Raw genomic sequence first — 57080 nt, 5'->3', positions numbered from 1 at the left:
TCAACTGGACAAAGGAAAAGATTAGAAATGGCTAGAGCTATGGCTATTAATCCTAAATTACTTTTGATGGATGAAGTAACAGGAGGTGTGGACCAAAAAACTATTCCTGGACTTGTTGAACTTGTTAAAAAATTAAAAAAGACTGGTGTAACAATTATTACAATCGAACATAATATAAATATAATTATGGAAATTTCTGACAATGTTCTTGCATTAGATCAAGGAAAACGAATTGCATTTGGTGAACCAAAAGAAATTCAAAATAATAAACAAGTAATTGATGCTTACTTAGGAACATTTGATGCTGCTTGATGTAAAAAATATTGATGTTTTATATGATGATTTCCAAGTTATCTGGGATGTTTCTATTAATGTAAATAAAGCTGAAATGGTTGCACTTTTAGGACCAAATGGGTCTGGCAAAAGTACTGTTTTAAATACTATAAGTAATCTTGTTGAACATAAAAAAGGTTCTATTACTTTTGATAATACTTTAATTTCAAATATTCCAACTTATAAAAGAACTGAGTTAGGAATTTCACATGTACTTGAAAGAAGAAGGGTTTTTCCTCATCTTACAGTTAAACAAAATCTTTTATTGGGTGCTTGGCATCCAAAAGCAAAAGAAGAGTTAACAAATTCATTAAATAAGGTTTATAAAATTTTTCCAAAACTAGAAACTAGATCGGATCAGTTAGCAAAAACAATGTCTGGTGGTGAACAACAAATGTTAGCTATAGCCAGAGGTATGATGGGTTTACCTAAGCTTTTAATGGTTGATGAACCTTTTTTAGGTTTATCACCAATGGTTATGAAAGACTTAATTAAGATATTTAAAAATATAGTTGCAGAAGGGATATCAATTTTATTCGTAGAACAAAACGTAAGACTTGCATTAAGTATGGCAGATAGAGGGTATGTTTTAGAAAGTGGAAGATTAGTTATCGATGGCAAATCAGAAGATTTAATTGATAATGAAAAAGTTACTAAAGTTTTTCTAGGGAATTAATTAGAAAGCAGCAAGATCGTTATTTAATTTATCAGTAATGAGCATTTTACCTGGACTGTGAGTAATACAAAAATCGGGTTTTGAATTCTCTAAAACAGATTGAGGAGTAACACCACACGCCCAAAATACAGGAATTTCGTTGTTCTTTATTGTTCTAGGTGGATCACCATATTCAGGTTTCATTATATCTTTAATTCCAATTTCGTCTGGATTGCCAACATGTACGGGTGCACCATGCACAGCTGGAAATCTGGAACTAATTTGAATTGATCTAATTGTATCCTTTGAACTTAAGGGTCTCATAGACACAACTAATTTTCCTGAAAATTGTCCGGCTGGTTCACAGTCTATTGAAGTTTTATACATTGGAACAATAGTATTGTTTTCTATGTGTTGAATTGGAATACCGGCTTCAATTAAAGGCAGTTCAAAAGACATTGAACATCCTAGAACAAAAGTTGTTAAATCTTCATTCCAATATTTTTTAATATCATATGGCTCATCAACTAATTTTCCTTTTTCCCATACTCTATATTGAGGAACATCAGTTCTAATATCAATATCACCAAGATCTTTTAATGAAGGATCTCCTTTTGTACCAAATCCAATTAATGGACAAGGTTTTGGGTTTTTTTGACAGAAAGATGCAAAGTCCATTGCATATTTGCTTGGTAAGATACAAAGATTTCCTTGAACATACTTATTAGCAGTACCCGCAGTTTGTTCTTTGTAATTATTTTCTCTTATAACTTTTCTTGCTTCTAATGGATCTTGAATATCTAGCATTAAATTAGTATTTAGATTTCTTAGTACCTTCGATTATTTCTTTTAACTCGTTATATTCTTCGCAATTACAAGTTTCTAATACTTTAAGTCTTTCTTTAGCTAAATCCATTCTATTTGTAGCAACATAAAGTTCTCCAAGATACTCATTAATACCTTTGTGATTTGGATCAATTTCTAGACCTAAAAGATAATATTTTTCTCCACTCTCGTAATCACCAAGTTTTCTTGTTGTAAAGCCAAGATAGTTAAGTGTATCTGCTTGATTTGGTTTTTTATCGTTTGATTTTAGAAGAAGTTTTTGAGCTTTTTCATATCTCTTTTTAGCTTTTTCTAATTTGCCTTTTTTTTCATATTTTTTTGCAGCTTTAACATGAGTGACTGCTTTATCATAATCAGACTTAACTTTTATCTTTCTCTCAGAGTCATTACTTCCACCAGCTGAAAAAGAATTTGTTGAAAATAAAATTAAAATTAGGGTGATTAATATTTTTTTTATCATTATAAAAATTTCTCCATTTTACTTAAAGGTTTTAAGTTAAGTCCATTTTCAATTAAATTTTCCCTAATTGACCTTGCTGTAGCAAGTGAACTTGCATTATCACCATGTATGCAGACAGAGTCGATTTCACAAGGTATTTGCTTTCCACTGTGACAATTCAGTGCCTGATTTTTTACCATGCTTAATACATGTTTTTTAGCTTCTTCAGGATCAGTGATTAATGCATGTGGTTTTTTTCTAGAAACTAAATTTCCATCATCTTCATAGGTTCTATCTGCAAAAATTTCACAGGCAATCTTCATATCTAATTTTTTAGCTGCTTGTTCCATTTTAGAGCCAGTAGGAACTAAATAGATCAAATCTTTACTTATTTCATTGATTGCTTTCGCTAAAGTAGTTGCCAGATCAATATCCTCACACGCCATATTATTTAACGCTCCATGTGGTTTTATATGAGTAACATTTTCTCCATGATCTTGAGCAATTTTTTGTAAAATTTCATATTGGTCAATAATTAATTTTCTAACTTCTTCAGGTGCTAGGTTCATTCTTTGTCTTCCAAAGTTTTCTGGATCGTTAAATGATGGGTGGGCTCCAATACTAACGCCATTTTTTTTTGATATTTGAACTACTTGGTTCATAGATTCTTCATCACCAGCATGAAATCCACATGCTACGTTAGCAGAATTTACTATATCAAGTAAGTCTGGATCATATTTATTTGAATGGTGTTTTGATTTTTCACCTAAATCACAATTTATATTAATTTCCATAGTTCTAATTGTTGAAGTATAACATGCCATGATAAAAAATATATCAAATCTTGGTGACGCAGCTGTTTATTGCGATTTTGGTATAGATGTAAATAAATCAGTTAACTCTGAAGTAATAAAATATTTTAAAGCTTTAAAAAAAGAAAATGTTGAAAGTATAAATAATCTCACTCCTTCTTATAATAAATTAATAGTTTCTTACGACCTTAGAAAAACAAACTTTAAAGAAGTTAAAAAATTGATTGAAAATTTAAATGTTAATGAAACTCAAGACAACAATAGCACTAAAATAGAAATTCCAGTTTGTTGTGATGATCAATTTTCTCTTGATATAAAAAGATTAGAAGAAAAATTAAATATTAATCGAGATAAAATTTTAGAAAATTTTTTTAGTAAGGAATATTTTTGTTATATGACCGGATTTATTGCTGGTATGCCATTTTTAGGTGATTTAGATGAAAATATGAGAGTACCAAGATTAGAAACACCAAGAGTAAAGGTACCAAAAGGATCAGTTGCTTTAACTGAACAATTTGCAAATATTTATACATTTGAAAGCCCTGGTGGATGGAACATACTTGGTAATACACCTGTAGATGTTTTTGATAATTCAAAAGAGGAAGAGCCAAATTTAATAAATCCTGGCGATATAGTAGTTTTTAAACAAATAAATCTTGAAAAATATAATAGCTACAATGACAAATAATTTCCAAATTATAAGAGCTGGAGTAAATACAACCTTTCAAGACCAAGGAAGAAATAATTTATATCATATAGGAATTCCATTTAGCGGAGCAATGGATAATAGAAATTATAGTTTAGCTAACAAGCTGGTAGGTAATAAATTAAATTCTCCAGTTATAGAATTTGCATACCAAGGACCACATTTAAAATATTCTGGAGATAAAATTAACATAGTAGTCACTGGCGATATTGTTTTTAAAATTGTAAAAAATGGCACAGAAATTGATGGTAATTGTTATGAGAGTTATCAAATCGAAAGTGGAGATGAAATCAATCTTATCTCAACAAATAAATCAGTTTATGGCTATTTAGCAGTTGGTGGAGAATTAGATTTAAAATTTCAATGGAATAGTTGTTCGATAAATACCAAGGCAAATATTGGATCAAATAATGGAAAAAAATTAGAGAACGGTCAAAAAATAAATATTTTAAATATTAATTCAGATCAAAGTAAAAAAAAGACTAACTATATAAATTCTAAAGTTGAAAATATTAGAGTAATAAAAGGACCAAACTTTGATTATTTTTCAGAGGAAGGAAAAAAGATATTTTTTGAAAAAGAATTTTCTGTATCAAAACTCTCAGATAGAATGGGGATGCGTTTAGAAGGTCCAAAAATTGAAAATATTGTAAATACCAATATTAAATCAGAAGGTTTGTTAAAAGGAGTCATCCAAGTACCAGCAGATGGAAACCCAATTATTATGCTTTCAGACCATGGTACTATTGGAGGATATCCAAAAATTGGTGTGGTAGCTAGTGTTGATTATGATCGGTTAGTACAAATATCACCTGGCTCAAAAATTAAATTTAAAGAGATAAATTTATCTGATGCTGAAACTTTGTTTAAATTATATGAGATGGACACTCAGAACTTACTTAATCAAATATAATGAATATTATTAGAAAACTTCCTGGACCCTTCTTAGTTTTTTTAGGTGCATGTAGCCTCAGTTTTGGAGGTTTGATTGTAAAATCATTTGAGGGAGCAACCCTTTGGCAAATATTATTTTGGAGAACGGTATTCTTCCTAATAGTTATTAGCTTGTATTTAACTTTAACTTATAAGAAACAAGTATTTAGATCCTTTTATAATTTAGGATTTCCTGGTTTCTTTGGTGGATTTATTTTATCACTTGGTTTTAGCGGTTATGTATTTGCGATGTATAACACAACAGTTGCTAATGCTAATTTTATTATTCAAACACAAACAATCTTCTTAGCAATATTCGGTTACTTTTTTTTAAAAGAAAAAATTTCAGCAATCACTCTGACTTCAATAATTCTTGCAATCTCAGGAATACTTCTAATGGTTGGAAGCTCTTTATCTCCAGGTCAAATGTCTGGGAATATTGCAGCTTTCATAATGCCAATATCATTTGCTACTTTAATTTTAGTTGTAAGAAAATATCCAACTGTTGATATGGTTCCTGCTCAATTTGTTGCAGGAGTTTTTGCTTTGTTAATTGGTTATCTAATGTCAGAAAAAATAATGATATCTCCAAACGATATCTTTTTAGGATTTTTAGCTGGTTTTTTACAATTAGGATTAGGTTTTATATTTATTACTATTGGAGCTCAAAGAACACCATCAGCAATGGTTGGAATCATAATGTTAACAGAAGCAGTACTAGGTCCTTTATGGGCATGGTTGTTTATAAATGAGCAACCGCCTTTCATAGTAATAATTGGAGGATCAATAGTTATTTTTGCAGTTTTACTTCAATTTTACAATTTATATACCTCAGAAAAAAAAGCGATCTAATAACATTTGACATTAAACAGTATTTATTAGAATATTTGTTAACGGGAGAGATCACAAACTTTGTGACACCGAAGGAGCAACCGCCCAGGAAACTCTCAGGTAAAAGGACCGTATTATATTAACTCTGGAAAGAGATTGAGTTCTCGCCGAAGGAGTAAAACTCTCAGGCAAAAATACAGATGGGTACGACAGAGTTAGTATGGGAAAAAAAACATCTTTAAATAAACTTCATCAAGATAACCAAGCTAAATTTGTAGAATTTGCTGGATATGAAATGCCCATACAATACAGCAAAGGAATTGTTGAAGAACATAAATTTACAAGATTAAATGCAGGTATTTTTGATGTGTCTCATATGGGTCAATTATTTATTCATGGTGGAGATGACTTAACTGCTGATCTTGAAAAAATTTTTCCACTTGATTTAAAAAATTTGAAACAAAACTGTTCTAAATATAGTTTTTTAATGAACGATAGTGCTGGAATTTATGATGATTTAATAATTACTAAAATTGAAAAAGGATATTTAATTATTTTAAACGCAGCATGCAAAGATAATGATTTTAAAATTTTATCAGATTTACTGAAAAGTAAATATGAAATGGTTCTTGATGATCAAAGAGCATTAATTGCAATTCAAGGTCCAAAGTCAGTTGAGATTTTAAATGACATAATAGAAGGTGTTGAAAAACTTAATTTTATGACAGGGAACTGGTTTGATTATAAAGATCAAAAAGCTTTTGTTACAAGGTCTGGTTATACTGGAGAGGATGGTTTTGAAGTATCTATTAACAACGATTTAGCTGAAGGATTTACTCAGAATTTGATGGAAAAAGGAGCACAACTTATAGGACTTGGGGCAAGAGATACCTTGAGATTAGAGGCTGGATTATGCTTATATGGACATGAACTTGATACAGAAAAAACACCAATTGAAGCAAACTTAAAGTGGGCAATTTCTAAAGAGAGAATTTCAAATGGTGGATTTGTTGGTTCTGATAAAATTATGAAAGAAATACAAGAGGGTACCTCTAAAATTAGAATTGGGATTAAGCCAGAAGGAAGATTGATTGCTAGAGAAAAAACTAAAATATTTGATGAGTCAGAAAAACTTATTGGTGAGGTTACAAGCGGAACTTTTGGACCAAGTGTAAATGGTCCAATAGCAATGGGCTATATTGATAAAGAGTTTTCTAAAGTTGATACAAAAGTTTTACTAGAAGTAAGAGGAAAAAAACATCCTGCAAGTGTTTGTGGGTTACCATTTTATAAAAAAAGTTATGTGAAAGGAGTAAACTAATGAGTGAAGTTAAATTTTCAAAAGAGCATGAGTGGATTACAGTGGAGGGCGATGTTGCAACCATTGGAATTACAAAACATGCAACAGAAATGTTGGGAGATATTGTTTTTGCTGAGTTACCTGAAAAAGGTTCAAGCGTTGAAAAAGATGGCACAGCAGGGGTTGTTGAGTCAACTAAAGCTGCAAGTGATGTGTATACTCCTGTAAGTGGTGAAGTAGTAGATACTAACCAAGCTATAGTAGATGATCCTGCAAAAATTAATGAAGACCCTGAGGGATCAGCTTGGTTTTTTAAACTTAAATTAAAAGACAGTTCAGAAATGGACAGCTTAATGAACAAAGAAGAATACGATAAATTTGCAAAGGAGAGTGCTAGCTAATGTTACATAACTCACAAAAAGACTTTTTAAAAAGACACATTGGGCCTTCAGAAGAAGATCAAAATAAAATGCTGAAGGAACTCAATTATAATTCATTAGATGATTTAATTAAAAGTACAGTTCCAGAAAAGATACAATTGAAAGATGGATTAAATATAGGAGAGTCTAATTCTGAGTATGAAGCATTAAGAAAACTGAAAGCGATTTCAAAAAAAAATCAAATTTATTCAAATTTTATTGGTATGGGTTACTATGGAACTTACACTCCATATGTAATTTTAAGAAATATTTTAGAAAATCCAGGCTGGTATACTTCTTATACTCCTTATCAGCCTGAAGTAGCACAAGGAAGATTGGAAATGCTTCTAAACTTCCAACAAATGATTGTTGATTTCACAGGCATGGACATTGCAAATGCATCGTTACTTGATGAAGGAACAGCAGCCGCAGAAGCTATGGGATTAAGTCATAGATTAAATAAAAAGGATAGTAATTTAGTTTTTGTTTCTGAAAATTGTCATCCACAAACAATTGATGTAATTCAAACAAGAGCAGAACCAATGGGATTAAAAGTACTTGTTGGTAACGAAGATAAAGTATTGGATCAACTTAAAGAGGATTTAGTTTGTGGAATTCTTCAATATCCTGGAACTTTAGGAGACATCAAAGATCCAAGTGAAGCTATTAGTAAAATCCATAAAAAAAATGGAAAAGCAGTATTAGTTTCTGATTTATTAGCTTTAGCACTACTAAAAACACCAAGAGAATTAGGTGCTGATATTGCAGTTGGAAGTTCACAAAGGTTTGGAATACCAATGGGTTATGGTGGACCTCATGCAGCTTTCTTTGCAACTAAAGACGAGTTTAAAAGGTCTATGCCAGGAAGAATTATTGGTGTGTCAGTAGATAGACATGGAAATAAAGCTTACAGATTATCACTTCAAACAAGAGAGCAACATATTAGAAGAGATAAAGCTACAAGTAACATTTGTACTGCTCAAGCATTGTTAGCAATTGTTTCAGCGGCATATGCAATTTACCACGGACCAGATGGAATAAAAACTATTGCAGAACGAGTTTCTCAATTAGCTAAAAATTTTGCAGATAAATTAAAACAATCTGGATATGAAATTTATTCAGATCATTTCTTTGATACAGTTACAATTGTAACAAAAGATAAGACTGATCAAATCTATAAAAATGCTTTAGATCAAAAAGTAAACATTAGAAGAGTAAATTCAGAAATGTTAGCAGTTTCTTTTGATGAAAAGAAAAACGTTTATAGAGTAAATCAATTGTTGAAAATTTTTAATGCAGCCGAGTCTATTAAAAAAGAAGATCCAACAGTAAGTTTACCTAATTTACCAAAAAATTTACTGAGAACCTCTAAATACTTAGAACATCCTGTTTTTAACTCATATCATTCAGAAACAGAGATGCTTAGATATTTAAAAAAATTAGAAGATAAAGATATAGCTCTTAACAGAACTATGATTGCACTTGGTTCATGTACTATGAAATTAAATGCTACAGCAGAAATGATTCCTATTTCATGGAGAGAGTTGGCTGAACCTCATCCGTTTGTACCAGTAGAACAGATGGAAGGGTATAGAGCTTTATTTACTGATCTTAAAAATTGGCTAAGATCAATTACTGGTTTTAGTGGTGTTTCACTTCAACCAAACGCAGGTGCTCAAGGAGAATATGCAGGGTTAATGGTAATTAGAAAATATCATTTGGACAGAGGAGAAGAAAACAGAAATATATGTTTAATTCCAAGCTCAGCACATGGAACAAATCCTGCTAGTGCACAAATGGTTGGAATGAAAGTTGTAGTTGTTGATTGTGACAAAGAAGGAAATGTTGATTTTGAAGATTTGAAGAAAAAAGCAGAGGCACATTCTGAAAATCTTGGAGCATTAATGGTTACATATCCTTCTACTCATGGTGTATTTGAAGAAAAAATTACAGATATTTGTGAACTTATACATAAACATGGTGGTCAAGTGTACATGGATGGTGCAAATTTAAATGCACTTGTTGGAATAGCAAGACCTGGAAATTTTGGTCCAGATGTTTGTCATATAAACTTACACAAAACATTCTGTATTCCACATGGTGGTGGAGGACCAGGAATGGGACCAATTGCATGTAAAAGACATTTGCAAGTTTATTTACCTAATCATCCAGTTGTTAAAGATTGTGGACCTGCTACAGGAATAGGAGCAGTTTCAGCAGCCCCTTGGGGAAGCTCAAGTATTTTATCAATTTCTTGGATGTATATTAAAATGATGGGTTCTGAAGGTTTAAAATTAGCTACGCAAGTTGCTATATTAAACGCAAACTATATAGCTCACAGACTTAAAGATCATTTTCCAATTTTGTACAAAGGCTCAAATGGAAACGTTGCTCATGAATGTATTATAGATATTCGATCAATTAAGAGTGAGACAGGTATCACAGAGGAAGATATCGCTAAAAGGTTGATCGATTATGGTTTCCATGCTCCTACAATGTCTTGGCCAGTTGCAGGAACTATGATGATAGAGCCAACAGAGAGTGAAAGTTTATCTGAGCTTGATAGATTTTGTGATACTTTAATAAATATCAAATCTGAAATAGATAAGATTAATTCTGGTGAGTTTGATAAAGTAGACAATCCTATTAAGAACGCTCCTCATACAGATATAGAACTTGCATCAGATGAATGGGATCATAAATATTCAAGAGAGCAAGCTGCTTATCCTGCTAAGTTCTTAAAAACAAATAAATTTTGGCCACCAGTTGCAAGAGTGGACAATGTTTATGGAGATAAGAATATTTTTTGTACTTGTCCAAGTATGGATGAGTTTAAAGAAGACGCGGCATAATCATTAATGAAAATTGCTGTAGTTGGTTCTGGGATATCAGGCTTAAGTGCTGCATATTATTTATCACAAAAACATCATGTAGATCTTTTTGAGAAAGAAGATCACTTTGGTGGTCACTCTCATACAATAGATTTAACTTTTGATGAAAAGAAAGTATCTGTAGATATTGGTTTTATTGTATTTAATTTTCAAACCTATCCAAATTTAATTAATTTCTTTAAAGAAAATGATGTTCAGATTGAAAAAAGTGACATGTCTTTTTCGGTATCTGTAGAAAATACAAGCTTTGAATATTGTGGAAAAGGTTTAAATGGAATTTTTTCCAATAGATCTAATTTGTTTAATCCTAATTTTTTAAAAATGTTTTTTGATATCATTAAATTTTATAAAAATAGCGATCAATTAAATGTTACAGATCAAAAATTAACTTTAGGTGAATATTTAGAAAATAATAAACTATCAAAAACATTTATTGATTACCATATCATCCCAATGGTGTCTGCAATCTGGTCTATGCCACCTTATGAAGCAAGTAAGATGCCAATAACATTCTTTTTAAAATTTTTTCAAAATCACGGGCTCTTTAAACTAAAAAATAGACCTCAGTGGTATACTGTAACCAATAGAAGTAGAACTTATGTGAATAAAGTAATTTCAAAGATAAGTGGTGAATACTATAAAAATTATAAAATTAAAAAAATTATAAGAAAATCAAAAGGGTTAGATTTATATTATGGTGGTGAAAGTGAATTTTTTGATTACGATAAAGTTGTTATAGCTGCACATGCCGATGAAGCTTTAAAGTTGATTGATAGCCCTACAAATGAAGAGGCAAAAATTTTATCCAATTTCAGTTATAAAGAAAATATTGCATATATTCATACAGACAAAAGAGCGATGCCAAAAAATAAAAAGGTATGGTCCTCATGGAATTCATCAATCAATGACAAGGATTTAGAAAAAAATTCTATTACTTATTGGTTAAACCTTTTGCAAAACCTTAAATGCGATCAGGACATCTTTTTAACTCTTAATCCTTATTTTGAAATTGATGAGAGTAAAATACTTAAAATAGTTAAATTTACTCATCCTTATTATGATCAACAAGCACTAGATGCTCAATCAGAACTATATAGTTTACAAAATAAAAAAGATTTGCTTTTTTGCGGGAGTTATTTTGGTTACGGTTTTCATGAAGATGGAATAAAATCATCGATTGAAATGCTAAAACACCTAAATGACTAACTCATGCATATATAACGGAAAAGTAATCCATAAACGTTTCAAACCAAAAGAGCATTATTTTAAGTATAACGTTTTCTCTCTTTTAATTGATTTATCTGAGTTAAGAAAAATAGATCAAGAGATAAGCTTCTTTTCATTGAATAAATTCAATTTAATTAGTTTTCATGAAAAGGATCATGGTGAACGTGACGGATCTTCTCTTGAAGAGTGGGTAAAGAAAAATTTAGAACAAAATAAAATAGACACTAAAGGTATTAAAATTAAGCTTCTCTGTTATCCAAGAATTTTTGGTTATGTATTTAACCCTCTAAGTATTTTTTTCGTTTATAATCAAAATGATAAATTAATATCTATATTATATGAGGTGAAAAATACATTTGGTGAGCAACATACTTATGTTTTTAGGGTAGATAGTGAAAATAAACTAATCCAGAATAATTGTTCTAAAAAATTTCATGTTTCACCTTTTATAGAAATGAATTGTAAGTATTTCTTTAGAATTCTTAATCCTGATGAAAAACTTTCTGTAATCATTGATCAATATGATCAAGAGGGAAAAATTTTATTTGCATCTCAGGATGGTAAAAAAACTGATTTAAATAGCAGCCAATTATTAAAGTCTTATTTAAAACATCCTCTAATGACCATTAAAATAATATCAGCAATCCATTTTGAAGCATTTAAATTATGGATGAAAGGAATTAAAATTATTAAAAAAAAAATAAAAATAAGAAACAATATAACGGTAGAGAATTAATGTTATTAAATAAAACTGCAGATAAATTAGTTTTTAAATTTTTAAGTAAAATTAAAAATGGATACCTTGAGATAACTACCCATGAAGGTGAGATTTTAAAATTTGGTAACCCTGATCAATCTTTAAAGGCAAATATTAAGATAAAAAATCCAAATTTTAATTATAATTTAATTAGAGGTGGAAGTATTGGTTTTGCTGAAAGTTATATGAGAGGTGAATTTGAAACTGATAATCTTTCAGATCTAATTGAGTTAACAGCTAGAAATATTCAAGTGATATATAAATTCTCTGGTTTGCTTGATCTACCTATAATTAATTTTGTAAAAAATAAAATAATTAAAAATACAAAAAGTCGAAGTAAGGAAAATATTGCAAAACATTATGATCTTGGAAATGATTTCTTTTCATTGTGGTTAGATGATACTTTAACTTACTCAAGCGCAATCTTTGATGATAGCTCAAAAAATTTAAGCGTTGCACAAAATAATAAATACCAAAAATTAATTGATCTAATCAAACCTAGTTCTGGAGATAAAGTTTTAGAAATTGGTTGTGGTTGGGGTGGCTTTGCAGAATATTTAGGTAAGAAATATGATGTGAAATTAGACTGTATTACTATTTCTAAAAAACAATTCGATTACGCAAAAGAAAGAATTCATAAATGTGGTCTAAATGAAAAAGTAAATATTGAGATTAAAGATTATCGTGATCTTCAAGGAAAATATAATTCGATCGCTTCAATTGAAATGATTGAGGCTGTTGGGCAAAATTATTTAGAGAGTTATTTTAAAACAATAAAAGATAATTTATCGAATGGAGGAAAGGCTGCAATTCAAGCAATAACCATTGATGATAGTTTGTTTGATAGATACAAAAATAAACAGGATTTTATTCAAAAATACATTTTCCCAGGAGGATTTCTTCCTAACAAAAATAGCATTAATAGATACGTTTCAGATAACGGCTTAACAATTAATTCGTACATATCATATGCAGATCATTATGCAGAAACGTTAGCTATCTGGAGGGAAGAGTTTTTAAGAAAATGGGATCAAATTAAAAATCAAGGATTTGATCTGACTTTTAAAAGAATGTGGGAATTTTACCTATCTTATTGTGAAGCAGGATTTAAATCTAAAAATATTGATTTGATTCAATTTTCAATGCAGAATAAATAATACCAATAATATGAAAATAATTAAATCAATTTCGTTGATAATTCTGGTTTTCTTAATTACAAGTTGCTCAAATAATAGTGCCATGAAACCAGAAGATTTTAAAAATAAAGAACCTAGGTTAATTATTGAAGAATACCTTACAGGAAACGTTAAAGCTTGGGGTGTTTTACAAAATCGATCAGGAAAAGTTACAAGACAATTCTCAGCTGATTTAGATGGAACATGGGATGGCAAACAGTTAATTTTAAAAGAGAAATTTAATTGGGATGATGGTGAAGTTCAAGACCGAGAGTGGACAATTACTAAAATAGATGAACATAATTATGAAGGTACAGCAGGGGACGTTGTTGGAAAAGCAATAGGATATTCTTACGGCCCTGCATTTAAATTTGAGTATGTTTTATTAGTTCCAGTTAAAGGAAAAGAATTAAAAATTACTTTTGATGATTGGATCTTTAAGCAAGATGAAAGAGTTGCAATCAACAGAGCTACAATGACTAAGTTTGGATTTAAAGTAGCAGAGCTAACTGTTGTATTCGTTAAAGATTAATTACTTCTTTTGATGCTTAGTCATCTTCCCCACTAATTTAAAATAAAGTTTACTTGGAAGAAAACTAAAGAACTTTAAAGTTAAAGTAAGCGCTTTTGGAAAATGTATCTCGAAAACATTTTTATTAATTAAGCCATCATAAATTTGATCCGCAGCAAATTCAGGTGTTTTCAAAAATGGCATTTTAAAATCATTCTTATCAGTCATTGGTGTTTTAATAAAACCAGGAGAAACCAAACAAACTCGAACATTGTACCTTTTAAAATCAAAATATAAACTTTCTGCTAAATTATTTAGTGCAGATTTTGATGGTCCATAACCAGTTGAATTAGGCAATCCTCTATAACCAGCAATAGATGAAACTATAGTGATTATACCACTTTTTCTTTCTCTATAATATTGTTCCACTGCTTTAATGGAGTTCACTGTTCCAAAAAAATTTACTTTAAAAACATCTTCCATTTGCTCGACATCGATTTCTTTTTCTTTTTTTGGATTCCATGTACCAGTTGAAAAAAAACATATATCAATATTTTCAAACTTATTTTTAATTTGATTGAAAACTTCTGTACATTTTGTTTTATCAGTAACATCTAAGGGAAATGATGAAATATTTTCATAATTTTTTGAAAGTTCATCTAGGAGCTCAACTCTTCTCGCAGATACCGCAACATTCCATCCTTTGTTTGCAAATTTAATTGCCAAAGCTTTACCAATTCCTGTGCTGCCACCAGTTATCCAAATAGTTTTTTTGCTCATTTTTTGTTATGTATAAACATTATGTTAAAAAATAAAATTGTAACATTTATATTATTTCTTATCATTACATTTTCAGCTTCATTAATTGGAGGTTTAGCTACAGTTACTTTCAAGGAGCCTTGGTATTCTTTGTTAAATAAACCTGTTTTTAATCCACCAGACTGGGTGTTTGGTCCGGTATGGACAATTTTATATTTATTGATGACAATTTCTATTTGGATGTATTGGCATTCCAAAAATAAAGAAATGAATACAGTTTATATTTATTTTATTCATTTAGTTTTCAATGCAACTTGGAGTATAGTTTTCTTTGTATTTCACAACATGATTTTAGCTTTATTAGTATTAGTTGTGTTAATTGCATTTATTATCAATCTAATCATAAGATATAGACGCGTCACAATGATGAGCTCGTATTTGATGATTCCATATTTACTTTGGTGTTGCTTTGCTCTAATTTTGAATACAAGTTTGATAATATTGAATTAATTATGGATGATGTTGTTGTAGTTGGCGGTGGTATAATTGGAGCAGCAACAGCTTATTTTCTCTCAAAAGAAGGGAGAAAAGTTAAGGTAATTGAAAGAGATCCAACTTACAAAACAGCTTCATTTCCTTTGTCTTTAGGAGGTTTTAGAAGACAATTTTATCAAAAAGAAAATATCTTACTTGGTAAATTTGCAAGAGAATTTATTTTTCAAATACCAGAATTGTTAAAAACTGAAAAAAATCCTAATCCAACAGCAAGTATGGTGACCAATGGTTATCTTTTGATGTTTGGTCCAGAACATGCTGAAGAACAATATAAAGCTTTAGAAAATCATAAGGAATGTGATGCAGGTACAAAAAATATTAAAGGCTCAGAGCTATCGAAAGTATTTCCATATATAAATGATGAAGGTGTTGAGACTGCTACTTACACAGATAATCAAAGTGAAGGTTGGATTGATCCTTTTATGTTTCATAGTGCACTGAAAAGTAAGGCAATAGAACTTGGAGCAGAATTTATAAAAGGAGAGGTTAAAAGTCTTTCAGAGATAAATGCTAAAACAATTGTTTCTGCAGCTGGTTGCTGGACTAAAGAATTATTAGAAGACATTCCTGTTGAACCTCAAAAACACACAGTGTTTAGAGTAAAATGTCCAACATATATAAAAGAAATGCCTCTAACTGGTGATTTAACTACGGGTGTTTATTGGAGACCTGAGGGTGGAGAGTATTTAGCAGGATCACCATTGTCAGTATTTGGTGCAGACGATTTAGAGCCAGCATGGAATGATTTTGAAGAATTAGTTTGGCCAGCACTAGCAAAAAGAATACCAGCTTTTGAAGAATTAAAATTAACTGGAGGCTGGGCAGGTTACTACGATTGTAACAGATTAGATAATAATGCTGTTGTTGGGAAACATCCTAAGTACGACAATGTTTATATGGCTACTGGTTTTACTGGAAGAGGATTAATGCAAGCTCCAGGTATTGGAAGAGCGTTAACTGAATTGATCACAACTGGTTCATACCAAACAATTGATATAAGTGATTTTGCTGTTGAAAGAGTGTTGGGCAAAACTGCAAGAAGAGAACCTTACGTTTTATAATTAAGTTCCACAAAAAGTTTGATATTTTTCATTACCTGTTGGTGTAGGTTTTTGAAATTCAATAATATTTTCTTGATCAGAATAAGGATTACTTAAAACTTTTAAAAGTTTATTCATTTTTTCTAGATTTCCTTTGTCCGCATCAGCTAGAGCATCCTCTACTTTTTGATTTCTTGGTATAACTATAGGATTAGTTTTTTTCATCAGTTCTAAGTATTTGTCAGATGAATTATTTAGTTTTAATCTTTTCTCCCATTCATTAGTCCAATTTTTAAAATCATCATTTTTATAAATTTCATTATCAATCTCAACACCCATTAAATGACAGAAGGTATTTGTATAATCTGCATTATTATTTTTCATCCAATCTAAAAGTTTATTAATTAATGTTAGATCATTTTTATTTTCACCAAATAAACCAAGTTTATCTCTCATCATATTTAACCATTTTTCTTCATAAATATTTTGAAAATTATCAATTAACTCTGTTGCAATTTTAATTGCTGTATCTTCATCTTTATCAATAAGTGGTATCAGACATTCTGCAAATCTTGCTAAATTCCATTTTGTAATTGGTGGTTGATTTGAAAAAGCATATCTTCCAAATTTATCTATAGAGCTAAATACAGTTTTTGGATCATATTGATCCATAAAAGCACATGGACCATAATCAATTGTTTCGCCAGAAATTGCCATGTTATCAGTGTTCATCACTCCATGAATAAATCCAACTCTCATCCAATTAATCACTAACTGACATTGTCTTTCCATTACAAGACTTAATAAATCTAAAGCTTTATTTTTTGAGGACTTAATTTCTGGATAGTGTCTATCAATTGTGTAATCAACTAATGTATTAAGATCTTCTAGATTTTGAGTGGCTGCAATATATTGAAAAGTGCCAACTCGAATATGACTGGATGCAACTCTTGTTAAAATTGCTCCATTTAACAAATTTTCTCTAACAACTTTTTCTCCAGTTTTAACAACCGCAAGACTTCTAGTTGTTGGAATATTTAAAGCGTTAATTGCTTCACTAATTATGTATTCTCTTAGCATTGGACCTAAAGCTGCTCTTCCATCTCCGCCTCTAGAAAAAGAGGTTCTTCCTGAACCTTTAAATTGTATATCGAAACGTTGATTTTTATTATCTATATGTTCTCCTAATAGAACAGCTCTACCATCTCCAAGCATCGTGAAATGACCAAATTGATGACCAGCATATGCTTGCGCAATTGAATTAGTTCCATCAGGCAAACTATTTCCTGAGAATATTTCAGCTAATTTTTTTTTATCTATTTCTGAAAATTTTAAATTTAAATTTTTAGCAAGTTCTTCATTTAAAATAACAAGCTCAGGCTCATGAACTGGTGTAGGTTTGATGTCTTCTTTAAATGTTTTTGATAGTTTTGAATATGAATTATCAAAATGCCAACCGATGGTCATTTTAATTAACTAACTTCAGCTTGATGTTCTTTTGGCTTAACTTCTGTTTTAAATTGATTAGAAATTTTTTGAACTTCAACTGATGAAACTTTGTATTCTGCACACATAGTTTCTTCATCTTTTCCATGGCCAGTTACCATATTAACCATGTGTTCAGGGAAGTGGAATGTTGTAAATACAATTCCTTCTTTAACTTTATCTGTTACTTCTACTTTTAAAGCAACTTCTCCTCTTCCAGAATATAATCTTCCAATATCGCCTGTATTTAAATCTCTATGAGCTGCATCTTTTGGATGAATTAGTAATACATCCTCATCAACAATGTTTATGTTTTTTGTTCTTCTTGTCATTGTTGCTGCATTGTAATGTTGTAAAACTCTACTTGTAGTTAAAATTAATGGATAATCTTTTTGATTAGCTTCTATTTCACTAGATTCTTTCCAATCAAAGTTTTTCAATCTTCCTTTTCCAAGTTTAAATGTTTCTGTGTGTAGAATTTGTGTATCTGTTCCATCTTCTTTTACAGGCCATTGTAATCCTAATTTACCAAGTCTCTCTCTAGTAACACCTTTAAAGAATGGTACCACATCAGCGATCTCTGCCAATACTTGATCTGCATCATAAGATGGTTGATCAAAACCTAATTTTTGCATCATCTCAGTTACAATTAGTCCATCTGGTTTTGTACCTGGTAATGGAGGAACTGCTCTGTTAACTCTTTGAATTCTTCTTTCAGTATTTGTAAAAGTTCCATCTTTTTCTAGGAAAGTAGTTCCTGGTAAAACTACAGTTGCAAGTTTTGCAGTCTCACTCATAAATATTTCTTGAACCACTAATAGCTCTAATGAGTTCATTGCCTCAATAACATGTGCACTATTTGGATCTGTTTGAACTATATCTTCACCAATAATCCATAATCCTTTTAGTTCTTTACTGATTGCAGCCTCAAACATTTGAGGAATTTTTAAACCTGGTTTAGTAGGATGAGTTACACCATATTTTTCAGTATAAAATTTTTGATTGTTTTCATCTGCTACTTCAAAATAACCTGCACCTTGGTGAGGCTGACATCCCATATCCGCAGCACCTTGCACATTATTTTGACCTCTAAGTGGATTTACACCAACACCTTTTCTTCCAATATTTCCTGTAATCATTGCTAAATCAGCAATTAACATCACTGTTTTAGAACCTTGTTCGTGTTCAGTAACTCCTAATCCATGGAACTCCATTGAATTTCTTGCTGTTGCATAGGCAATTGCAGCTTCTTTAACTAGTTGTTTATCAACGCCAGCAACTTTTGCTAACTGATCAACATCCTGTCTTTCGATTTCTTTTAAGAAATTATCAAAACCTTCTGTTCTATCTCTTACAAAGTCAGCATTATAAAGTTTAGATTTAATAATAAAGTGTAACATCATATTTAGAACCGCAACGTTAGTACCTGGTCTAAGTTTGATATGATAATCTGCAAGTTTAGCTAATTCAGTTGTCACCGGATCAAGGACAATTAATTTTTTACCTTTCATCACTTGCTGTTTAATTTTTGCTCCTGTTACTGGGTGAGCATTGGTTGGGTTTGCACCAATCACTAAAAATAAATCTGCATGATAAATATCTTCTGTTGAGTTAGTTGCAGCACCTGTTCCAAATGTTTGTTGCATACCCCAAGCTGTAGGCGAATGACAAATTCTTGCACAACAATCTACACTGTTAGTTCCAACAGCTGCTCTAATCATTTTTTGGAAAACATAGTTTTCTTCGTTTGTACATCTTGCAGAAGAAATTCCAGCAAAAGCATCTGGTCCATTTTCTTTTGTAATTCTATTCATTTCTTTTTTGATAAAGTCATACGCTTCATCCCAACTTGCTTCTTCAAACTTTCCATTTCTTTTAATCAATGGAGTTTTTAATCTGTCAGGGTGTTCATAAAAACTAAATGCGTATCTCCCCTTAATACAAGTGTGACCAGCGTTTACTTCTGTTTGCTTAGGAGTGTCTATTGCAACTACCTTATCATCTTTAATAGATGCTTCTAAATTACAACCAACACCACAGTACGAACAAGTTGTTCTAACTTTTTTATCTACAGCTGCAGACTTAGATTGGAATACATCGGAAATTGCATCCGTTGGACATGTATGAGCACAAGCTCCACATGACACACAAGAACTATCTCCAAACATCATATCGTTATCTGTTGTAATTCTAGATTCAAATCCTCTACCACTCATTGTTAAAACAAATGATCCTTGAATTTCATCACATGCTCTGACACATCTTCCGCAGTTAATACAGTTATCTAAATTCATTCTCATGTAATCATGAGAAGTATCTCTTGGAATTCCTTTATGTTGCTTAGGACTATTGTATCTATGATCAGCAACACCTAAATCATTTGCAACTGTTTGAAGTTCACAGTTTTTGTTTACTTCACAAGTATCACATTCCATTGGGTGATCAGTTAAAACTAATTCAACAATATTTTTTCTAAGGCTTGTTAATGCTTCGTTTGAAGTGAATATGTGCTGGTTTTCTGCAACTGGTGTATGACAAGATGCAACTACTCTAGTTGGTCCGTCTTTTTCTAAAGCAACTTCAACAGAACAAACTCTGCAAGCTCCATATGGTGCTAAGTTAGGGTCATCACATAAAGTTGGCACCTTTTTTTCACCAACATAGCTTTTAACAAACTTTAAAATAGATGTATGATTAGGACCTATTTCGTAAGGTTTTCCATCAATATAAGCAATTTTTCTTTTCTCAGAACTCATTAATTATCCTTCACCATATCATTTTTCATTTCATCGCCAAAGTATTTTAGGATGTTTTGAATAGGAGTTGGGATCGCTCCACATAGAGCGCATAAGCAGCCTTTTTGCATAGTAACCAACAATTCTTCTAGTAATTTTAAAGGAATTTTAGCTGTTTTCTTCTTAGCTTGATCAAACATTTCTTTTCCTCTGTAAGATCCAAGTCTTCCAGGAAAACATTTCCCACAAGATTCTTCTGCAGAAAATTCAAATAAATGATGAATATATTCAGCCATTGGAAAATCTTTTGGAATACTAACTACACTTGCGTGACCTAACATAAAACCTTTTGCGGTAAACTCTTGAAAATCTAAATTTAAATTTTCTATTTCACTTAAAGGAACGACACCACCTAAAGGGCCACCTATTTGAAAAGCTTTAACAGGATCTTTGTATCCGCCACCAATTTCATTAAATATTTTTTTCATTGGTGTTCCCATGTCAATTTCATAAACACCTGGATTATTAAAGAAACTATCTAAGCAAACTAATTTTGTTCCAGCTGACTTTTTATTTCCAACTGAAGAAAATTTGTCTGATCCATTTAATAAAATTCCAGTTGCTGCAGCTAAAGTTTCAACATTGTTAACTACAGTTGGTTTTTTATATAAACCTTCAGTAACTGGGAAAGGGGGTCTTACATCTACTTCAGCTCTTCTTCCTTCAATAGAAGCTATTAAAGCTGTTTCTTCTCCACAAATATATGCACCTTGACCGATACAAATTCCAAGATCAAAAGAAAAATCTGTCCCTAAAATATTTTCACCTAATAAATTTAATTTTTTAAGTTCATTAATACATCCATTGATCGCTTCAATCGATTTTGGATACTCACCTCTGATGTACAAAACTCCTTCATCACTTCCAATTACAAATCCACATAACACCATTCCAAAAATAACTTTTAATGGTTGGTCCTCTAATAAATATCTATCTGAAAAAGCTCCTGAGTCACCTTCATCTGCATTACAGATAACATATTTCTTATCACCTTTTGCTTTACTACAGAAATCCCATTTCATTCCTGTTGGAAAACCTGCACCACCTCTTCCTGTAAGGTTTGAATCTAATAATGATTTTACTATTTCTTTTTTATCTATTTTTAAAAATTTACTTAACTGTTCTTTGAATTGATCTGTTGATGATAACTTATCATCCATTAAAAAACTTGTTGTTGCATAGCTCTTAGAGAAAAATTTTTCTTGTTTAATTTCTTCACCTTTTAAAATTTGATCAATCTTTTCAATATCTTTTCCAGCATAATTTTCACCATCATAGTGAAATGCATGATTTTCATAACAATGACCCAGACAAAACATCTCTCCAACTTTGTCATCACCTAATTTTTCTTTTAATTTATCTTTTAGTTTGTCTTGAGTGCCAGCACACATGCATGCACTTCCGTTACATACGAAAGCTTTTTTTTCTCTATGTGAAGGTCTTAAAAATTCATAAAAAGATTCAGCACCGTGAAGTGTTGAAACTCCAAGGTTATGTTTTTTTGCAATTTCTTTAATATCTTGAGGGCTTTCACTTAATGTGTTCTCTGAAATTTGCTTAAATAGGTTGTCTTTTAAGCCTATTCTTCCAGATAAATTACTTATATTTTTTGACACAATTTTCCTTTTTTTATTATTCCACCTTAACTTTTTTGTTATTTGTGTAAATATTAAAACTGTCCCTCTTTACGAAACCTATGAGGGTAATGTCAAACTTATTAGCTAAATCGATAGCAAGACTTGTTGGCGCACCAACCCCGATCATAATCCCAATATCTGTCATTAAAACCTTCTGAACTAGCTCAAAATTAAGTCTCCCAGAACACGTAATAAATTGGTCTTTTGGATCAAATTGGTTTTTCTCCAAAGCACAACCAATCAGTTTGTCTAAAGCGTTGTGTCTTCCAACATCCTCTCTTAGAGCTATCAATTTTCCATCACTATTAAATAGACCACTTGCATGGATACCACCAGTTTTGCTGAATTCAGACTGACCTTCTCTTAAAATATCAGGTGATTGAATAATTACATCTTTTGAAATTTTAGGTTCAGAGGCATTTGTCTTTGTAGTTTTAATTATCTCGAGCGCATCCAATGAAGATTTCCCACAAACACCACAAGAGGAGTTGGTTAAAAAATCTCTTTTAATTTTTGATATATTAACATTTTCTGAATTATTGAGCGTTGCTAGTATTTTATTTTGAATTTTATATTGACCAACTTTGTCTCCATAACTTTCAATGCTATCGATATCATTTAAACTTTTTACAATTTGTTCATTAAATAAAAATCCTCTTACAAGATCTTCATCATTACCGGGAGTTCTCATCGTAATAGATAAAGTTTGTTCAACCCAATTTTCTTTTTCTTTATACTTTAAAGAAATCTCTAATGGTTCTTCGATTGAAACTAAATCTTCAACGTCTTTAAAATTATTAGATGAATACTTTAAAACTTTATATTTTGAATTCATAATTATTTTAAAGGATAGTTTCTTTGCAATAAATATTTATTGATTATGATCGCTAGTAATAAAATTATGATACATCCAAATATAATTGGATTAATTAAATAATCATAAGAAGCGCTACCAATAATTACAATTATTGGGTTTCCTCCTGCAGGAGGATGAACAACATTTAACAAAATCATTAAGAAAACTCCAATACCTACTGCAAATGCAATACTCATATAAATTGGAAGTGGAATAAAATTAACAAATAACACTCCCACCAAAGCAGTTAACAAATGTCCAAAAAAAACATTTTTTGGTTGAGCAAAAGGACTATCAGGAAAACCAAACAATAAAACCATGGACGAGCCAAATGATGCTGCAATAAAATATCCAAGTGTGCTCTTGTAAGTTAATACTGTAAGTACCCCTATAGTGATTGTTGAAAAAAAACCTGCAATCAATGCTTTTTGCAATAATGGTTTTGTGATTTTTATCATTTAAATTTTTAATGCTTTAACAATTGTTCTTAAAGGTAAAAGCAAACATTCTTTCCTTGAAAGATTTTTTTTATCTAAAATTTCTTTAAAATCTTTCCAGTGTTTTTCTAGACTTACTTTAACATCTTCAAACAATTTTTCACCAGCGGTAACAAAATCTTTTATTTCCTCTAAGTTTTTATCCTTAATTTTTCTAGATAATAAGCTAACGGATGCTTGGCAATAAATACAAGATTTACACTGATAACCCATATCTTTTACAACGTCATCTTTGACAATTAAGCTTATTTCCATCTCATCTCCACAAATAGGATTTTTGTTTTTTGATTTGTGAGTAAAGTTTTCTAAAACTTTATTATTTTCTGTGTGAGACGCGATTTCTAAAATTCTTAAATCCATTTAATTTCTTTAATTCAACTTTGAATGTTTTATATTTTATTAATGGAACATAACAATATTTTAGGAACAGTGCTAGCAGGCGGGAAGTCACAAAGGTTTGGTGAAGATAAATCTCAGATATTGCTAGCTGATAAAATATTAATTGATTACATCTTGGCAGAAATAATTGATGAATTTAAGGAAGTATTAATAGTATCTAATAATTCAATTAAATTTACTAATTCAGATAAAATTTCACTAATTGGAGATATTAAAAAAGATCTTGGTCCTCTAGGTGGAGTTCTATCAGCAATGAAATGGGCAAAAGATCATAATAAAAATTATCAATGGATAGCAACTTTTCCAGTAGATACTCCATTTTTTAAAAAAGAAATTTTAGAGGAATTTATTAATCAAATTGATGAAAATGAAAGTAGTTTATTTTTTATAAAATCAAACAATACTAGGCATAACATCTTTGGTTTATGGTCGATGAATTTATTAGATCAATTAGAAAATGATCTAGAAAAAGGAGCTCGGAAAGTTGAATTGTGGGCTAATAGTATTGGAGTTAAAACAATTAATATGGAGTTTCCAAATCAAGATCCTTTCTTTAATATCAATACAAAAGAAGATTTAGAACAAGCTAAAGAATTATTAAAAAATGATTAGTTACGATCAATCTAGAAAAATTTTAAAAAAAGCAAAAATTAAAATTAAAGATGAAACTATATTGAGTGAAAAATCTCTTAACAGAGTGATTTCAGATAACATTTATTCAAAGATCAATTATCCAGCAGGAGATAATGCTGCATTTGATGGATTTGCAGTTAAATCAAAAGATACTAATGGAATTAAGAAAAATTCACCAAAACAATTTAAAATAATTGGATCTATTGCAGCAGGAACAAAATCATTAAACAAAAAAATTAAAAAATATGATGCTGTTGAGATAATGACAGGTGGAATAATTCCAAAGGGTTTTGATACAATTATCCCAATAGAACAAATTATTTTTTATCCAAATAAAAATAATAAAAAATACATTTTAGTTAATCAAAAAATTAAAAAGTATAACCATGTTAGATTTGCAGGTTCAGATTTTAAAAAAGGTGAGGTTGTTGTTAAAAAAAATACAATTATTCAACCAAATCATATTTTGGCTTTTAAAACTTTGGGGATAAAAAAGATTAAAGTTAAAAAGAAGATTAATATTTTATTTTTTTCAACAGGAAATGAAATTACTGACCAAGACAATATCCCAAATTGGAAAGTTAGGAACTCTAATAGTCATTATATAAAAAATCTTAAAGGAAACTTTTTATTTAATTTTAAAAATGGTGGAATACTTAGAGACAACCATCAAAATATTTATAAATCACAAATTAAGAAACTTATAAATAGTGATACCGATATATTGATAACATCAGGCGCTGTTTCTGCTGGAAAATATGACTATATCCCAAGTATTGTTAAGACATTTAAATTATCCAATTATTTTAAAAGTGTAGCAATCCGACCAGGAAAACCAATTCTATTTGCTAAAATTAAAGGAAAACAAAAAGCAATCTTTGGACTTCCAGGAAATCCAATGTCATCATCTGCTTGCTTTAGATTTTTTGTTATCCCCTTTATGGAAAATATTTTAGGACTAAGTGAGGAACTGCCTATTAGGGCAACTTTAAAAAATAGTTTTTTTAAAAAACAGAATTTTACAAGGTTTGCAAAAAGCAAATTAAGCACAACTAAAAATGGAAAAATAGAAGTTGAGATTTTGCAAGGGCAAGAGTCTTTTAGAGTAAAGTCTTTTGTTAAATCAAACATTTGGTCTCTGTTACCAGCAGGGAAATCAAAATTTAAAAAAGGGGACATCTTAGATTGTTTTTTCCCCAACCACTCTAATCAATCTTTGATTTAGAAACGTATTTTTGTTGTAGAAAAATCTTTTTAGAATTAGATTTCTACAAATGTTAGAGTTAAGAAATCCAAAACTTGCCGTCCCAATTGTACTGTTTGCTGGCATATTATGGTCATTTGGACCATTGGTTGTAAGATATATGGATAGTCCCAATCTTGTTCCTTGGCAGTATATATTTGGAAGAGGTTTAACTATTTTTATTCTACTTAATCTCTACCTATATTTTGAAGAAGGAAAAAACTTTTATAAAAATTACCTAAAAATAGGATTATCAGGGATAGTTGGTGGCTCAGGTCTTGGAGTTGCAATGATCACATTTATTTATTCTATAACAAACACCAGTGCCGCTGTTACTTTACTTTGTTTAGCTGCAATGCCTTTTTTTACAGCTCTTTTGGCATTTTTATTTCTTAGAGAGAGAATTTCACTTAATGTTTGGATATCAATTATAATTGCTTCAGCTGGTATATTGATAATGGCAATTGGTAATACTGGTGAGAAATCTTTAATTGGTTTTGTATTTGGACTAACTTCTTCGATAGGTTTTTCCGTATTTTCAGTTTCATTAAGATGGCGAAAGGAAACTCCTAAATTTACAACAGTTGCATTTGCTGGTTTCTTTTGTTTTGTTTTTGCATCAATTATGATTTTATCTACTGGAAAAGCATTCTTTGCTACGAGTTATAATAGTTCATTATTTTCACTACATGGATTTTTGGTTTGTTCAGGATTAATTTTATATTCAATTGGTTCAAAAGCTATTCCAGCTGCTGAGTTAACATTGTTATCTTTAACAGAAGTTGTGGGTGGAATATTTTGGGTTTGGTTACCAATTTTAGGAATTAATGAAGTACCATCAACTAATACAATTATTGGAGGTTTTTTTCTGTTTGTATCTTTATTCTACTATAGTTTAATTATGAGATGGAATAAACGCTACATAGCATTAAATTAAATTATTATGGAACGACCAGATTTTTTTGAACTTAAAAATGGTGAAAAAGTAAAATTACCATTTACAGATAAAGAATATAACGATCGAGTAAGTAAACTTAGATCAGTGATGGAAAAAAATGGTCTTGATATGATTATTTTAACCTCCATGCATAACGTTGCATATTACACAGGTTTTATTTATTGTTCTTTTGGAAGACCATACGGATGTGTCATTACTCAAGATAAAATTTCAACAATTTCAGCTAATATTGATGCAAGTCAACCATGGCGTAGATCGCATTGTGATAATGTTATTTATACTGATTGGAAGAGAGATAATTTTTTAAGAGCAATCGTATCAATTATTGGAAGAGATGAGCCTCCTAAAAATATTGGAATTGAAAATGATCATGTCACTTTAGATATGAGAGAAATAATAGGATCTATTTTTACTTTCTCTGTTTTTAGTGATGTTTCAAAAGATCTAATGAAACTTAGAATGATCAAATCGGATGAAGAAATTGAGATCATTCGAAATGGTGCAAGGATTGCAGACATTGGTGGTGAAGAAATAGCTAAAAATATTAGAGAAGATAACACGGAGATCGAAGTAGCAATAGCAGCAAGGGATAGAATGGAAAGGGAGATTGTGAAAAGTTATCCAGGTGCAGAATACATGGACACTTGGGTATGGTTTCAATCTGGTATCAATACAGATGGAGCTCACAATCCAAAGACTAATAGAAAATTAGTTAAAGGAGATATTTTATCTTTAAATACTTTTCCAATGATCTCAGGTTACTACACTGCACTAGAGCGAACTTTGTTTTTGGATCATGCAGATGATGCCTCTCTTAAAGCTTGGGAAGCAAATGTTAAAGTTCACAAGCGTGGATTAGAATTAATTAAACCAGGTGTTAAATGTTCAGACATTTGTCATGAGCTCAATGAATTGTTTGCAGAACTTGGTTATCTTCAGTACCGAACATTTGGCTATGGTCATTCATTTGGTATGCTTTCACACTTTTATGGAAGAGAAGCTGGTTTAGAATTAAGAGAAGATATTGATACTGTTCTTGAGGAAAATATGGTGGTTTCTATGGAGCCAATGATCATGATCCCAGAAGGTAATCCTGGTGCTGGTGGATATAGAGAACACGATATTTTAGTAATAGGTAAAGATGGAGCAGAGAATATTACAAAATTTCCTTTTGGTCCTGAGCATAATATTATAAAAAACTAACCTTTATGAGCGAGAATAAAACTATCGTTAATAGTTGGAACGAGTGGGATCCGTTAAAACATGTTATTGTTGGAAGGGCGGATGGCACTTGTATTCCAGCACCAGAACCTGCATTAGATGCAAAAGTTCCTGAAGATAGTGATATGCGAGGACAGTTTGGTCCAAGAACCAAAGACACTGTCGATAAAGCAAATGAATTGTTAGACAACTTTTCAAACATGCTTCAAAAAAGAGGTATTAAAGTTGATCGACCAACACCAATTGATTTTAATCAAAAAACATCAACACCAGATTGGGAAGCAGAAACTATGTTTGGTTGTATGCCTCCAAGAGATGTTTTGTTAACTGTAGGTAATGAAATTTTAGAAGCAACAATGAGTTATCGATGTCGTTGGTTTGAGTATTTATGTTACCGACCACTACTTAAAGATTATTACAATCAAGATCCTAACATGAGACACGAGTCTGCTCCAAAACCAAGACTAACAGATGCAGATTACAGAAAAGATTATTTATCAGATAAAATTGGGGTTCAAAAAAGATTAGAGTGGACTGAGAAAAAATATTTTGTAACTACTGAAGAAGAGCCGTTGTTTGATGCAGCAGATGTATTGAGATTTGGAAAAGATTTGGTTGTGCAACATGGATTTACAACTAATTTAAAAGGAATTGATTGGCTAAAAAGACATTATAAAGATCACAGAGTTCACGCAGTAAATTTTCCAGGAGATCCATATCCTATTCACATTGATGCAACCTTTACCCCAATTAAAGAAGGTTTAATTATTAACAATCCTCAAAGAAGATTACCTAAAGAACAAAGAAAACTTTTTGAAGATAATGGATGGGAAATTGTTGATAGTGCTCAACCAGCTCATAACGAACCACCACCATTATGTTATTCTTCAACTTGGTTATCAATGAATGTTTTGGTTTTAGATCCTAAAACTGTTTGTGTTGAGAAAAGTGAAATTTATCAAGCTGAGCAATTAGATAAATTAGGAATGGAAGTAGTGCCTGTTGATTTAAGAGATGCTTATGCATTTGGTGGAGGACTTCATTGTTGTACAGCAGATGTATATAGAGAAGGCACTTTAAAAGATTATTTTCCAAAACAATAACAATGGCAAAAATAAAAACAAAAAGAGAGCGAGTTAAATTCGCCTCCGATAATGTTGCGGGTGCTTGTCCTGAAGTATTAGAGGCAATTATAAAAGCAAATGAAGGAGATAGTACTCCTTATGGAAATGATCCTTTGTCAACAGAGTTACAAGATAAGTTTTCAGAAATATTTGAAAAAGAGGTAATTGTTTTTCCAACTGCATCAGGAACAGCTGCAAATGCTTTAGCTTTATCTACGATGACACCATCATATGGAAATATTTATTGTCATAAGATGTCTCATATCAATACTGATGAATGTGGTGCACCTGAATTTTATACAGGAGGTGGAAAATTAATTCCTTTAACTGGAGTAATGGGAAAAATCACTGCAAAAGAATTACACCAATCCATAGGTGGAAAAGGAATTGTACATCACACCCAACCTTCATCAGTTAGCATTACTCAAGTGTGTGAAACAGGCGAAGTTTATCAATTAGATGAAATCAAAAAAATTGCAGAGATAACTCACAAACATAAACTAAATTTACACATGGATGGTGCTAGATTTGCTAATGCATTGGTATCTTTAGATGTAACACCAGCTGAAATGACATGGAAGTCAGGGGTTGATGTATTGTCATTTGGAGCAACTAAAAATGGATGTCTAGCAGCTGAAGCAATCATATTTTTTAAGAAAGAGTTAGTAGGGGATATTGCTTTTTTAATGAAAAGAGCAGGGCATTTGTTATCTAAAATGCGTTTTGTATCTGCTCAACTAGATGCCTACATTTCAAATGATGTTTGGCTCAGAAATGCAAAACACGCTAATGCAATGGGTAAAAAGTTAAGTGATGGCTTAAGTAAGCATAATGATATTGAAATTGCTTATCCAACCGAAGCAAATGAGGTTTTTGCAAAGTTTCCAAGGGAAAAAATAGAACATCTTAATTCCGAAGGTTACAAAATGAATGAAGAAGAATTAGATGGAAAAGCTGTAAGATTAGTTGCTGCTTGGAATACTAAAGATAGTGATGTTGATGAATTGTTAAATACAATTAAAGCTAACTAGGATTCTCTTTTAAAAACTCAATATATTTTATAACTTCATCAAATTGTTCATCAGGAATATCCTTGTAACTTGCATTGAATTTACTTTTCACACAAATAGCAACGTGAGCATAGGGGTTTCTTCCTTTAGGGTGATTTGGATGGTTAGGTAACTGACCGACCAAATAATCGCCAGCTTCCTGAATAATTTTCCAGAGTTTACTTGCGTTTTCTTTGTTCATATTATTTTAAAATATTATAGTCTTTAATTATGTCAGATAAAGAAATTCATCAAGGTGGCTGTGCTTGTGGAGAAAATAGATATGAGACAACTGGTTATCCAGAAAGAGCTAGAGTTTGTCATTGTAGATATTGCCAACTAAGATCAGGAAGTCCTTTTGGTGTTGGTGCTTGGTTTAAAGAAGAAAATGTAAAACACCATTCACAAAATTATAATCAATATAAATTTGTAACAGAGAGTGGAAATACTTTTGAAACAAATTTTTGTAAAAAATGTGGAACTAGTGTTTATTGGACAATATCAGCACCTGCTTTAAAAGGTTTAACAGCTATTGCTGCTGCAACATTTGATCCACCAAGTTTTTGGTTTGGTGTATCAGGTGAAATTTTTACAAGATCAAAAGCACCTTATATTGATATTAAATGTGAAGAACAATTTGAGACATCACCTACTTATAATCCAACTAAACAGGATGAAGATAGGTTTGATGGATCTAAATAGAATTACTCTCCCACAATAGAGGAAAATATTCTTCATCTAATAAATCACTATTTTCTTTTTTATACTTTTTATAAGTTTTAGCAGTTCCACCTTCATTTGTTGGGTGAAACTTAGCATTACTTGGAACACAATGAGAAACGATTGCTCGTCGATTGTTGCTTGAAGTATTTATTCCTGATCCATGCCAGGTAAAGCCATGATGAAATGAAACACCACCAGCTGGTACCTCTACATAAGCAACTTCTATTAGTTTATTATTTTTTTCTGCAAAAATATTTAATTCTTTTTTATAATCTTCTGGTGAGTGAAATTCTCCTTTGGGTGGTTGAAGCCCCCATTTATGAGAGCCTTTAATATACTCTAATGTTCCAGTTTCTTTTGAAGTGTCATCTAATGACATCCAACAAGTCATCATTGTTTGTGGAATAAGCCAATCATCATAAGCAGCGTCTTGATGAAATCCTAAGGTTTTTCCTCCAGGTGGTTTCCATAAAACATTATCCTGAACTAATCTTGCACCTTGCCAGTTCATTAAACGAGAGCAAACTTCACCAATTATTTTATGACAAACTACTTTTTTTATTAAACGATCTGTTTTCCAAGCATTACAGATTTGACGAGTAACATCTTCAGGATCTTGACCAAATTTCCAGTTCCATTCATCTGGCTCAATTCCTGTTTCAAAATTACCTTTAAATAAAGGCTCAAATTTATTTCTAAGATCTTCAATATAATTTAAATCTAAAAAGTTATCTAAAATCAGAAAACCATTATTATTAAACTCTTCAATTAAACTCTCATTGAGCTCAAAGTTTATCATTAATTATTTGGCAACCATGAATGATAAAGCGGATTATCTTTATCTATTGGAAGTTTAATGTTTTTATTTTGTCTGGAAGAATCATAAACAGCGGTAACAAATTCTAAAGATTTTCTAGCATCTGATAAAGTTACCTCATCACTAGTAGATCCATCTAATTTGTTTGCAATTTCATCAAACATACCTGCATACCAAGATGGGGGCTCTTCTACTTTTAACAACACTTCATCTATTTGAGCTTGAGTAATAGGTGATCTTGGTAAGAAATGCCACTCATCATCAGCTGGACTGTAGGGTTTATCTGGAGATGCTCCAGACTCAGCTGTTAATCCATCAAAACAAAATCGAAGTCTACTTGTATCGTTTGCAGCTCCAAGTGTAATTGAGCTAGTAACCAATGTCCCATTTTCCATTTCGATTGATAAAGCTGCACAATCTTCAACTTCAATATCATTTACTCTCGTTGATAATTTTGCAAATACATTTGAAACTGGACCTAAGATCATGCTCACTAAGTCATGAATATGTATCGAATGACTTAATATAGCTCCACCTTGTTCACCTTCCCAAGTTCCTCTCCAAGGTTTTGAATAATAATCTTTCCCTCTATTCCAATGAGTTTCCAAAGAAGCAACCAAAGATTTTCCTGCTAAACCAGATTTCATTAATGCTTTTAATTTTGAAAATCCTAAACCATATCGATATTGGAAAACTGGAAAAATAATTTTACCTGTTTCTTTACTAATCTTTTCTAATTCATCGACTTCTTTAAGACTTGATACTAATGGCTTTTCACAAATTACATGCTTTCCAGCTTCCATTGCTTTTTTACAGGCTGAAAAATGTAAGTGGGGTGGAAGGCATATATCAATGATATCAATCTCTTTTACTTTTAATACTTCATCAAAGTTAAGTGATACCTTTGTTTCAGTATCTTTTGATAAAATGTTATCGATTGCTTCTCTTGTAAGCCCACATAAAGTGTGAACATTAAATCTCTCTTTAACTTTTTGGAAATCTTCATAGTGCTTAGCACCTATGTTTGTTCCAATAATTGCTACTTGATATTTGTTCATTTTGTTTCAGCTTTTAATTGTGCTTTTATTGCAAGTTCCATTGAAAGATAAGTTAATTCTTGAGCACAAGCAGTTTCAGTTCTGTTGATTACATCATTAATTAAATTTCTAAAGTAGGGTAGCTCAACATTAGAGCAATCGATGTATTTAACTTCTTCATTGTTCGCTAGATATAAATGATTACCTTTTTCTGATTTTGCTAAATCTGTATATTTTCTTATTTCTATATAGCCTTTATCTCCAAGGATTAATAATCTCCCATCTCCCCATGTTGGAAGTGCATCTGGAGTAAACCAATCTAATCTAACGTAACCATGTCCACCATTACCAGTTAGATTAACCTCTCCAAAATCTTGAAAACCAGACTTTTCCTTCTTGGTAGTATTTTCTACAAGTGCATGATTGATTTTTGCTTCATTTGAATTTGTAAATACTAAAAATTGATGAATTTGGTGTGATCCTATATCAGTAATTATTCCACCATAACTTTCTCTATCATAGAACCAATCAGGTCTTTCATAGTTACCTTGTCTGTGTGGACCTGTACCAATTGTTTGCTTTACTATACCAATTTTTCCTTCGTTAACTAATTCTTCAGCCTTTGCAACAGCTGCAACATGAAATCTTTCTGAAAAATTAACTGACCATATTTTTCCAGTTTCTTTTACTGTTTGTTTAAGCTCGTTTAATTGATCCAGGGTAGTGCAACCAGGTTTATCGACCATAACATCTTTTCCAGCTTTTAAAGCTTCTATTGAATTATGAGCTCTATCTTTAGGAACTGAAGATATTAAAATCATATCAATTGAGGGATCATTTAATATTTCTTCCTTATTTTCTTTTCTTTTAATATTTGGATATTTTGAATTGAATTCCCCTAGGGTTAATGGATCACCTTCTGTCCAAAAATGATCACACTCACATCCTTCTTTTAACATTTCGTCCAACATGTCAAAGATGTGACCATGATCTATACCTATCACTCCAAGATTAATAGTCTTTTTCATCTTGTTAATATGTTCCTTGTTTTTCTGAACCGTTATAAAAGATTTCTTGTAGATATTTATTTTCTCTAATTCTTAAAGACTTGCCTTCTTCACTCATTAATGAATTAGCACGATTAATAACTTCGTGATAATGATATTCATCTTTTCCTCTAGCAATTTGAACACTATTTTTTCCTAAAATTTGTTTAACATTAGTTCCTATGTAACTTTGAACCGCAAAACCAATTCTTCGATCATTACTTTTATTTATACCAGAGCCGTGAACTATTCTTGGGTGATGTAAAGACATTTGACCTGCTTTAAGCTCTACAGGTTTAACTTCATTTTCTGGCACCCCTTCTACTGTTTGACCACGTGTTAATAGGTTTCCTTCATTAAACTTTTGGTTATGATCTTTTAATTCAATATGAGACTTGGGCCACATTCTCATGCAACCATTTTCATTATTTGCATCTGTAATTGCTATCCATGCAGTGACCCAATTATGAGGTTCTAACCCAATATATTTTGCATCTTGATGATAACTTACAAATCCCTCTTGTTTAGGGTTTTTAATAAATAAAGTAGTACTACAAACTAAAATATTTTTTCCAATAATACTTTCAACTGCATCAAGAATTTTAGAATTATGAACAATCGCATCTAGTTTAGGAGATATTAAGTGCACATTGTATCTGCCAGATTTATCAATTTCATTTGGCATTTCTTTTTCAATTAGCTCAATTTCATTTCTTGCTTCTAAAGCTTCTTCTTGAGTTAAAATATCTAAGGGCGCTACATATCCTTCTTCATTGTACTGTTTCTGTTGATTTGAATTAAGATAAGTCATATTATTTTTAAAGATTATATGAGTGCTATTATTACTTCAATACATAACTGTCCTGTAAAATCGATTTCATTTCAAAATATTGAAAAATGTAAAATTAATAAAAATGTTGGGATAGAAGGTGATAGAGTTTTTGCTTTTTCACAAAATCTTAATTTAGATCAATCTTTAGAATTCGAAAAAAATCCTGAAACAAGAAAAGGTAAATGGAATAAAATTGTAACGCTTAAAAACACACCAGAGTTTAATAAGTACAATTTTTTACATGAGGACAATAAGTTAACTCTAACGCTAAATAATAAAGAAATTATTACTGTTAACGTTAATGAAACAAATGAAAGAGATGATCTTGTAAGAAAATTAATTGAACTAGAGGGGTCTTTAAAAAACGATATAAGACTTATGAGAAATGATGAGTATCCTTTTTATGATACCTCTATATCTAACAAGTCTATGTTTAGAAACTCAATTTCGCTTTTAAATATTAATAGCATTAAAGATTTTGAGAATAAAATTGATAAAAAAATTGAAAAATCTATTTTCAGAGGCAATCTATATTTTGATGGAGTGGAAGCTTGGGAAGAAAGAAACTGGATTGGTAAAACTATAAAAATAAATGATGTTTTGTTTAAAGTTGAAAAAAATATTCCAAGATGTGTTGCAATAAACTTAAAACCTAAAACAGATGATAATTCATTTAATTTACTTAAAACTTTAAAACAAACTTACGATCACTATGACATGGGTGTTTATTTGACACCGGAAAATGATGGTGAAATAAATTTATCAGAAAAAATCCTTATAAAATAAATTGCAGACAACTCAGGATTGAATATTTATTTCAATTACTGTGTACACCACTTCTCTAATCTGCTTAACTTTATCAAAACATAACGAAGGGGATATAATGAGAAAAATATATAAGACGTTAACTGTTTTATTTGTTCTTCTGTTTAGTATTTCGACTGTTAATGCAAAAACATTAACTGAAAGGCTTGCAGATGGTCACAAATTAAGACTAGGTTTTGGAACAGCTGTGCCATGGGCATATGCTGGAGATAATGGTGAAGCATTAGGTTTCGTAAACATGATCGCTTTAACTGTTTTAGAAGAAATGGGAATTACTGAGCATGAAACTAAAGTTTTTGAATGGTCAGGTCTTATTCCAGGAATAAATGCTGACAGATCAGACATGATTACTGGTGGTATGTACATTCTAAAAAGCAGATGTGCCAACATTGATTTTTCAGATCCAATTGGAGTATTTGGTGATGCGATGTTAGTTCCTAAAGGAAACCCTAAAGGGATTAATAATTACGAGGATGTTATAAGAACTGGAGCTAAACTTGTAACAGGAACTGGTTTTAACACTGTAGAAGCTGCAAAAAAAGCTGGTGTTCCAGATAGCCAAATGCTTTTAGTAGAAGGTGAAGTTGGTATTTTAGCAGCGATGAAAGCTGGAAGAGCTGATGCTGCTGTACAAACTTTCTTTGGCGCAAAAGAGCACGAGGAAAAAACTGGCGGAGCTTTTGAAGTAACTGATCCTAAATTAATGCCTAAAGAAACTGTAAACGTAGTAGGTATTGGTTTTAGAAAAAGTGATAGTAAGTTCAGAGATGCTTTCAACGTAGCTTTAGCTAAAGTTTTAGCTAATCCTGATAAAATGTTAGAGAGAGCTGGTAAGTATGGCTATGATAAAGCTCAACTACCTCCACCTGACATGACTACAGAGTGGGCTTGCTCAACTAAATAATTTACATTATTAAAAAATTAAACCAGGCAACTTGATTGTTGCCTGGTTTTTAAAATCTAAAGGAAAATACTTTGACATATTTTGAATTTTTAAACGAACACGGTGTTACACTTTTGTTAGGAACAGTAACCACAGTAAAAGTACTTGTTTGTTCTATGATTCTATATGTGATTATTTCCATGATTTTTGGTTTGATGAGACTTTCTAAAAATCGAGCGATACAAGGAATTGCTACAGTATATATAGAATTTTTCAGAGGAACTTCTTTATTGGTTCAATTATTTTGGGCCTATTATGTATTACCTTTTTTTGGAATATCACTTGAAGCATTTACAGCAGGAGTAGTGGCTCTTGGTTTAAACTTTGGTGCTTATGGTGCAGAAATAGTTAGAGCAGGAATACTTGCAGTCCCTAAGGGGCAATGGGAGGCTGCACATGCTTTAAATTTTACTCCAGCAAAAAGAATTAAAAGAATTATTATTCCACAAATATTTCCAATAATTCTTCCACCTGCAGCAAATTTAACTGTCGAATTATTGAAAGCGACAGCATTAGTTGCATTGGTAACAGTTGTAGATTTAACTTTTGAAGCAAAACAAATTAATTCAATTACTTGGTTATCTGCTCAGTGTTTTGGAACAGCGTTACTGATTTATTATATCATTGCTAGATTTGCATTAGTTCCATTTTTAAGATGGTTAGAAGTGTTGGCAGCTAGAAAAGTTGGAAAGGAAAGAATTTAAGTTATGCAAATGGGATGGAGATGGGATTTTACATTTGAAATATTGCCACAAATGGCAATTGCAACTTTAAATACTATTCTTGCAGCTGGTGTAGGTTATGCAATCGCTTTAATAGTTGGTTTATTTTTTTTACTAGGTCAAAAAACTCCTTTTAAAATTGTCAACTGGATTAATAGAGAAATAGTAGAGTTTATAAGATCAACACCGCTTTTGATTCAGTTATTTTTTGTTTATTTTGTATTACCACAATTTGGAGTTACCCTATCAGCTTGGGTTTGTGGAATGATTACTATCGGTCTTCATTTTGGAACTTATTTATCTGAAGTTTACAGAGGTGCTTTGGAAGGAGTTCCAAAATCACAATGGGAAGCATGTAGAGCTCTTAATTTTTCAACAATTTATACTTACAGAAGAATAGTTCTGCCACAGGCATTTCCTATAGCTATACCAGGCATGGGTAATTATTTAGTAGGTATCTTTAAAGATACACCATTACTTTCAACAATAGGAGTTGCAGAATTATTCCACGCAGCAACTGCAGTGGGTGGATATAATTATAGATATTTAGAACCTTATACTTTGGTTGGACTTATATTTTTAACTCTTTCAATTCCAGCTGCAATGTGGGTTAGAAAATTAGAAAATGATGTTAATAAAGCACAAGGAAAAATAAAAAAATAAATTATGAAAAATGCATCTGACGAAATAATTGTAAAATTTGATCAAGTAACCAAACAATATGGTGACTTAGTAGTTTTGGATAAATTAAATCTAGATATTAAAAAAAATGAGATGGTTTCAATAATTGGACCCTCGGGATCAGGTAAAACCACAGTTCTTAGAGTTTTGATGACTTTAGAAAAAATAAACGGAGGTGTAATTAATCTCGACGGAGAACCTCTAACACATATGAATGAAAATGGTAACCTTGTTGAGGCAAGCGAAAAATATTTAAGAGAAAGACGTTCAAAAATTGGTATGGTATTTCAGCAATTTAATTTGTTTCCCCATATGACAGCTTTACAAAATTGCATAGAAGCGCCAATTGAAGTTTTAGGTCTAAAAAAAGAAGAAGCAGAGGAAAGAGCCTTAGAATTATTGGAGCTAGTAGGTTTGACAGATAAAAAAGACCAACACCCAAGTAGGCTTTCAGGAGGTCAACAACAAAGAGTTGCTATAGCAAGAGCTCTTGCCATGAGACCCAAAGTTATGCTTTTAGATGAAATAACTTCTGCACTTGATCCTGAAGTAGTAGGAGAAGTATTAAACGTTATCCGTTCACTTAATAAAGAGCATAGTTTGACTATGATAATGGTTACTCACCAAATGGGTTTTGCGCGTGAGATTTCTGATAGAGTTTGTTTTTTTAATGAAGGTAAAATATTTGAGGAAGGCCCACCAGAAAAATTATTTGGAGATCCTCAAAACGAAAGAACTAAACAATTTTTACATGCAGTACTAGACTCGCATTAAAAATTTAATAATTTTTTATTTCAGGATTATCAGTTTTGGAAGTTTCTTCCAATGTTGCTGGAGTATCTGGGTCTAATTCTAATCCTGCAGGTGTAATGGTTGCAGGTACAGGTGTAAATGTAGAATCTGGATTGTCCACAGTTTCTCTTATTCTCATTCTGTACAAACCAAATGCACCAATTAAAGCATGGACTATAATTAAAAATACAAAAAATCCATTTAATCCAAACCATTCCATAAACAATGAACATAAAATTGGTCCACTAATAGCACCAACACCAAAAATTAATTGAAGTCCCCCTCCAGCAGCTACGAATTTAGATTTTGGTACAAAGTCATTAGTGTGTGCAAGATTTAAAGAAAATAATGGAAGGCATAAACTTGAATAAAGACCAACCGCAATAAAGAAAACTATTTTTTTAAATGCAAGTTCATCCATGTAATAAATATTTTGTATAGGATCATTAGAAGTTAAAATTGACAATAGTGCTAAAGCAGAACTTCCAAATGTAGTTACAATAATTACCCTTCTTCTATCGTATTGATCTGAAAAATATCCAATTGGTCCTTGACCAAATACACCTGCAATCGTTGCAATAAACAATAAAATTGAAGTTTCAAATAGACTGAGTTTAGCAAGAGTTGCATAAACTGAGATCAATGAAAAAAATGCTGCATGAATTACACCAGTGAAAAAAGAACTAAAAGTTCCAAGAGGAGAGATCTCATAAAGTTCTTTAATACTAATTGTTTCAATTTTTTTAAATTTTGGAGCTGGTCTTTTTGTTAATAAAATTGGAACAAGTGCTAAAGATAAAAGCACAGATACCAAAATAAAAGGTTCATAGGCTTTTGGTTCACTTAAGTTAAGTAACAACATTCCAACTGCAAGACCGAAATAAATTACCATCATGTATGCAGACAATAATTGTCCTCTATTCTTATTAGTTGCTCTATCGTTTAACCAACTTTCAGTTACAACATAACAACTAACTAAACTGATACCTGTTATAAATCTACTCACTGTCCACATAAATGGATTTACATAAACTACCGCAAGCAATGCACTAAGTGATGCAAGGGATGCAAACGCTGCAAACACTCTGATGTGACCAACCTTAGATACAAAATTTGGAGTTGTTCTTGAGCCAATAAAATAACCAACATAATATCCTGACATGAAGATCCCTGTGGTAAAAACACTAAAGTCTTCAAGTACAGATCTAATCCCCATTATCTGCATTTGTAATCCATGAGCTATCATCATGGTTCCAATACCTATAAATAGGGCCCAGGATTTTTTTACTTCTTTTTGCATTTCTAAATTTTAAGTATCAATAAATTGCGGGCTAAGTAGTTTTGGTTTGTGTTTTTTTTATGGCTAGGAATGAGTGAATAGCGATAGTCAAAATGATCACCACTCCTCCTTGAATTGTCTCCATTGAAGGTTGTTCTTTTACAACCATCCACACCCAAATAGGTCCCAAAACCGTTTCCATTAGAAAGAATAGATTTACCTCAGCTCCTGTTATGTATCTTGGAGCTAGTGTTACCAACACAAAAGGAATAGCCACACAAAGAATACACATAGCTGGAATGATATAAATATCATTGTCTTTTAGCTCAAACGTATCAATAAAGAATAAAGCAACTAATGCTACGACCAGTTTACCGACCACAGCTGAAGGAACTAGATTAAGGCTTTTACCAGCTCTGATGATTGTTGCTCCTGCAGCAAGACCGCATGCAGTAATAAAACCTAAAATATCTCCAAAAATATTTCCTAATTTCACTGAGTCGTAAAATATATAAAGAACACTTAAAAACGTAATTGCAATAGCAACTAAAGTATTTCGATCTGGTTTTTCTTTTAAAAATATTGCACCAAAAATAGCAGATAACATTGGTGCAAGTGCAATCATAACAAGTGTGTTTGCAACATTTGTGTTTTGAATTGATAGTACAAAAGTAATATTGGTAATGGAAAACGTAACTATATAAGCAACACCATAAATTGAATTTCCATAAAGTAATTTAAAAAAACTTGATTTGTAAATAAACAACATTCCAGCAAATACAGTTACAAATGGAATGATACCTCTATAAAAAACTAATCCCCAAGTATCTACATTTGAAAGCCTAATAAATAAACTATCAGGAGTGATAAACATCACTGCAACAAAAGCCATTAAAGAACCTTTTTGTTGATCTGTTAAATTGTTCATGCCTTTAATTCTTTCCAAAAAGTTTTTGCTAAATTTATTCCTGATAAATCAAAAAAAGTTTTAAGTCCTGTAGGGGAAGTAACATTGATATCTCCATTTAATTTTTGATCTATAAAATCAATCCCTGCAAAATATATATTTTCTTTTTTTAAATCTTTTGCAATTAATTTTGAAATTTTATTTTCTTGCTTAGTTAAATTGATATTAATTGGTTTAGCGCCTTTGCTCATATTGCTTAAATAAGATCCCTTCTTAGGAACTCTAGAAATTGCACCACAAACTTTTCCATTAATTATAAAAACTCTTTTGTCTCCTTTATTAATCTTAGGTAAAAATTTTTGACACATGATATGATCATGTTTTTTAATAAATTTATTAATAAGTTTTGAATTAAATTTATTTAATAAGTGAATATCATTACCACTATAACTATGAATAGGTTTGATAATTACTTTCTTATGTTTTTTAATAAAATTTTTGATTTCATTTATATCCTGAGAAAAAAGTGTATCAGGCATATATTTCAAATATTTTGTTGAATATAACTTTTCAGAAATATTTCTGATAGATGTTGGGTTATTGATTATTTTAACTTTATTTTTAATAAAATCTAAAATGTAAGTAGTTGAAATATATTCTAAATTAAATGGCGGATCTTGACGGATTAAAATAAACTTACACTTTGTAAGGTTTAAAGTTTGTTTATTAATGATTTTATAAAATTTCTTGTTTTGATAATTAAACTTTATAAAGAAACCTTTAGCTAAAACTTTTTTGTTAATTATTGATAGATCTTTTGGATCATAATAAAAAATCTTATATTTGTTTTGTATTTCGTTAGCTAAAAAAACACTAGTATCAGTTACAGGGTTTAAGGTAGAGGGATGATTACCTTGAACAGCTACTATTTTATTTGTCATATAATTCTTCTAAATTTTCATCTTTCGAAAATTTACTAATCATATGATCTGCATTTGTAGTCTTATTATCAACTACATTTTGTAAATGATTTAAGAAGATAGTTTCGTTATTTCCTTTTTTACTAATGATGTCTCTTTTTTCTAATCCTTTTCTAGAAATATCCAGGAGAGTAGATGTCCAATACAACAAGTCTTTACCCATTAATTGAGTATTAAATCCTTTTTGTGGAGCTTCTAAATAAGCGTTAATTATTTTGTCTGTTTCCCATGAAGAGATTAATTCATACGCTTCATCTAAATTTCCATACAACATACCAATATTGAAAGCTGGTCCAGCACATAGACAATCCCAACCACAGGTATCCATTGATCTAAGCTCAATATATTTCTTCAATCTGTTTTCGGTGAAGATTGTACTTAAGTGTGTTGTAAGATCAGTTTCTGTTGGAAGTCTATTTCCTATTTCTTCAATTTTTCCATCCATAAAATCTTTAAATGTATATTTTCTACCTGAAATATACTGATCATTATGTTGAATGAATAAAATTGGAAAGTTTATTACAAATTCTGCATATTTCTCAAAATCTAAATTTTCAAAAAATAATTTAGGCAAACCTCCTCTTGAAGTGCTTTGCCAAACTTTAGATCTATAAGATAAATAATTACTATTCTTTTTTTCTACGATTGATGAGTTTGCAAATAGTGCAATTGAAATTGGAACAATAGAATTAGCTAATTTAAATTTTTTAATAAAATCTTCTTCTGAATTGTAATCAATATTTAATTGTGTTCCACACGTTCGATACATCATATCTAAACTAAGCTCTCCACCTAGTGGCATGTCTTTTGTCATTAACTCATAACGTTGCTTAGGATTGTTTGGAATATCTTCTAATTTTGAAATAGGATCAAAACCGGCACTAACTATTTTGATATCTAATTTTTTTGTAACTTGTTTTAATTCAAATAAATAATCTTGAGACTCAGCACATGCTTCGTGCATATGGTTTAACTTGTCACCTGATAATTCAATTTGGTTTCCAGGTTCTAGTGTAATATTTTTTCCACCTTTATTAAGACCAATAATGTTTTCTTTTTCAAAAACAGGGTTCCAGCCAAACTCAGTTAGGGCTGTAAACATTTCTTTTACTTTTAGGTAATCAATTCTTTTATTGTTTTTAGTATTGAACAAAAACTTTTCATGCTCGATACCAATTCTAAAATCTTTATCTTCTTTGATACCAGATTTAAAATATTCAATAATTTTCTCTTTATTGTTAATCATGCGCTTTAGATAGTGGATTTTAATTTAATTTAAAGTAAAGAATAGGGCTTTCTTGAGAATATTTTCCTAACCATTGGCGCAAATTCCTCTAATTTCATACTTTTATAGTCTGGATCAAAAGATGCCTGGTCCCATTTTTCACAAAACTCTACAGCATCATTAAAATATTTATGATCTTTATATTTATCTCTTTGGTTTTGATTCTTTCCAAGATGATGCGCGTAATAGTACATTTGAAACTCACCATGCTTTTGAATGATCCAATGTGTTTTTTCTGAAACATAAGGTTTTAAAACTGAAGCTGCATATTCTGAATGATTAACAGGAGCTAACTCGTCTCCAATATCATGCAGTAATGCTGCAACTACCATTTCTTCATCTGCATTATCTTTAAAAGCTCTTGTTGCAGTTTGCAGAGAGTGTTCAAGTCTAGTTATTTTGTATCCCTCTAAAGTAGAATTTAATCCACTCATAAATTTTAATATTCGATCAGCAGTGCCATCAATATATTTTTGCTCATACTCATCAAGCAACAAGTACTCATCCTTGGTTCCATTTTTCATTTCAGTAAAATTTACTGTTTTCATATTTTAATTATTAGATGCTGTACTTAATAATGAAAGTTGAGTTATTTTATTATCACCCAATTCATCAACAGGTTTAACAGGGTAATCTCCTGTAAAATAATGATCTGTTAATTGAGGATAAGCCTCATTTCTTTTGTCAAAACCAATTGCTCTATATAATCCATCAATAGATAAAAATTTAAGTGATTTTGCTCCAATATATTCACAAATTTCGTCATTAGTTTTATTTGCTGCTAATAACTCTTTTTTAGTTGGGGTATCTACGCCATAAAAATCTGGATATTTAATCTCAGGACAAGCAATTCTAACATGAACTTCTTTTGCACCTGCATCATATAGCATTTTAACAATTTTATAAGATGTAGTTCCTCTAACTAGCGAGTCATCAATTAAAATAATTTTTTTATCTTTAATTGTACTTTGGTTTGCATTTAATTTTAACTTTACTCCTAAACTTCTAATTTGCTGACTTGGTTCAATAAAAGTTCTTCCAACATAGTGATTTCTAATTAGACCATGCTCAAAATTCATTTTTAAATGTTGGGCAAAACCAAGTGCTGCTGCATTACCAGAGTCTGGCACAGGAACCACGATATCTGCATCAACATCATTTTCTTTTGCAAGTTCTTTTCCTAAATTTTTTCTATGTTCATAAGCTGTTTTATTATCAAGTAAGCTATCTGGTCTTGAAAAATAAATATACTCAAAGACACATGGTCTTACTTTTTTCGGAGGGAAGGGTTTGATGCTAGTTAGTTCGTCATTTTCAATTAGCACTATTTCACCATTTTCTACTTCTCTAATAAATTTTGCACCAATGATATCTAATGCACAAGTTTCAGAAGCTAGTACATAGCTGTTTCCTAATTTTCCAATCATCAAAGGTCTAATTCCATATGGATCTCTTACACCTATCAAAGATTTTTGTGTCATCATTACCAATGCATACCCACCTTGAATTTGGAATATAGCATCAATCACTTTATCAATTGTTTTTGATCTTTTAGATTTTGCAATTAACTGAACTATGGTTTCAGTATCAGAGGTAGTGTAAAATATAGCGCCTTCTTCTACGAGCTTGTTTCTTAAAGATATTGAATTTGTTAAGTTTCCGTTATGCGATACCCCAATTCCACCTGCATTAGTATCTGCAAAAAAAGGCTGGATATTTCTTAAAATATTGTTGCCAGTAGTACTATATCGATTATGTCCAATAGCATAATTACCTTTAAGGTTTTTTAAAACTTTTTCTTTATTAAAATTATCACCAACTAAGCCAAATCTTTTTTCTGAATAATATTTTTCCCCATCAAAAGTAACAATTCCACAGCCTTCTTGACCTCTATGCTGGAGTGCGTGCAAACCTAAAGCTGTTAAAGCAGAGGCGTCTTTTGCATTGCTTATGCCAAATACTCCACATTCTTCTTTTAGTTTTGGATCAAATATCTTCAATTTTTTCTTTAGATTCTTGATATGTTTTTTCATTAGGAAATTCTTCAACAAGATAACTACTACCTTTTTTCAAATATGGAAAGACGTATGATTTATCTAAATTAATTGGCCATTTATCGTAGTTATAAACAATATGCACTCCAGAAAAAATAGATACACATACAATATATGCTTTTACAAACCCAAAAAAGAATCCAAAAGTAGTATCCAATCCACCGATGCCAGTATATTTTATTGCTTTACTAATACCTTTGTTAACTAATAATACCAAAAAGATAACAACTATAAATATTGCAATTCCAAGTCCGACATCTAGAACGTATTCGTTATCAATTATATCCTCTACATAAGGTTTTATACGCGGAAATAAAATTAGAGTAATAACATAGGCTAAGAGCCATTTTGCCATTGAAAGGATGCTTAAGACAAAACCTTTTCTATAACAACTGATTAAAGACCATATGGTTACTGCGATATAGATTAAATCAATAATTGAAGATGCTTCAAAAAAATCTTTAAGAGCATCTACCATTAAGCATCTTTACCAAAAGGTTTAACCACCAATATCAATGCTGGCAACAAAGTTAACACCGATATCATTGCAAGCAACATTGCAAGACCTGTAAACATTCCAAAATAGATGGTTGGTATAAATTTAGACAATACTAAAATTGAAAAACCAAATACAATTGTGATTGAAGTATTTAAAATTGCAACCCCAACTGTTGAGTGACAGGTTTTTAATGTGCTGTTGTAATCTTTTAGTTTATTAAACTCTTCTTTGAATCTGTAAATATAGTGAATACTGTTATCAACAGCTATACCGATTGTAATTGCAGCAATTGTGATAGTCATCATGTCTAATGGTATTCCTAATAATCCAATAATTCCCAAAATAAAGAATGCAGCTATGAAATTTGGCACAACACCAATTAATGAAAGTTTAATATTTCTAAATAAAATAATAAACATTGAGAAAATACCAATCATAACCAAACCAAGTGTCAAAATTTGTGACTTAAACAAGCTTTGGAGTAAATTATTAAATAATATTAATACCCCTGCTAACTTGTAATCATCTTTTTCTAATCCTAATTCATTTTCTAGATCAAAATTAATTTTATTGATTAAGTCATTTCTTCTCAAATTTTCTTGTGAATCTATTATTCTAAGACTTATTCGAGCTTCATTATTTTCTATTGATAAATACGGATCAATTATTTCTGTTTTAATACTTTCAGGTATTTTTGAATACAATACACCCATCTCTAAAGTACCAAGGGGATTATTGTTATTTAGTTGTGTTGCAACATCAATAATTGATGAAAAAGATAAAACTTTACCAACTTGTGGAAGACTATCTAAATAATTATGAACAGATGCAATTCTATCTATTTTATCTTTGGTAAACCAATATTTTTCATCATTTGTATCTTCTTCATCTCCCCAATCTTCAAACTCATCATCTTCTTCAGATTTCTTTTCTTCTTTTTTAGGAAACTTTAAAATAACTTCTAAAGGAGTGGTTCCACCAAGTTCTTCGTCAATTAGTTTCATACCTTTGTATATTTCAGTATTTTTATCGAAATAATTTATAAAACTATTCTCAACCTCAAGTTTGCTAATTCCAATTACACTTAAGACAATAATAATTCCAGTTGCTGAAAAAATTGTAAATTTATTATTTAAAGAAATTGACCCAAGTATGGATGTAATTTTAGAATCTTGTTCTTTTTTTAAAGATACATTTCCAGTTGAAGTAAAATTTAAAAGAGTAGGGAGCAAAGTAAAAGTAATTATAAAAGATGTAATCAAACCAAAAGTCATCATCCAACCAAAATCGATAATAGGTTTTATTTCACTAAAGATTAAAGATAAGAAAGCTAAAATGGTCGTCAAAACTGTATACAATATAGGCCAAAACATTTTGCTAGTTGTTAAGGAGATAATTTCAAAGTTATTTTTTGATGGAAAATTTTTTTTAAGCTGAAGAAATCTGGTACTCATATGAATGTTCATTGCCATTGTAAGAATTAGCATCAAGGCAATAAAGTTTGATGATATAACAGTTACTTTCCATCCAAGCAATCCAAGCAGCCCCATCATAATAATTACAGAGAAAAAACAACTGCTAATAGGAACTATAATCCAAATTAGATTTCTAAATACAAACCAAAGTGTTGCTATAATAAATAATAAAACTCCAATACCAAATACAATGATATCACTTTTGATAAAAGTCATCATGTCATCCGCAATCATTGGAATTCCACCCAAGTAAATTTTTCCTACATCTCCATAACTTTGGATTACTTGTCTTATTTCTAAAATGTTTTGATGATTTTGTTTTTTTATCTGATCTTTGTAATTTTCTATTTCTTCTCTAGATTTATTTTCAATATCTTCTAATTTTTTATTTTGTTTGATGTTAACAATAATCCCGCTAGTCTTACCGTCTTCACTAATTACAAAATTTCTAAAGACAGGACTGTTTAAAATTTCACTAAATCCTCTTTCTCTGTCTACCTCTTCATCTTTTAAAGTTTTAAAGCTTTCTAATCTCTCTTGAAGCGGTGCATCTGAATTATTTAAAAGTGGTATATCTAAAAGCGTAATAACACTATGAACCCAATCTAAACTTTGAATTTTGTATTTTATACTCAACAGATTATTTATTGAGGAGTCTGTCACCATTCCTTCATTAGGAGTATAGGTGAGAACTAAAAATTCTTTAGACCCGTATCTTTCAGTAATTTCTTGCAGGTATGCGAGATCTGGATCTCCATCAATTAACAATGTTTCTGATGAAGCATCTAGCCTAAAATCTTTAGAATAGTATCCAAAACTAAGAATAGAAATAAGGAGCAATATAAATATTGCTTTTGGGTTCTTTAAAACTAAGTTTTGATACATTTGAGCTAACATTAGCTCTTTTATATTGGAAATTAATTAGTTTGAGTATCTTTAAATTTGGTAAATCTTTCCTCAAACTCAAGTGTTACATTACCAATTGGACCGTGTCGTTGTTTCCCAATTATAATTTGAGCTAAGTGTGCGACTTCATTCATTTTAGCTTGCCATTCGGCATGTTCTACTGTTGCTTCTCTTGGTTCTTTTCTAGATAGATAATAGCCTTCTCTGTAAACAAACATTACAACATCCGCATCTTGTTCAATTGAACCTGATTCTCTTAAATCTGCTAATTGAGGCTTATGATCATCTCTTTGTTCTACTTGTCTTGATAACTGCGATAGTGCAACAACTGGAACTGCAAGCTCTTTAGCAATTGCTTTTAGCCCTTGTGTAATTTGAGAGATTTCCTGAACTCTACCATCTTTATTATAAGTTGTTCCTCTCATTAACTGAATGTAATCAACAACAATCATATCTAATCCAAATAGTCTTTTAATTCTTCTTGCTCTATTACTTAGTGCTGCAATGCTAATAGCCGGTGTTTCATCAATATAAAGTGGAAGTTCAGCTATATTTTTAGAAGTCTCAAGAAATTTATCAAATTGATCATCAGAAATTCTTCCTCTTCTTATGTCGTTGGAGCTAATTCTTGCCTGTTCCGAGATAATACGAGTTGAAAGCTGTTCAGATGACATTTCTAAAGAGAAAAAAGCTATTGAGGATTTTTTACCACTATCTTGAAGTTTTTGAGCAGCATTGAATGCAATATTTGTTGCAAGTGAGGTTTTACCCATTGATGGACGACCTGCAATAATGATTAAATCAGATTGGTGCAAACCTCCTAGTTTATCATCTAAATCTCTAAGCCCTGTTGGAACACCAACAATTCCTTCTTCATTTTTATATGCAGCTGAAGCCATTTCTATTGTTTGTTTCATTGCATCATCAAATTTTATTAATGAAGAATTAAAAGATCCTTTTTCAGCTAAATCAAATAATTGTCGTTCAGAATTTTCAATTATAGTTTGACCACTAGTATCAAGATCATTCAATTTTGCACTATCGATAGTTTCTTCAGAAATTTTTATTAATTCACGTCTGACAAACATGTCGTATATAATTTTTGAATATTCTACTGCTTGTCTTACAGATGTAGAAAATTTAGTTACTTTTACTAAATACTCTGGAACATTAATGTCATCTTTTTCATCTTCAAAATAATTTTTTAAAGTGATTGGATTAGCAAGCATACCTTTGTAAATAAGACTCTCGATTGCTTCAAAAATCTTTTGATGCATAGGATCATAAAAGTTAACAGAAGAAACAATTGTATTAACTTCATCAAAAATATCATTGCTAACTAATATTGAACCGATTACGGCTTGTTCTGCTTCAATGTTATTTGGCAATTCTTTGAATTTGTCTTTAACGATACTTAAATTATTTTCCATAAATCAAAATTTATATAAAAAATTTATTATTTAAATTTTAAATTTTAGCTGTTGAAAAGAATGTATAATTATTGAATTGTGTCTGCTGATGTAACATTAACAACTATTTCAGCATCAACTTCTGAGTGTAAAGAAATTTTAACTTTGAATTTTCCTAAAGATTTAATTTCTTCGACTGGTTGTATCATTGAAGGTTTAATTTCAACTTTATTTTCTTCTTGAATAAGTTTTGAAATTTCAGTTGGTTTCACTGAACCATAAAGCTCATTGTTTTCTGTGCTTAATTTTTGAACTGAGTATTCTTTATTATTTATTTGTTCTGCAATACTAGTTGCTTCTTGTTTTCTCTCATTGTCTTTTTTAGATAAATCAGCTTTAATTTTTTCAACTTCTTTGATGTTTTCTTTAGATGCGTATAAAGCTTTTTTGTTAGCTATTAAAAAATTTCTAGCAAAACCTCTCTTCACATCTATCACTTCCCCAATAGATCCAATTCTTTTAACGTTTTCTAATAAAATAACTTTCATTATATTAAAGCTAAGTTTCTTGCTCTTTTAATTGACAAAGATAATTCTCTTTGTTTCTTTTGAGAAACATTTGTAATTCTTGAAGGTAAAATTTTACCATTTTCAGAAACATATCTTTTTAAAAGTTTGATGTTTTTATAATCAACTTTAGGTGCACCTTTTACTGAAAGTGGGCAGGTTTTTTTAAATTTATATTTATTTGGTTGAAATATACTTAACTTTGCAAAATTACTTTGCTTTCCTTTTTTATTTCCACTCTGTCTTTTTGGCATTAGTTTTTAGCACTTTCTTTGTTTTCACTTTCCTCTTTTTTTCCAAAGTAGTTAGTGTCTAAATCAAATTCTTTTACTCTAACAGTAAGATATCTGAGTAATTTTTTATCAATAGCTTCATTTTTTTCTAACTCTTCAACTACTTTACCTTTACCTTTAATTTTAAAGTGAATGTAGCTTCCTTTTTTATTTTTCTTAATTAAATAAGAAAGGTTTAGAAGGCCCCAGTTCTCTGTTTTTACAACCTCACCTTCATTTTTTTCAACAATTTTAGAATATTTTTCAGTTAATTGTTTTAACTCACTTGGAGAAGTATCTTGTCTAGCTATTATAGTATGTTCGTATAAGTTCATTTATGTTCTTTAATAAAAAGTGAGGATATACTATTATAAAAGTTCAATTACAATAGATAAAAACACAAAATTAGTAATATTTTTATATGTTTTCAGTAATATTTCCAGGTCAAGGATCTCAAATAGTTGGAATGGGAAAAGAGTTCTACGACAAATTTGAACTTGTGAAAAGCCTATTTAAAGAGGCAGACGAGACATTAAATTATTCAATTTCAAAGCTAATACTAGAAGGGCCTAAAGAGGAGCTTGATTTAACAGCAAACACTCAACCAGCAATTTTTTTAATAAGCTATTCTATATTTAACGTAATTAAAAAAGAATTTAAAATTGATTTAAATAAAGCAAAATATTTTGCTGGGCATTCTTTAGGCGAGTATTCTGCTTTATCTTGTGCTGGATATTTAAACTTTGCAGAAACATTAAAAATTTTAAGAATCAGAGGTGATGCTATGCAAAATTCTGTACCAAAGGGTGAGGGTGGCATGGTTGCAGTGCTCGGATCAACTGTTGAGGCGATAGAAAAAATATTAAAAGATAATCAGAACAAGCTTATAGCACAAATAGCAAATGATAATTCAGAAGGACAAATAGTCTTGAGTGGAAAAACTAAAGATTTAGAAAAATTAACTGAAACATTAAAAGACAATTCAATTAAAAATATAAAACTTCCGGTAAGTGCTCCTTTTCATTGTAGTCTTATGAGTAAAGCAACAGAGATTATGACAGAAGAATTAAACAAAATTTCATTTTCTGATGGAAGCAATAAGTTAATTTCAAATGTAACAGCTGAACCTGTTTCAAGTACTGAAGATTTAAAATCACTTTTAATAAAACAAATTGAAAATAGAGTAAGATGGAGAGAGAGTGTTTTAAATATGATAAATAGTGATGTTAATCATTTTGTAGAAATTGGACCTGGGAAAGTTCTGTCAGGTTTGGTAAAAAGGATTAGTAGAGAAGTTACAATTAATACTATAAACAGTTTAGAGGATATTGAAAATTTAAAAATATGAATGATATAAAAGATAAAAATATAATTGTTACAGGTTCATCTGGAGGAATAGGAAATTCAATTGTAAAAAAATTATATGAAAGTGGTGCTAATATTTTAGCCTCTGGAACAAGAATTGAGAAACTTGAAGAGTTAAAAAAAGAATTCGAAAAAATAAATATTTTAAATTTTGATATATCTCAAAGTGAAAAAATTGAGGAATTTATTGATAATGCAACAAAAGAACTGGGTGGTAGCTTAGATTGTATTGTAAATAATGCGGGCATAACACAAGATAACTTGGCAATCAGAATGAGTTTGGATGAATGGAAAAAAGTGATTGATATTAATTTAACGTCAACATTTTTGATGAGTAAATTCGCTATCAAAAAAATGTTAAAAAATAAATCTGGAAAAATAGTTAATATTACTTCTGTTGTTGGACATACAGGTAATTTAGGACAGGCTAACTACACTGCATCAAAAGCAGGAATAGTTGCTATGTCCAAAAGTTTAGCGATAGAGTATGCTAAGAAAAATATCAATGTTAATTGTATTTCACCTGGTTTTATAAAAACAGCAATGACAGATAAGATTGATGAAAAGTTCAAAGAAACTATTATATCCAAAATACCTTCAGCACGCCTAGGAGAGCCTGATGATATAGCAAATGCTGTAGGATTTTTATGCTCAGATCAATCTAGCTATATTAATGGCGAAACTCTGCATGTTAATGGTGGCATGTATATGGCTTGACAAAATAGCTTTTTAAACTATTAACGAAATATAACAAAAAGGATCAATATGTCAGAAGACGTTTCAAGCAAGGTAAAAAAAATTGTAGCAGATCACCTAGGTATCGATGAGGCTAAAGTAACTGAAGAATCTAGTTTTATAGATGATTTAGGAGCTGATAGTTTGGATACTGTTGAGTTAGTGATGGCTTTCGAAGAAGAATTTGGATCTGAAATTTCAGATAGTGAAGCTGAGAAAATTTTAACTGTAGGAGATGCAGTTAAATTTATCGAAGGAAAAGCAAACTAAAAGTTTTAATGCCCTCAGATAAAGATGGGGTAATGATAATACTTTCCTCTCCTTCTGGAGCGGGTAAAACTACACTAGTAAATTTATTATCAAAAAAAAATAACTACGTAATTTCTATCTCACATACAACTAGAAATCCTCGTCCAGGGGAAATTAATAATAAAGATTATTATTTTGTAAATGACAATGAATTCAAAAGGTTAATTAAGAATGAGGAATTTCTAGAATACGCAAAAGTATTTAATAATTTTTATGGAACAACAAGGACACCAGTTATTGATAATTTAAACAAAGGTAAGAATGTATTATTTGATATTGACTGGCAAGGTGCAGATCAAATAAAAAATAAAAAACTAGATTTTAAGTTAATTTCATTTTTTATCTTACCTCCAAGTAAAAAAGTATTATTTCAAAGATTATCTAACAGAGATATGAGAGATAAGTTGATTGTTGAAGAAAGAATGAAACAGTTTGAAAGAGATGTTTTGCATTGGATAAATTATGATTATGTAATCATAAATGACGAAATAGAGAAATGTTATAACAAAATTGACAATCTTATAGAGGCAGAGTTAAATGATGGATCCAAAGACTATGACTTAAATTTTGTGAGAAATCATGTTGAAAAACTAACATCATAAATTTTCATATTCTTCTGTAAGTTTGTAATAAGTTTCAAAATTTAAATTTTGGGGTCTTAAATTTAAATCAATATTAATTTTTTCCAATATCCTAGGATCACCATTAAAGATTTGATTAAAAGGTTTTTTAATCATTTTTCTTCTGTTGCTAAAAAAAACTCTAGTTATTTTTTCTAAATTTTTTGGATTATTTATTTTATAAAAATCTTTTCTTGGAGTAAAAAAAAGTAGACTACTATCTATCTTTGGCTTTGGCATAAATGAGTTAGGTTTAATATCACATATTTTTTTAATAATTAGTTTCCAATTTGCTAAAATTGATAGTCTTCCATAATTTGAATTGTTGTAGTTAGCTATTATTCTATCGGCTACTTCTTTTTGAAACATTAATACCAGATTTTCAAACCAAAAATCATTTTTTAAATTTATTATCCATTTACTGAGGATTTCAGTAGAAATGTTATAAGGTAAATTTCCAAAGACTGTTATTTTTTCATTAAATAATAATTTTTCATCTATATTCAAAATATCATTATTAATTATGTTTATTTTTGTATTAAATAGTCTTTTCAAATTAATTGCTAAAATATTATCTTTTTCAATTACAGTTAATTTTTTAGGATTTTTATTCAAAATATATTTAGTGAGATTTCCAGTTCCTGGCCCAATTTCTAAAACAGTTTTATTTTTTATTTCGACACAATTAACTATTTTTTCAAGAATTTGTTTATCAATCAAAAAATTTTGGCCTAAACTTTTTTTTGCCCTAATCAATTTTTATCCAAAAATTTAAATGCTTGAATCAAGCTCAAAGGATTTGATATATTTTTTCCAACCATTTTTTCATTTGGACCATGATCTGGAGATATTCTTAAAAATGGTAATCCAACAGTAATATTTATTGCATCATATTCATATATAGTTTTAATTGGTGTTAAAACTTGATCGTGGTACATGCCAACAATAATATCAAATTTTACTCGATTTTTTTTTAAGAAAATTGTATCAGCAGAAATTGGACCCTCGATTAAAAAATTTTTATTTTTAAGTTTTAAAATAGCTGGTTTTAAAATCATTTCATCCTCGTTGTATTTATCATTACTTTCGCAATGAGGATTGAGTCCTAATACTGCAATTTTGGGTTTTTTTTTTATTTTTGTGACATAAAATTTATTTAATAGTTTAATTTTTTTAATAACTAGTTTCTGATTTATTTGTTTGGCCACATTTTTTAATGGTTCATGAGTTGTAATTGGGCATACAGATAAATTTTTATTATAAATCAACATTGCATAATTATTAATTTTAAATTTTTTTGAAATATATTCTGTAATTCCTAAATATTTTTTTTTTAAAAATTTTTTTTTATTAATTGGTCCATTAATAAATTTATTTAATTTATATTTTTTTAAAATGGACAACCCAACACTGAAGCAATTTTTAATATACTCATTTGACTGTTGCGATATTTTATTAAATTTTTTAGAATTATTTAAATTAATATTTATAATATTTATTTTTTTATTGTTGAGATTAGTTTTTCCAATATCTGTTGTTTTTATTTCATTTAAAATAAAATTATATTTTAATTTTTTCATTTCTTTTTTAACTAAATTTAAAGATGCAATTAAAATAATTGGACTTTTTATATTAATTTTCTTTAAAGATTTAAAAAAAATTTCCAAGAAAATACTATTTGGTTCTCCACTTACAACAATTATTGGTTCAAAGTTCATTTATGATAGAATCTTTTTCTAGTTTTTTAAGATATAAATTTGAAAATTGTTTTAATTGATTGTTAATTTTAAGATTAATTATTTTATCAACTTCATTATTTATATTATCTTCTTTTTTAATTTCTTCTTTAATATCATTTATTTTTAAAATCAAAAATCCTCCAGGTGTTCTTATGGGATTTGTAAAATCACCCACTTTAATATTATTTAATTCATTTAATATATTTTTAGATATTGATTTGCCACTAATCCACCCTAATTCTCCACCTTGATCTGACGAATCTGATACGCTGAATAGTAATGCTGTGTTTTTAAAACCATTTAATTTAATATTTTCAGAAATTAAATTAAATTTCTTTTCTAAATTGCTATTATTTAAATCAAATAAAATTTCCGATAACTGGAAATATTTATTTTTTTCATTAGTAACATCTTGAATAACTTGCTCTTTGTTAATTTTAATCTGGTTTTTATATTTAAGATATACAAATTGTCTCCAATTTTCATTGATAGTTATTTTATTCTCAATATATTTTAAGTTAATACCATTCTTTTCTAAAAATAGAATGAATTCATTTGTTTCTTTAAAACCTATAGGCTTATAAGTATCCTCAACAAGTTTTTTAAGATAATTTTTATCAATTTTAATTTCATTAGTATATTTCAATAACTCTTTTTTTTTGATTTTATTTCTAATTAAATTATTTTTTGCTATTTCAATGATTTGATTTTTTTCTAATTTTAATAATTCTTTATTTAAAATTGCGAGATAAGCAATTTCATTTGATATGTCTAAGGTGGTAATAATTTCATTGTTAACTTTAATCAATATTTTATTTTCTAAAGTTTTTGCTTGCTTATTTAAAATTACAAATATGAATAAAATTAATAATAAGTATTTAAATGTGGATTTAGTTTTTAAATATACTAGTTTCATTATGTTCATAAGTTGTAAATGGAAACAGAGTTAAACTAAATAGCAAATTTTCACTTGGCTTAAGATCTCGATCTGAGTAGTATTTTTTCTTATATTTTATACTAGCAGTTAAACAATCATTTTTATATTCATACATCAAATCATAAAATTCAGTTAAATTAATTTTTCTATTTCTCCTAGTACTAAATGAAAAATAATTATTATTATTAAATCTATAACTTGTTGTATTTTCAAAAAAGTTTTCGTCACCTGTAATTCCATCTTCTTTTACAAAGTTGAAATTAGTTTCAAAATCACTTATTTTAAATATTGTGTTAATTGAATTATATTCAAATTTATCATAGTTATTATCTATTCTAAAGTCATAATCAATTGTAACATTTTCTGATAGTTGACTTTCTAATGATCCAAATAAATTAGACTGTTTTTTATTTAAACTTGAACTGTTTGGTATAAAATTTTCTTCTTTATCTCTAAATACACTTGCAAGTTTAAATTCAAAATACTTATTAATATCGTTTAATCTTTCTTTTTTAAAATCAATTCCCAGTGTCAATGATTTACCTTTTTCAAAAGAATCTTCAAATCCAAATCTATCGATGTTAAAAATATTATCCACGTTTACAGTTTTTGTGGATGTAGAATAATTTTTCATATCACTTGGGTTGAATCTAAAAGAAATTTTTGGTTTTAAAATATTTTTGAAATTATTTTGTATTTTTTGCATTGGTCGTTCTGATGTAAATTCGTAAAGACTCATTAATTCAATTTGGGGACTCGATTTATAATTTTCGTCATTTTTACCCAGAGAATTTGTGTTTTTTAAATTTATATTGAAATTATTGATAAAACCAAATTTTGTTACATAGTCATTACTGTCAAACTTAAAATCATTAATAACTGATGATTTTACTTTATTTGTATTTTTGTAATCATTAGATCCTGTAGATGCAAAAGACATCTCTCCATCTAGTAAATTTATGTTTAAATTCTTTGTAAAATCATAGTATGGCAGAATATATTGGTATCTATCATTATTAGACTTATTTAAATCTTCAAAAGCCTTAGATCCTATTTTAAAATAAAAATCATCATGGCTTAGTGTTAAATCAATTTCATTTGACAAATTACTCTGAGATTCAGGTTTAAGTTGAGTGTCTGGTAAATTTGTGTCAAAAACTTTTAGGTATGTATCATTTGTTACTTTTTGCAAAGAAATATTCAAATCACTTCTAATAAAGTCTTTCATTTTCAGATTTG

General features: G+C 30.0%; 61 protein-coding genes and 1 riboswitch (2 of these 62 cut by a window edge). Of the genes, 30 read left to right on the top strand and 31 right to left on the bottom strand.

Annotated elements, in window-relative coordinates:
* Together ACTTBK_RS04360 and ACTTBK_RS04355 are read left to right on the top strand one after the other, a co-directional pair.
* On the top strand, positions 1-312 hold the 3' portion of the coding sequence (locus ACTTBK_RS04360; protein WP_440618727.1) for an ABC transporter ATP-binding protein. The gene continues 411 nt to the left of window position 1, outside the view; only the last 312 of its 723 coding nucleotides appear in the window; its start codon lies off the left edge, out of view; it ends in the stop codon at positions 310-312.
* Complete coding sequence (locus ACTTBK_RS04355) at positions 302-1009, top strand: ABC transporter ATP-binding protein (RefSeq protein WP_440618726.1); 708 nt, start codon at positions 302-304, stop codon at positions 1007-1009. The genes ACTTBK_RS04360 and ACTTBK_RS04355 overlap by 11 nt, the downstream gene beginning before the upstream one ends.
* Here the strand turns inward: ACTTBK_RS04355 and ACTTBK_RS04350 are convergent, their stop codons facing one another.
* The 3 genes from ACTTBK_RS04350 to ACTTBK_RS04340 are packed head-to-tail and all read right to left on the bottom strand — an operon-like array spanning position 1010 to position 3067.
* Positions 1010-1795 carry a putative hydro-lyase gene (locus ACTTBK_RS04350; RefSeq protein ID WP_440618725.1) on the bottom strand — a complete coding sequence of 262 codons (786 nt, stop codon included), beginning with the start codon at positions 1793-1795 and terminating at the stop codon, positions 1010-1012. It lies immediately after the preceding gene.
* 4 nt (positions 1796-1799) lie between these two features.
* Positions 1800-2294 carry a tetratricopeptide repeat protein gene (locus ACTTBK_RS04345; protein ID WP_440618724.1) on the bottom strand — a complete coding sequence of 165 codons (495 nt, stop codon included), beginning with the start codon at positions 2292-2294 and terminating at the stop codon, positions 1800-1802.
* Positions 2294-3067: a 5-oxoprolinase subunit PxpA gene (locus ACTTBK_RS04340; protein WP_440618723.1), complete on the bottom strand. Its 774-nt coding sequence runs from the start codon at positions 3065-3067 to the stop codon at positions 2294-2296. Before ACTTBK_RS04340 ends, ACTTBK_RS04345 begins: the two co-directional genes overlap by 1 nt.
* Before the next feature lie 28 nt (positions 3068-3095).
* Here ACTTBK_RS04340 and ACTTBK_RS04335 point away from each other — a divergent pair, with 28 nt between their 5' ends.
* From ACTTBK_RS04335 to ACTTBK_RS04290, 10 genes are all read left to right on the top strand, one after another.
* Positions 3096-3773, top strand: a complete 678-nt coding sequence (locus ACTTBK_RS04335) for an allophanate hydrolase subunit 1 (protein WP_440618722.1) — start codon at positions 3096-3098, stop codon at positions 3771-3773.
* Positions 3763-4704, top strand: a complete 942-nt coding sequence (locus tag ACTTBK_RS04330) for a biotin-dependent carboxyltransferase family protein (RefSeq protein WP_440618721.1) — start codon at positions 3763-3765, stop codon at positions 4702-4704. Before ACTTBK_RS04335 ends, ACTTBK_RS04330 begins: the two co-directional genes overlap by 11 nt.
* On the top strand, positions 4704-5576 hold the full coding sequence (locus tag ACTTBK_RS04325) for a DMT family transporter (protein ID WP_440618720.1): 873 nt from the start codon (positions 4704-4706) through the stop codon (positions 5574-5576). The genes ACTTBK_RS04330 and ACTTBK_RS04325 overlap by 1 nt, the downstream gene beginning before the upstream one ends.
* Before the next feature lie 31 nt (positions 5577-5607).
* Positions 5608-5697, top strand: a riboswitch (glycine riboswitch).
* Between the two features lie 78 nt (positions 5698-5775).
* Positions 5776-6876, top strand: coding sequence for a glycine cleavage system aminomethyltransferase GcvT (gene gcvT, locus ACTTBK_RS04320; RefSeq protein ID WP_440618719.1), 1101 nt, complete (start codon positions 5776-5778; stop codon positions 6874-6876).
* Positions 6876-7256: a glycine cleavage system protein GcvH gene (gene gcvH / locus ACTTBK_RS04315; protein WP_262589607.1), complete on the top strand. Its 381-nt coding sequence runs from the start codon at positions 6876-6878 to the stop codon at positions 7254-7256. Before gcvT ends, gcvH begins: the two co-directional genes overlap by 1 nt.
* The gene (gene gcvP, locus ACTTBK_RS04310; protein ID WP_440618717.1) at positions 7256-10126 is read left to right on the top strand and encodes an aminomethyl-transferring glycine dehydrogenase; all 2871 of its coding nucleotides are present in this window, start codon (positions 7256-7258) and stop codon (positions 10124-10126) included. The genes gcvH and gcvP overlap by 1 nt, the downstream gene beginning before the upstream one ends.
* A 6-nt stretch (positions 10127-10132) precedes the next feature.
* A complete protein-coding gene (locus ACTTBK_RS04305; RefSeq protein ID WP_440618715.1) occupies positions 10133-11371 on the top strand; it encodes an NAD(P)/FAD-dependent oxidoreductase in 1239 nt (412 codons plus the stop codon).
* On the top strand, positions 11364-12128 hold the full coding sequence (locus ACTTBK_RS04300; RefSeq protein ID WP_440618713.1) for a DUF1365 domain-containing protein: 765 nt from the start codon (positions 11364-11366) through the stop codon (positions 12126-12128). The genes ACTTBK_RS04305 and ACTTBK_RS04300 overlap by 8 nt, the downstream gene beginning before the upstream one ends.
* Complete coding sequence (locus tag ACTTBK_RS04295; RefSeq protein ID WP_440618711.1) at positions 12128-13306, top strand: class I SAM-dependent methyltransferase; 1179 nt, start codon at positions 12128-12130, stop codon at positions 13304-13306. Before ACTTBK_RS04300 ends, ACTTBK_RS04295 begins: the two co-directional genes overlap by 1 nt.
* Positions 13307-13316: 10 nt before the next feature.
* Positions 13317-13856: a DUF3833 domain-containing protein gene (locus ACTTBK_RS04290; protein ID WP_440618710.1), complete on the top strand. Its 540-nt coding sequence runs from the start codon at positions 13317-13319 to the stop codon at positions 13854-13856.
* On the opposite strand, the gene ACTTBK_RS04285 is transcribed toward ACTTBK_RS04290, so the two are convergent.
* A complete protein-coding gene (locus tag ACTTBK_RS04285; protein WP_440618708.1) occupies positions 13857-14615 on the bottom strand; it encodes an SDR family NAD(P)-dependent oxidoreductase in 759 nt (252 codons plus the stop codon).
* A gap of 21 nt (positions 14616-14636) precedes the next feature.
* On the opposite strand from ACTTBK_RS04285, the gene ACTTBK_RS04280 reads away from it, so the two are divergent.
* Both ACTTBK_RS04280 and ACTTBK_RS04275 read left to right on the top strand, forming a co-directional pair.
* On the top strand, positions 14637-15104 hold the full coding sequence (locus ACTTBK_RS04280; RefSeq protein ID WP_440618706.1) for a TspO/MBR family protein: 468 nt from the start codon (positions 14637-14639) through the stop codon (positions 15102-15104).
* A gap of 2 nt (positions 15105-15106) precedes the next feature.
* Positions 15107-16210, top strand: a complete 1104-nt coding sequence (locus ACTTBK_RS04275; RefSeq protein ID WP_440618705.1) for an NAD(P)/FAD-dependent oxidoreductase — start codon at positions 15107-15109, stop codon at positions 16208-16210.
* Here ACTTBK_RS04275 and ACTTBK_RS04270 read toward each other — a convergent pair whose 3' ends face one another.
* From ACTTBK_RS04270 to ACTTBK_RS04245, 6 genes are read right to left on the bottom strand one after another with little or no spacing between them, the layout of a single operon-like run.
* Positions 16211-17656, bottom strand: coding sequence for a protein adenylyltransferase SelO (locus tag ACTTBK_RS04270; protein ID WP_440618704.1), 1446 nt, complete (start codon positions 17654-17656; stop codon positions 16211-16213).
* Between the two features lie 5 nt (positions 17657-17661).
* Complete coding sequence (gene fdhF, locus ACTTBK_RS04265; RefSeq protein ID WP_440618703.1) at positions 17662-20430, bottom strand: formate dehydrogenase subunit alpha; 2769 nt, start codon at positions 20428-20430, stop codon at positions 17662-17664.
* Positions 20430-22085, bottom strand: a complete 1656-nt coding sequence (locus tag ACTTBK_RS04260) for an NADH-ubiquinone oxidoreductase-F iron-sulfur binding region domain-containing protein (protein WP_440618702.1) — start codon at positions 22083-22085, stop codon at positions 20430-20432. The genes fdhF and ACTTBK_RS04260 overlap by 1 nt, the downstream gene beginning before the upstream one ends.
* A gap of 16 nt (positions 22086-22101) precedes the next feature.
* Positions 22102-22941 (bottom strand): formate dehydrogenase accessory sulfurtransferase FdhD, encoded by an 840-nt coding sequence (fdhD, locus tag ACTTBK_RS04255; RefSeq protein WP_440618701.1) that lies wholly within the window; start codon positions 22939-22941, stop codon positions 22102-22104.
* A gap of 2 nt (positions 22942-22943) precedes the next feature.
* Positions 22944-23420 carry an HPP family protein gene (locus tag ACTTBK_RS04250; RefSeq protein ID WP_440618699.1) on the bottom strand — a complete coding sequence of 159 codons (477 nt, stop codon included), beginning with the start codon at positions 23418-23420 and terminating at the stop codon, positions 22944-22946.
* Positions 23421-23819, bottom strand: a complete 399-nt coding sequence (locus ACTTBK_RS04245) for an iron-sulfur cluster assembly scaffold protein (protein WP_440618698.1) — start codon at positions 23817-23819, stop codon at positions 23421-23423.
* Between the two features lie 24 nt (positions 23820-23843).
* Here ACTTBK_RS04245 and mobA point away from each other — a divergent pair, with 24 nt between their 5' ends.
* The 6 genes from mobA to ACTTBK_RS04215 are packed head-to-tail and all read left to right on the top strand — an operon-like array spanning position 23844 to position 30068.
* On the top strand, positions 23844-24470 hold the full coding sequence (gene mobA / locus ACTTBK_RS04240) for a molybdenum cofactor guanylyltransferase (protein WP_440618696.1): 627 nt from the start codon (positions 23844-23846) through the stop codon (positions 24468-24470).
* On the top strand, positions 24463-25716 hold the full coding sequence (locus ACTTBK_RS04235; RefSeq protein ID WP_440618695.1) for a molybdopterin molybdotransferase MoeA: 1254 nt from the start codon (positions 24463-24465) through the stop codon (positions 25714-25716). Before mobA ends, ACTTBK_RS04235 begins: the two co-directional genes overlap by 8 nt.
* Before the next feature lie 49 nt (positions 25717-25765).
* Complete coding sequence (locus ACTTBK_RS04230) at positions 25766-26671, top strand: DMT family transporter (protein ID WP_440618694.1); 906 nt, start codon at positions 25766-25768, stop codon at positions 26669-26671.
* Positions 26672-26677: 6 nt separating this feature from the next.
* Positions 26678-27895, top strand: a complete 1218-nt coding sequence (locus ACTTBK_RS04225; protein WP_440618693.1) for an aminopeptidase P family protein — start codon at positions 26678-26680, stop codon at positions 27893-27895.
* Between the two features lie 5 nt (positions 27896-27900).
* Positions 27901-29016 carry a serine/threonine protein kinase gene (locus ACTTBK_RS04220; RefSeq protein WP_440618692.1) on the top strand — a complete coding sequence of 372 codons (1116 nt, stop codon included), beginning with the start codon at positions 27901-27903 and terminating at the stop codon, positions 29014-29016.
* Positions 29017-29018: 2 nt separating this feature from the next.
* Entirely contained in the window at positions 29019-30068 is a 1050-nt protein-coding gene (locus ACTTBK_RS04215) for a threonine aldolase family protein (protein WP_440618691.1), read from the top strand.
* Here the strand turns inward: ACTTBK_RS04215 and ACTTBK_RS04210 are convergent.
* Positions 30061-30288, bottom strand: a complete 228-nt coding sequence (locus ACTTBK_RS04210) for a hypothetical protein (RefSeq protein WP_440618690.1) — start codon at positions 30286-30288, stop codon at positions 30061-30063. The genes ACTTBK_RS04215 and ACTTBK_RS04210 overlap by 8 nt on opposite strands.
* Positions 30289-30317: 29 nt before the next feature.
* Between ACTTBK_RS04210 and ACTTBK_RS04205 the strand changes: the two genes are divergently transcribed.
* A complete protein-coding gene (locus tag ACTTBK_RS04205) occupies positions 30318-30788 on the top strand; it encodes a GFA family protein (protein ID WP_440618689.1) in 471 nt (156 codons plus the stop codon).
* Here the strand turns inward: ACTTBK_RS04205 and ACTTBK_RS04200 are convergent.
* Genes ACTTBK_RS04200 through ACTTBK_RS04185 form a run of 4 tightly spaced genes read right to left on the bottom strand, consistent with a single transcriptional unit; the run spans position 30781 to position 34520 of the window.
* Complete coding sequence (locus ACTTBK_RS04200) at positions 30781-31608, bottom strand: phytanoyl-CoA dioxygenase family protein (protein WP_440618688.1); 828 nt, start codon at positions 31606-31608, stop codon at positions 30781-30783. The two genes, ACTTBK_RS04205 and ACTTBK_RS04200, sit on opposite strands and share 8 nt — an antisense overlap.
* On the bottom strand, positions 31608-32684 hold the full coding sequence (locus tag ACTTBK_RS04195; protein ID WP_440618687.1) for a Gfo/Idh/MocA family protein: 1077 nt from the start codon (positions 32682-32684) through the stop codon (positions 31608-31610). Before ACTTBK_RS04195 ends, ACTTBK_RS04200 begins: the two co-directional genes overlap by 1 nt.
* On the bottom strand, positions 32681-33691 hold the full coding sequence (locus ACTTBK_RS04190) for a Gfo/Idh/MocA family protein (RefSeq protein WP_440618686.1): 1011 nt from the start codon (positions 33689-33691) through the stop codon (positions 32681-32683). Before ACTTBK_RS04190 ends, ACTTBK_RS04195 begins: the two co-directional genes overlap by 4 nt.
* A 4-nt stretch (positions 33692-33695) precedes the next feature.
* Positions 33696-34520: a phytanoyl-CoA dioxygenase family protein gene (locus ACTTBK_RS04185; protein ID WP_440618685.1), complete on the bottom strand. Its 825-nt coding sequence runs from the start codon at positions 34518-34520 to the stop codon at positions 33696-33698.
* 18 nt (positions 34521-34538) lie between these two features.
* Here ACTTBK_RS04185 and ACTTBK_RS04180 point away from each other — a divergent pair, with 18 nt between their 5' ends.
* From ACTTBK_RS04180 to ehuA, 5 genes are all read left to right on the top strand, one after another.
* Complete coding sequence (locus tag ACTTBK_RS04180) at positions 34539-35327, top strand: MOSC domain-containing protein (RefSeq protein ID WP_440618684.1); 789 nt, start codon at positions 34539-34541, stop codon at positions 35325-35327.
* Between the two features lie 97 nt (positions 35328-35424).
* Positions 35425-36270, top strand: a complete 846-nt coding sequence (locus tag ACTTBK_RS04175) for a transporter substrate-binding domain-containing protein (protein WP_440618683.1) — start codon at positions 35425-35427, stop codon at positions 36268-36270.
* Between the two features lie 71 nt (positions 36271-36341).
* Positions 36342-37013 (top strand): ectoine/hydroxyectoine ABC transporter permease subunit EhuC, encoded by a 672-nt coding sequence (gene ehuC / locus ACTTBK_RS04170; protein ID WP_262589574.1) that lies wholly within the window; start codon positions 36342-36344, stop codon positions 37011-37013.
* Positions 37014-37016: 3 nt separating this feature from the next.
* On the top strand, positions 37017-37694 hold the full coding sequence (gene ehuD, locus ACTTBK_RS04165) for an ectoine/hydroxyectoine ABC transporter permease subunit EhuD (RefSeq protein WP_440618682.1): 678 nt from the start codon (positions 37017-37019) through the stop codon (positions 37692-37694).
* Positions 37695-37697: 3 nt separating this feature from the next.
* Positions 37698-38486, top strand: a complete 789-nt coding sequence (ehuA, locus tag ACTTBK_RS04160) for an ectoine/hydroxyectoine ABC transporter ATP-binding protein EhuA (protein ID WP_262589570.1) — start codon at positions 37698-37700, stop codon at positions 38484-38486.
* Positions 38487-38490: 4 nt separating this feature from the next.
* Here the strand turns inward: ehuA and ACTTBK_RS04155 are convergent, their stop codons facing one another.
* From ACTTBK_RS04155 to rpsF, 12 genes are all read right to left on the bottom strand, one after another.
* Complete coding sequence (locus ACTTBK_RS04155) at positions 38491-39804, bottom strand: MFS transporter (RefSeq protein ID WP_440618681.1); 1314 nt, start codon at positions 39802-39804, stop codon at positions 38491-38493.
* Between the two features lie 31 nt (positions 39805-39835).
* Positions 39836-40711 (bottom strand): DMT family transporter, encoded by an 876-nt coding sequence (locus tag ACTTBK_RS04150; protein ID WP_440614657.1) that lies wholly within the window; start codon positions 40709-40711, stop codon positions 39836-39838.
* Complete coding sequence (gshB, locus tag ACTTBK_RS04145; RefSeq protein ID WP_440618680.1) at positions 40708-41631, bottom strand: glutathione synthase; 924 nt, start codon at positions 41629-41631, stop codon at positions 40708-40710. The genes ACTTBK_RS04150 and gshB overlap by 4 nt, the downstream gene beginning before the upstream one ends.
* Complete coding sequence (locus ACTTBK_RS04140; RefSeq protein ID WP_440618679.1) at positions 41621-42916, bottom strand: glutamate--cysteine ligase; 1296 nt, start codon at positions 42914-42916, stop codon at positions 41621-41623. The genes gshB and ACTTBK_RS04140 overlap by 11 nt, the downstream gene beginning before the upstream one ends.
* 29 nt (positions 42917-42945) lie before the next feature.
* Complete coding sequence (locus ACTTBK_RS04135) at positions 42946-43503, bottom strand: HD domain-containing protein (RefSeq protein WP_440614654.1); 558 nt, start codon at positions 43501-43503, stop codon at positions 42946-42948.
* 3 nt (positions 43504-43506) lie between these two features.
* Entirely contained in the window at positions 43507-44988 is a 1482-nt protein-coding gene (gene purF, locus ACTTBK_RS04130; protein WP_440618678.1) for an amidophosphoribosyltransferase, read from the bottom strand.
* Positions 44942-45487 (bottom strand): CvpA family protein, encoded by a 546-nt coding sequence (locus ACTTBK_RS04125; protein WP_440618677.1) that lies wholly within the window; start codon positions 45485-45487, stop codon positions 44942-44944. The genes purF and ACTTBK_RS04125 overlap by 47 nt, the downstream gene beginning before the upstream one ends.
* A complete protein-coding gene (locus ACTTBK_RS04120; RefSeq protein WP_440618676.1) occupies positions 45487-47880 on the bottom strand; it encodes an efflux RND transporter permease subunit in 2394 nt (797 codons plus the stop codon). The genes ACTTBK_RS04125 and ACTTBK_RS04120 overlap by 1 nt, the downstream gene beginning before the upstream one ends.
* A 20-nt stretch (positions 47881-47900) precedes the next feature.
* Entirely contained in the window at positions 47901-49319 is a 1419-nt protein-coding gene (locus tag ACTTBK_RS04115) for a replicative DNA helicase (protein WP_440618675.1), read from the bottom strand.
* Positions 49320-49387: 68 nt separating this feature from the next.
* On the bottom strand, positions 49388-49846 hold the full coding sequence (rplI, locus tag ACTTBK_RS04110; RefSeq protein WP_440618674.1) for a 50S ribosomal protein L9: 459 nt from the start codon (positions 49844-49846) through the stop codon (positions 49388-49390).
* Complete coding sequence (gene rpsR, locus ACTTBK_RS04105; RefSeq protein WP_262589558.1) at positions 49846-50118, bottom strand: 30S ribosomal protein S18; 273 nt, start codon at positions 50116-50118, stop codon at positions 49846-49848. The genes rplI and rpsR overlap by 1 nt, the downstream gene beginning before the upstream one ends.
* On the bottom strand, positions 50118-50471 hold the full coding sequence (rpsF, locus tag ACTTBK_RS04100) for a 30S ribosomal protein S6 (protein WP_428080544.1): 354 nt from the start codon (positions 50469-50471) through the stop codon (positions 50118-50120). The genes rpsR and rpsF overlap by 1 nt, the downstream gene beginning before the upstream one ends.
* Positions 50472-50557: 86 nt before the next feature.
* Between rpsF and fabD the strand changes: the two genes are divergently transcribed.
* From fabD to gmk, 4 genes are read left to right on the top strand one after another with little or no spacing between them, the layout of a single operon-like run.
* Positions 50558-51484 carry an ACP S-malonyltransferase gene (gene fabD / locus ACTTBK_RS04095; RefSeq protein ID WP_440618673.1) on the top strand — a complete coding sequence of 309 codons (927 nt, stop codon included), beginning with the start codon at positions 50558-50560 and terminating at the stop codon, positions 51482-51484.
* On the top strand, positions 51481-52218 hold the full coding sequence (gene fabG, locus ACTTBK_RS04090) for a 3-oxoacyl-[acyl-carrier-protein] reductase (RefSeq protein WP_440618672.1): 738 nt from the start codon (positions 51481-51483) through the stop codon (positions 52216-52218). The genes fabD and fabG overlap by 4 nt, the downstream gene beginning before the upstream one ends.
* Before the next feature lie 48 nt (positions 52219-52266).
* A complete protein-coding gene (locus tag ACTTBK_RS04085; RefSeq protein ID WP_008544320.1) occupies positions 52267-52506 on the top strand; it encodes an acyl carrier protein in 240 nt (79 codons plus the stop codon).
* A gap of 8 nt (positions 52507-52514) precedes the next feature.
* Positions 52515-53147, top strand: a complete 633-nt coding sequence (gmk, locus tag ACTTBK_RS04080; RefSeq protein WP_440618671.1) for a guanylate kinase — start codon at positions 52515-52517, stop codon at positions 53145-53147.
* On the opposite strand, the gene rsmA is transcribed toward gmk, so the two are convergent.
* The 4 genes in view from rsmA to ACTTBK_RS04060 are tightly spaced (each overlapping or abutting the next) and all read right to left on the bottom strand, a layout consistent with a single transcriptional unit that may run on beyond the window.
* Complete coding sequence (gene rsmA / locus ACTTBK_RS04075) at positions 53142-53921, bottom strand: 16S rRNA (adenine(1518)-N(6)/adenine(1519)-N(6))-dimethyltransferase RsmA (RefSeq protein WP_440618670.1); 780 nt, start codon at positions 53919-53921, stop codon at positions 53142-53144. The two genes, gmk and rsmA, sit on opposite strands and share 6 nt — an antisense overlap.
* Positions 53918-54883: a 4-hydroxythreonine-4-phosphate dehydrogenase PdxA gene (locus ACTTBK_RS04070; protein ID WP_440618669.1), complete on the bottom strand. Its 966-nt coding sequence runs from the start codon at positions 54881-54883 to the stop codon at positions 53918-53920. The genes rsmA and ACTTBK_RS04070 overlap by 4 nt, the downstream gene beginning before the upstream one ends.
* Positions 54873-55820, bottom strand: a complete 948-nt coding sequence (locus tag ACTTBK_RS04065) for a peptidylprolyl isomerase (RefSeq protein ID WP_440618668.1) — start codon at positions 55818-55820, stop codon at positions 54873-54875. The genes ACTTBK_RS04070 and ACTTBK_RS04065 overlap by 11 nt, the downstream gene beginning before the upstream one ends.
* A protein-coding gene (locus tag ACTTBK_RS04060; protein ID WP_440618667.1) for an LPS-assembly protein LptD crosses the window boundary here: on the bottom strand, positions 55795-57080 show its 3' end. It continues 1525 nt past the right edge of the window; 1286 of the gene's 2811 nt are visible here — the last part of the coding sequence; its start codon lies beyond the right edge, outside the window; it ends in the stop codon at positions 55795-55797. Before ACTTBK_RS04060 ends, ACTTBK_RS04065 begins: the two co-directional genes overlap by 26 nt.

Origin of the sequence: Candidatus Pelagibacter sp. HIMB1493 (assembly GCF_052047995.1) — a bacterium.
GTDB lineage: Bacteria > Pseudomonadota > Alphaproteobacteria > Pelagibacterales > Pelagibacteraceae > Pelagibacter.
This window is presented reverse-complemented; position numbering and strand designations above follow the sequence as displayed.

What these genes read in the sequence shown, in the direction of transcription:
- ACTTBK_RS04355 (WP_440618726.1), top strand. Translation starts at nt 302, where the DNA reads ATGCTGCTTGATGTAAAAAATATTGATGTTTTATATGATGATTTCCAA.
- ACTTBK_RS04350 (WP_440618725.1), bottom strand. Translation starts at nt 1,795, where the DNA reads ATGCTAGATATTCAAGATCCATTAGAAGCAAGAAAAGTTATAAGAGAA.
- ACTTBK_RS04345 (WP_440618724.1), bottom strand. Translation starts at nt 2,294, where the DNA reads ATGATAAAAAAAATATTAATCACCCTAATTTTAATTTTATTTTCAACA.
- ACTTBK_RS04340 (WP_440618723.1), bottom strand. Translation starts at nt 3,067, where the DNA reads ATGGAAATTAATATAAATTGTGATTTAGGTGAAAAATCAAAACACCAT.
- ACTTBK_RS04335 (WP_440618722.1), top strand. Translation starts at nt 3,096, where the DNA reads ATGATAAAAAATATATCAAATCTTGGTGACGCAGCTGTTTATTGCGAT.
- ACTTBK_RS04330 (WP_440618721.1), top strand. Translation starts at nt 3,763, where the DNA reads ATGACAAATAATTTCCAAATTATAAGAGCTGGAGTAAATACAACCTTT.
- ACTTBK_RS04325 (WP_440618720.1), top strand. Translation starts at nt 4,704, where the DNA reads ATGAATATTATTAGAAAACTTCCTGGACCCTTCTTAGTTTTTTTAGGT.
- gcvT (WP_440618719.1), top strand. Translation starts at nt 5,776, where the DNA reads ATGGGAAAAAAAACATCTTTAAATAAACTTCATCAAGATAACCAAGCT.
- gcvH (WP_262589607.1), top strand. Translation starts at nt 6,876, where the DNA reads ATGAGTGAAGTTAAATTTTCAAAAGAGCATGAGTGGATTACAGTGGAG.
- gcvP (WP_440618717.1), top strand. Translation starts at nt 7,256, where the DNA reads ATGTTACATAACTCACAAAAAGACTTTTTAAAAAGACACATTGGGCCT.
- ACTTBK_RS04305 (WP_440618715.1), top strand. Translation starts at nt 10,133, where the DNA reads ATGAAAATTGCTGTAGTTGGTTCTGGGATATCAGGCTTAAGTGCTGCA.
- ACTTBK_RS04300 (WP_440618713.1), top strand. Translation starts at nt 11,364, where the DNA reads ATGACTAACTCATGCATATATAACGGAAAAGTAATCCATAAACGTTTC.
- ACTTBK_RS04295 (WP_440618711.1), top strand. Translation starts at nt 12,128, where the DNA reads ATGTTATTAAATAAAACTGCAGATAAATTAGTTTTTAAATTTTTAAGT.
- ACTTBK_RS04290 (WP_440618710.1), top strand. Translation starts at nt 13,317, where the DNA reads ATGAAAATAATTAAATCAATTTCGTTGATAATTCTGGTTTTCTTAATT.
- ACTTBK_RS04285 (WP_440618708.1), bottom strand. Translation starts at nt 14,615, where the DNA reads ATGAGCAAAAAAACTATTTGGATAACTGGTGGCAGCACAGGAATTGGT.
- ACTTBK_RS04280 (WP_440618706.1), top strand. Translation starts at nt 14,637, where the DNA reads ATGTTAAAAAATAAAATTGTAACATTTATATTATTTCTTATCATTACA.
- ACTTBK_RS04275 (WP_440618705.1), top strand. Translation starts at nt 15,107, where the DNA reads ATGGATGATGTTGTTGTAGTTGGCGGTGGTATAATTGGAGCAGCAACA.
- ACTTBK_RS04270 (WP_440618704.1), bottom strand. Translation starts at nt 17,656, where the DNA reads ATGACCATCGGTTGGCATTTTGATAATTCATATTCAAAACTATCAAAA.
- fdhF (WP_440618703.1), bottom strand. Translation starts at nt 20,430, where the DNA reads ATGAGTTCTGAGAAAAGAAAAATTGCTTATATTGATGGAAAACCTTAC.
- fdhD (WP_440618701.1), bottom strand. Translation starts at nt 22,941, where the DNA reads ATGAATTCAAAATATAAAGTTTTAAAGTATTCATCTAATAATTTTAAA.
- ACTTBK_RS04250 (WP_440618699.1), bottom strand. Translation starts at nt 23,420, where the DNA reads ATGATAAAAATCACAAAACCATTATTGCAAAAAGCATTGATTGCAGGT.
- ACTTBK_RS04245 (WP_440618698.1), bottom strand. Translation starts at nt 23,819, where the DNA reads ATGGATTTAAGAATTTTAGAAATCGCGTCTCACACAGAAAATAATAAA.
- mobA (WP_440618696.1), top strand. Translation starts at nt 23,844, where the DNA reads ATGTTTTATATTTTATTAATGGAACATAACAATATTTTAGGAACAGTG.
- ACTTBK_RS04235 (WP_440618695.1), top strand. Translation starts at nt 24,463, where the DNA reads ATGATTAGTTACGATCAATCTAGAAAAATTTTAAAAAAAGCAAAAATT.
- ACTTBK_RS04230 (WP_440618694.1), top strand. Translation starts at nt 25,766, where the DNA reads ATGTTAGAGTTAAGAAATCCAAAACTTGCCGTCCCAATTGTACTGTTT.
- ACTTBK_RS04225 (WP_440618693.1), top strand. Translation starts at nt 26,678, where the DNA reads ATGGAACGACCAGATTTTTTTGAACTTAAAAATGGTGAAAAAGTAAAA.
- ACTTBK_RS04220 (WP_440618692.1), top strand. Translation starts at nt 27,901, where the DNA reads ATGAGCGAGAATAAAACTATCGTTAATAGTTGGAACGAGTGGGATCCG.
- ACTTBK_RS04215 (WP_440618691.1), top strand. Translation starts at nt 29,019, where the DNA reads ATGGCAAAAATAAAAACAAAAAGAGAGCGAGTTAAATTCGCCTCCGAT.
- ACTTBK_RS04210 (WP_440618690.1), bottom strand. Translation starts at nt 30,288, where the DNA reads ATGAACAAAGAAAACGCAAGTAAACTCTGGAAAATTATTCAGGAAGCT.
- ACTTBK_RS04205 (WP_440618689.1), top strand. Translation starts at nt 30,318, where the DNA reads ATGTCAGATAAAGAAATTCATCAAGGTGGCTGTGCTTGTGGAGAAAAT.
- ACTTBK_RS04200 (WP_440618688.1), bottom strand. Translation starts at nt 31,608, where the DNA reads ATGATAAACTTTGAGCTCAATGAGAGTTTAATTGAAGAGTTTAATAAT.
- ACTTBK_RS04195 (WP_440618687.1), bottom strand. Translation starts at nt 32,684, where the DNA reads ATGAACAAATATCAAGTAGCAATTATTGGAACAAACATAGGTGCTAAG.
- ACTTBK_RS04190 (WP_440618686.1), bottom strand. Translation starts at nt 33,691, where the DNA reads ATGAAAAAGACTATTAATCTTGGAGTGATAGGTATAGATCATGGTCAC.
- ACTTBK_RS04185 (WP_440618685.1), bottom strand. Translation starts at nt 34,520, where the DNA reads ATGACTTATCTTAATTCAAATCAACAGAAACAGTACAATGAAGAAGGA.
- ACTTBK_RS04180 (WP_440618684.1), top strand. Translation starts at nt 34,539, where the DNA reads ATGAGTGCTATTATTACTTCAATACATAACTGTCCTGTAAAATCGATT.
- ACTTBK_RS04175 (WP_440618683.1), top strand. Translation starts at nt 35,425, where the DNA reads ATGAGAAAAATATATAAGACGTTAACTGTTTTATTTGTTCTTCTGTTT.
- ehuD (WP_440618682.1), top strand. Translation starts at nt 37,017, where the DNA reads ATGCAAATGGGATGGAGATGGGATTTTACATTTGAAATATTGCCACAA.
- ehuA (WP_262589570.1), top strand. Translation starts at nt 37,698, where the DNA reads ATGAAAAATGCATCTGACGAAATAATTGTAAAATTTGATCAAGTAACC.
- ACTTBK_RS04155 (WP_440618681.1), bottom strand. Translation starts at nt 39,804, where the DNA reads ATGCAAAAAGAAGTAAAAAAATCCTGGGCCCTATTTATAGGTATTGGA.
- ACTTBK_RS04150 (WP_440614657.1), bottom strand. Translation starts at nt 40,711, where the DNA reads ATGAACAATTTAACAGATCAACAAAAAGGTTCTTTAATGGCTTTTGTT.
- gshB (WP_440618680.1), bottom strand. Translation starts at nt 41,631, where the DNA reads ATGACAAATAAAATAGTAGCTGTTCAAGGTAATCATCCCTCTACCTTA.
- ACTTBK_RS04140 (WP_440618679.1), bottom strand. Translation starts at nt 42,916, where the DNA reads ATGATTAACAATAAAGAGAAAATTATTGAATATTTTAAATCTGGTATC.
- ACTTBK_RS04135 (WP_440614654.1), bottom strand. Translation starts at nt 43,503, where the DNA reads ATGAAAACAGTAAATTTTACTGAAATGAAAAATGGAACCAAGGATGAG.
- purF (WP_440618678.1), bottom strand. Translation starts at nt 44,988, where the DNA reads ATGAAAAAACATATCAAGAATCTAAAGAAAAAATTGAAGATATTTGAT.
- ACTTBK_RS04125 (WP_440618677.1), bottom strand. Translation starts at nt 45,487, where the DNA reads ATGGTAGATGCTCTTAAAGATTTTTTTGAAGCATCTTCAATTATTGAT.
- ACTTBK_RS04120 (WP_440618676.1), bottom strand. Translation starts at nt 47,880, where the DNA reads ATGTTAGCTCAAATGTATCAAAACTTAGTTTTAAAGAACCCAAAAGCA.
- ACTTBK_RS04115 (WP_440618675.1), bottom strand. Translation starts at nt 49,319, where the DNA reads ATGGAAAATAATTTAAGTATCGTTAAAGACAAATTCAAAGAATTGCCA.
- rplI (WP_440618674.1), bottom strand. Translation starts at nt 49,846, where the DNA reads ATGAAAGTTATTTTATTAGAAAACGTTAAAAGAATTGGATCTATTGGG.
- rpsR (WP_262589558.1), bottom strand. Translation starts at nt 50,118, where the DNA reads ATGCCAAAAAGACAGAGTGGAAATAAAAAAGGAAAGCAAAGTAATTTT.
- rpsF (WP_428080544.1), bottom strand. Translation starts at nt 50,471, where the DNA reads ATGAACTTATACGAACATACTATAATAGCTAGACAAGATACTTCTCCA.
- fabD (WP_440618673.1), top strand. Translation starts at nt 50,558, where the DNA reads ATGTTTTCAGTAATATTTCCAGGTCAAGGATCTCAAATAGTTGGAATG.
- fabG (WP_440618672.1), top strand. Translation starts at nt 51,481, where the DNA reads ATGAATGATATAAAAGATAAAAATATAATTGTTACAGGTTCATCTGGA.
- ACTTBK_RS04085 (WP_008544320.1), top strand. Translation starts at nt 52,267, where the DNA reads ATGTCAGAAGACGTTTCAAGCAAGGTAAAAAAAATTGTAGCAGATCAC.
- gmk (WP_440618671.1), top strand. Translation starts at nt 52,515, where the DNA reads ATGCCCTCAGATAAAGATGGGGTAATGATAATACTTTCCTCTCCTTCT.
- ACTTBK_RS04070 (WP_440618669.1), bottom strand. Translation starts at nt 54,883, where the DNA reads ATGAACTTTGAACCAATAATTGTTGTAAGTGGAGAACCAAATAGTATT.
- ACTTBK_RS04065 (WP_440618668.1), bottom strand. Translation starts at nt 55,820, where the DNA reads ATGAAACTAGTATATTTAAAAACTAAATCCACATTTAAATACTTATTA.